44 protein-coding genes (1 of these 44 only partly in view) are annotated in these 57,671 nt (G+C 67.1%); 25 read left to right on the top strand and 19 right to left on the bottom strand.

The window, feature by feature from the left end:
• Window positions 1–160: 160 nt before the first annotated feature.
• Entirely contained in the window at window positions 161–2,020 is a 1,860-nt protein-coding gene (locus A6A40_RS02635) for a flagellin N-terminal helical domain-containing protein (protein ID WP_063633983.1), read from the top strand.
• A 103-nt stretch (window positions 2,021–2,123) separates the two neighbouring features.
• Here A6A40_RS02635 and A6A40_RS02630 read toward each other — a convergent pair whose 3' ends face one another.
• On the bottom strand, window positions 2,124–3,767 hold the full coding sequence (locus tag A6A40_RS02630) for a S10 family peptidase (protein ID WP_236783709.1): 1,644 nt from the start codon (window positions 3,765–3,767) through the stop codon (window positions 2,124–2,126).
• A 215-nt stretch (window positions 3,768–3,982) separates the two neighbouring features.
• Between A6A40_RS02630 and A6A40_RS02625 the strand changes: the two genes are divergently transcribed.
• The 3 genes from A6A40_RS02625 (at window position 3,983) to A6A40_RS02615 (ending at window position 8,287) form a co-directional block, all read left to right on the top strand.
• Window positions 3,983–5,689 (top strand): methyl-accepting chemotaxis protein, encoded by a 1,707-nt coding sequence (locus A6A40_RS02625; protein ID WP_063633981.1) that lies wholly within the window; start codon window positions 3,983–3,985, stop codon window positions 5,687–5,689.
• Window positions 5,690–5,822: 133 nt separating this feature from the next.
• Entirely contained in the window at window positions 5,823–7,499 is a 1,677-nt protein-coding gene (locus A6A40_RS02620; protein WP_082860699.1) for a methyl-accepting chemotaxis protein, read from the top strand.
• A gap of 104 nt (window positions 7,500–7,603) precedes the next feature.
• Window positions 7,604–8,287, top strand: a complete 684-nt coding sequence (locus A6A40_RS02615) for an orotate phosphoribosyltransferase (protein WP_063633979.1) — start codon at window positions 7,604–7,606, stop codon at window positions 8,285–8,287.
• A gap of 50 nt (window positions 8,288–8,337) precedes the next feature.
• Here A6A40_RS02615 and A6A40_RS02610 read toward each other — a convergent pair whose 3' ends face one another.
• The 5 genes from A6A40_RS02610 to A6A40_RS02590 all read right to left on the bottom strand — a co-directional run bounded on the left by A6A40_RS02610 (window position 8,338) and on the right by A6A40_RS02590 (window position 14,418).
• Window positions 8,338–9,009 (bottom strand): FkbM family methyltransferase, encoded by a 672-nt coding sequence (locus A6A40_RS02610; protein ID WP_236783708.1) that lies wholly within the window; start codon window positions 9,007–9,009, stop codon window positions 8,338–8,340.
• Window positions 9,010–9,166: 157 nt separating this feature from the next.
• Window positions 9,167–9,979 carry a galactosyltransferase-related protein gene (locus tag A6A40_RS02605; protein ID WP_063633978.1) on the bottom strand — a complete coding sequence of 271 codons (813 nt, stop codon included), beginning with the start codon at window positions 9,977–9,979 and terminating at the stop codon, window positions 9,167–9,169.
• Entirely contained in the window at window positions 9,976–12,606 is a 2,631-nt protein-coding gene (locus A6A40_RS02600) for a tetratricopeptide repeat protein (RefSeq protein ID WP_063633977.1), read from the bottom strand. Before A6A40_RS02600 ends, A6A40_RS02605 begins: the two co-directional genes overlap by 4 nt.
• 65 nt (window positions 12,607–12,671) lie before the next feature.
• Window positions 12,672–13,433 (bottom strand): hypothetical protein, encoded by a 762-nt coding sequence (locus A6A40_RS02595; RefSeq protein WP_236783707.1) that lies wholly within the window; start codon window positions 13,431–13,433, stop codon window positions 12,672–12,674.
• A gap of 7 nt (window positions 13,434–13,440) precedes the next feature.
• Window positions 13,441–14,418, bottom strand: a complete 978-nt coding sequence (locus A6A40_RS02590; RefSeq protein WP_063633975.1) for a glycosyltransferase family 10 domain-containing protein — start codon at window positions 14,416–14,418, stop codon at window positions 13,441–13,443.
• A 344-nt stretch (window positions 14,419–14,762) separates the two neighbouring features.
• Here A6A40_RS02590 and ileS point away from each other — a divergent pair, with 344 nt between their 5' ends.
• The 6 genes from ileS to pgi all read left to right on the top strand — a co-directional run bounded on the left by ileS (window position 14,763) and on the right by pgi (window position 24,018).
• The gene (gene ileS / locus A6A40_RS02585; protein ID WP_063633974.1) at window positions 14,763–17,606 is read left to right on the top strand and encodes an isoleucine--tRNA ligase; all 2,844 of its coding nucleotides are present in this window, start codon (window positions 14,763–14,765) and stop codon (window positions 17,604–17,606) included.
• 137 nt (window positions 17,607–17,743) lie between these two features.
• A complete protein-coding gene (gene lspA, locus A6A40_RS02580) occupies window positions 17,744–18,247 on the top strand; it encodes a signal peptidase II (RefSeq protein WP_063633973.1) in 504 nt (167 codons plus the stop codon).
• Window positions 18,248–18,353: 106 nt separating this feature from the next.
• Window positions 18,354–18,944 carry a DUF3035 domain-containing protein gene (locus tag A6A40_RS02575; protein ID WP_082860698.1) on the top strand — a complete coding sequence of 197 codons (591 nt, stop codon included), beginning with the start codon at window positions 18,354–18,356 and terminating at the stop codon, window positions 18,942–18,944.
• A 141-nt stretch (window positions 18,945–19,085) separates the two neighbouring features.
• On the top strand, window positions 19,086–20,483 hold the full coding sequence (locus A6A40_RS02570) for a M16 family metallopeptidase (RefSeq protein WP_063633972.1): 1,398 nt from the start codon (window positions 19,086–19,088) through the stop codon (window positions 20,481–20,483).
• A gap of 293 nt (window positions 20,484–20,776) precedes the next feature.
• Window positions 20,777–22,048 (top strand): M16 family metallopeptidase, encoded by a 1,272-nt coding sequence (locus A6A40_RS02560; protein WP_236783772.1) that lies wholly within the window; start codon window positions 20,777–20,779, stop codon window positions 22,046–22,048.
• Window positions 22,049–22,365: 317 nt separating this feature from the next.
• Window positions 22,366–24,018, top strand: a complete 1,653-nt coding sequence (pgi, locus tag A6A40_RS02555) for a glucose-6-phosphate isomerase (protein WP_063633971.1) — start codon at window positions 22,366–22,368, stop codon at window positions 24,016–24,018.
• A 141-nt stretch (window positions 24,019–24,159) separates the two neighbouring features.
• On the opposite strand, the gene A6A40_RS30315 is transcribed toward pgi, so the two are convergent.
• Window positions 24,160–24,942, bottom strand: coding sequence for a hypothetical protein (locus tag A6A40_RS30315; protein ID WP_146191536.1), 783 nt, complete (start codon window positions 24,940–24,942; stop codon window positions 24,160–24,162).
• Between the two features lie 275 nt (window positions 24,943–25,217).
• On the opposite strand from A6A40_RS30315, the gene A6A40_RS02550 reads away from it, so the two are divergent.
• Window positions 25,218–25,472, top strand: a complete 255-nt coding sequence (locus A6A40_RS02550; protein WP_063633970.1) for a hypothetical protein — start codon at window positions 25,218–25,220, stop codon at window positions 25,470–25,472.
• On the opposite strand, the gene A6A40_RS02545 is transcribed toward A6A40_RS02550, so the two are convergent.
• The 5 genes from A6A40_RS02545 to A6A40_RS02525 form a co-directional block, all read right to left on the bottom strand.
• Complete coding sequence (locus A6A40_RS02545; RefSeq protein ID WP_063633969.1) at window positions 25,459–26,367, bottom strand: LysR family transcriptional regulator; 909 nt, start codon at window positions 26,365–26,367, stop codon at window positions 25,459–25,461. The two genes, A6A40_RS02550 and A6A40_RS02545, sit on opposite strands and share 14 nt — an antisense overlap.
• Window positions 26,368–26,596: 229 nt before the next feature.
• Entirely contained in the window at window positions 26,597–27,781 is a 1,185-nt protein-coding gene (locus A6A40_RS02540) for an acetate/propionate family kinase (protein WP_063633968.1), read from the bottom strand.
• A 16-nt stretch (window positions 27,782–27,797) separates the two neighbouring features.
• Window positions 27,798–29,186 (bottom strand): bifunctional enoyl-CoA hydratase/phosphate acetyltransferase, encoded by a 1,389-nt coding sequence (locus A6A40_RS02535; RefSeq protein ID WP_063636084.1) that lies wholly within the window; start codon window positions 29,184–29,186, stop codon window positions 27,798–27,800.
• Window positions 29,187–29,774: 588 nt separating this feature from the next.
• The gene (locus A6A40_RS32180) at window positions 29,775–32,006 is read right to left on the bottom strand and encodes a sensor histidine kinase (protein ID WP_063633967.1); all 2,232 of its coding nucleotides are present in this window, start codon (window positions 32,004–32,006) and stop codon (window positions 29,775–29,777) included.
• A gap of 278 nt (window positions 32,007–32,284) precedes the next feature.
• Window positions 32,285–33,709, bottom strand: a complete 1,425-nt coding sequence (locus A6A40_RS02525; RefSeq protein ID WP_063633966.1) for a hybrid sensor histidine kinase/response regulator — start codon at window positions 33,707–33,709, stop codon at window positions 32,285–32,287.
• Between the two features lie 365 nt (window positions 33,710–34,074).
• On the opposite strand from A6A40_RS02525, the gene A6A40_RS02520 reads away from it, so the two are divergent.
• The 3 genes from A6A40_RS02520 (at window position 34,075) to A6A40_RS02510 (ending at window position 37,040) form a co-directional block, all read left to right on the top strand.
• On the top strand, window positions 34,075–35,592 hold the full coding sequence (locus A6A40_RS02520; protein WP_063633965.1) for a PAS domain-containing sensor histidine kinase: 1,518 nt from the start codon (window positions 34,075–34,077) through the stop codon (window positions 35,590–35,592).
• A gap of 123 nt (window positions 35,593–35,715) precedes the next feature.
• Window positions 35,716–36,207 (top strand): MmcB family DNA repair protein, encoded by a 492-nt coding sequence (locus A6A40_RS02515; RefSeq protein ID WP_063633964.1) that lies wholly within the window; start codon window positions 35,716–35,718, stop codon window positions 36,205–36,207.
• A gap of 98 nt (window positions 36,208–36,305) precedes the next feature.
• Window positions 36,306–37,040, top strand: a complete 735-nt coding sequence (locus A6A40_RS02510; RefSeq protein WP_236783706.1) for a response regulator — start codon at window positions 36,306–36,308, stop codon at window positions 37,038–37,040.
• Between the two features lie 33 nt (window positions 37,041–37,073).
• Here A6A40_RS02510 and A6A40_RS02505 read toward each other — a convergent pair whose 3' ends face one another.
• Window positions 37,074–38,321, bottom strand: a complete 1,248-nt coding sequence (locus A6A40_RS02505) for a D-alanyl-D-alanine carboxypeptidase family protein (protein ID WP_063633962.1) — start codon at window positions 38,319–38,321, stop codon at window positions 37,074–37,076.
• A gap of 532 nt (window positions 38,322–38,853) precedes the next feature.
• Here A6A40_RS02505 and A6A40_RS02500 point away from each other — a divergent pair.
• The gene (locus A6A40_RS02500) at window positions 38,854–39,576 is read left to right on the top strand and encodes a hypothetical protein (protein ID WP_063633961.1); all 723 of its coding nucleotides are present in this window, start codon (window positions 38,854–38,856) and stop codon (window positions 39,574–39,576) included.
• Between the two features lie 28 nt (window positions 39,577–39,604).
• Here the strand turns inward: A6A40_RS02500 and A6A40_RS02495 are convergent, their stop codons facing one another.
• On the bottom strand, window positions 39,605–40,366 hold the full coding sequence (locus tag A6A40_RS02495) for a proteasome-type protease (protein WP_063633960.1): 762 nt from the start codon (window positions 40,364–40,366) through the stop codon (window positions 39,605–39,607).
• Between the two features lie 486 nt (window positions 40,367–40,852).
• Here A6A40_RS02495 and A6A40_RS02490 point away from each other — a divergent pair, with 486 nt between their 5' ends.
• The 5 genes from A6A40_RS02490 (at window position 40,853) to A6A40_RS02470 (ending at window position 46,140) form a co-directional block, all read left to right on the top strand.
• Window positions 40,853–41,365 (top strand): phasin family protein, encoded by a 513-nt coding sequence (locus A6A40_RS02490; RefSeq protein ID WP_063633959.1) that lies wholly within the window; start codon window positions 40,853–40,855, stop codon window positions 41,363–41,365.
• A gap of 320 nt (window positions 41,366–41,685) precedes the next feature.
• The gene (locus A6A40_RS02485) at window positions 41,686–42,159 is read left to right on the top strand and encodes a phasin family protein (RefSeq protein WP_063633958.1); all 474 of its coding nucleotides are present in this window, start codon (window positions 41,686–41,688) and stop codon (window positions 42,157–42,159) included.
• Window positions 42,160–42,491: 332 nt separating this feature from the next.
• The gene (clpS, locus tag A6A40_RS02480) at window positions 42,492–42,818 is read left to right on the top strand and encodes an ATP-dependent Clp protease adapter ClpS (RefSeq protein ID WP_063633957.1); all 327 of its coding nucleotides are present in this window, start codon (window positions 42,492–42,494) and stop codon (window positions 42,816–42,818) included.
• A gap of 8 nt (window positions 42,819–42,826) precedes the next feature.
• On the top strand, window positions 42,827–45,142 hold the full coding sequence (clpA, locus tag A6A40_RS02475; protein WP_063633956.1) for an ATP-dependent Clp protease ATP-binding subunit ClpA: 2,316 nt from the start codon (window positions 42,827–42,829) through the stop codon (window positions 45,140–45,142).
• Window positions 45,143–45,288: 146 nt separating this feature from the next.
• Window positions 45,289–46,140, top strand: a complete 852-nt coding sequence (locus tag A6A40_RS02470) for an NAD kinase (RefSeq protein WP_236783705.1) — start codon at window positions 45,289–45,291, stop codon at window positions 46,138–46,140.
• A gap of 20 nt (window positions 46,141–46,160) precedes the next feature.
• Here the strand turns inward: A6A40_RS02470 and A6A40_RS02465 are convergent, their stop codons facing one another.
• The 3 genes from A6A40_RS02465 to A6A40_RS02455 all read right to left on the bottom strand — a co-directional run bounded on the left by A6A40_RS02465 (window position 46,161) and on the right by A6A40_RS02455 (window position 48,523).
• Window positions 46,161–47,348: a PP2C family protein-serine/threonine phosphatase gene (locus A6A40_RS02465; RefSeq protein WP_063633955.1), complete on the bottom strand. Its 1,188-nt coding sequence runs from the start codon at window positions 47,346–47,348 to the stop codon at window positions 46,161–46,163.
• 10 nt (window positions 47,349–47,358) lie between these two features.
• Complete coding sequence (locus A6A40_RS02460; RefSeq protein WP_063633954.1) at window positions 47,359–48,156, bottom strand: ATP-binding protein; 798 nt, start codon at window positions 48,154–48,156, stop codon at window positions 47,359–47,361.
• 61 nt (window positions 48,157–48,217) lie between these two features.
• The gene (locus A6A40_RS02455; RefSeq protein ID WP_063633953.1) at window positions 48,218–48,523 is read right to left on the bottom strand and encodes an STAS domain-containing protein; all 306 of its coding nucleotides are present in this window, start codon (window positions 48,521–48,523) and stop codon (window positions 48,218–48,220) included.
• 291 nt (window positions 48,524–48,814) lie between these two features.
• Here A6A40_RS02455 and A6A40_RS02450 point away from each other — a divergent pair, with 291 nt between their 5' ends.
• Genes A6A40_RS02450 through A6A40_RS02440 form a run of 3 tightly spaced genes read left to right on the top strand, consistent with a single transcriptional unit; the run spans window position 48,815 to window position 55,295 of the window.
• A complete protein-coding gene (locus tag A6A40_RS02450) occupies window positions 48,815–51,205 on the top strand; it encodes an ATP-binding protein (protein WP_063633952.1) in 2,391 nt (796 codons plus the stop codon).
• The gene (locus tag A6A40_RS02445; protein ID WP_063633951.1) at window positions 51,202–53,901 is read left to right on the top strand and encodes a response regulator; all 2,700 of its coding nucleotides are present in this window, start codon (window positions 51,202–51,204) and stop codon (window positions 53,899–53,901) included. The genes A6A40_RS02450 and A6A40_RS02445 overlap by 4 nt, the downstream gene beginning before the upstream one ends.
• The gene (locus A6A40_RS02440; RefSeq protein WP_063633950.1) at window positions 53,898–55,295 is read left to right on the top strand and encodes a DUF1329 domain-containing protein; all 1,398 of its coding nucleotides are present in this window, start codon (window positions 53,898–53,900) and stop codon (window positions 55,293–55,295) included. Before A6A40_RS02445 ends, A6A40_RS02440 begins: the two co-directional genes overlap by 4 nt.
• A gap of 9 nt (window positions 55,296–55,304) precedes the next feature.
• Here the strand turns inward: A6A40_RS02440 and A6A40_RS02435 are convergent, their stop codons facing one another.
• Together A6A40_RS02435 and A6A40_RS30950 are read right to left on the bottom strand one after the other, a co-directional pair.
• Window positions 55,305–55,934: a hypothetical protein gene (locus A6A40_RS02435; RefSeq protein WP_082860697.1), complete on the bottom strand. Its 630-nt coding sequence runs from the start codon at window positions 55,932–55,934 to the stop codon at window positions 55,305–55,307.
• 108 nt (window positions 55,935–56,042) lie between these two features.
• On the bottom strand, window positions 56,043–56,189 hold the full coding sequence (locus A6A40_RS30950) for a hypothetical protein (protein WP_167562458.1): 147 nt from the start codon (window positions 56,187–56,189) through the stop codon (window positions 56,043–56,045).
• A 116-nt stretch (window positions 56,190–56,305) separates the two neighbouring features.
• On the opposite strand from A6A40_RS30950, the gene A6A40_RS02430 reads away from it, so the two are divergent.
• A complete protein-coding gene (locus A6A40_RS02430; RefSeq protein ID WP_063633949.1) occupies window positions 56,306–56,869 on the top strand; it encodes an ankyrin repeat domain-containing protein in 564 nt (187 codons plus the stop codon).
• Between the two features lie 41 nt (window positions 56,870–56,910).
• Window positions 56,911–57,671: the 5' portion of a cobalamin biosynthesis protein gene (locus A6A40_RS02425; protein WP_063633948.1), read on the top strand. 223 nt of this gene lie beyond the right edge of the window; 761 of the gene's 984 nt are visible here — the first part of the coding sequence; it begins with the start codon at window positions 56,911–56,913; the stop codon falls past the right edge of the window.

Genomic DNA, 57,671 nt, shown 5'->3' with positions numbered 1-57,671 from the left:
CCTTTTTGCCGATCAGTTTTTAATAATCAATAAAATCAATAGCTTGCTGCATGGCATCGCAGTTGGCACGGCGCTTGAAACAGTGGTGTCAGGAAAACGCACGTTGCCTCGCCGGTCAAATGACCAAGGGCGGGGACAGCCTCAGAAGGAGACTAGGACCATGGCCGGAAATGTGACCCTGACCGCCTCGATGCGCACGAACCTGCTGCAGCTGCAGAACACGCAGTCGCAGATCGACAAGAAGCAGAACATCCTGTCGACGGGCAACAAGATCAATTCGGCTCTGGATGGTCCCACCTCCTTCTTCGCCGCCAAGGGCCTGAACCAGCGTGCCGGCGACCTGTCCTCGCTGAAGGACGCGATGGGTCAGTCGATCAGCACCATTCAGGCCGCCGACAAGGGCCTGACCTCGATCGACTCGCTGGTCGACCAGGCCAAGGGCCTGACCACCGCGGCCTACGCCGCCCTGGGCAACGACGCCGCCTCGGTCGCCACCCGCAAATCGCTGGCCTCCCAGTTCAACACGCTGAAGAACCAGATCGACAAGCTGGCCGCCGACAGCGGCTATCAGGGCAAGAACCTGATCAACGGCAACGGCATGAGCATGGACAGCACCAGCGAGTCCCGTGCCGCCGTCAACACCATCGTCGGCGTCGACAATGCCCGCGTCACCAACGTCATCGCCCCCGACACCTATGCGATCCGCATCAAAGGCGACGGTTCGGTCGAAGGCAAGGCTGCCGACATCGCCAAGGCGGAGAACGCGCACGGCTTCGTCGGTCTGAAGCTGTCGGGCACGATGTCCAACACGCTGGGCAGCTTCTCCGACGTCCAGATCGAAGTCCGCGGCGCCAACGGCCGCACCCGCGACTTCATCGTGACCGACGGCAATGAGAGCCGCACGATCTCCTACTTCGACAACACGCAGACGACCAGCACCAGCCTGCAACGGGCCGGCACCTCAAGTGTCGCCCAGATCTCCACGGTGAACGTCAGCGGCACCATCGAGGAAGGCGACATCTTCTCGATCACCGTCGAAGGCCAGACCTTCAGCTACACCGCCACCTCGGGCGACGTCGCCACCGGCCAGACCGCCTCCGTCAACGTCGCGACCCGGCTGGCGAACTCGATCAACACCGCCATCTCCGGCGGCCGCCTGCAGGGCAAGGACGTCGCCTCCGTCGCGCTCGGCTCCAGCGGCACGATCCAACTGACCGGTGCCGCGCCGGGTGGCACGACCCGCGACTTCACCGTGACCTCCAGCACGACCAACGCGCTGACCAAGAAGATCTCGGAGAGCTTCGCGTCGGGCACGGTGGTGACCTTCACCGTCGACCGCAAGCTGCTGGAATCGGCGAACAACCAGGGCAACGGCGTCTCGGTCATCGAAAAGAAGGTCGATCTGCAGATCCAGGTCACCAACTCCAACGGCGCCCAGGTCACCCGCGATGCCATGAACGCCCGCGGCGATGGCAAGCTGAGCGGCGGCGAACAGTCCTTCACCTTCGACAGCGGCACCGTGCGCCTGGCCATCGACGAGAAGACCATCAAGCAGGCGGCCTCGGCCAACTGCTCGGCCAACATCGTCACCAAGCAGATTTCCGACGCCAACACGTCGAACGACATCACGGTCCAGCTGAACGAGCGCAACACCAACTCGATCACCGTGACCGCGGTCAACCTGTCGACCAGCGGCCAGGGTCTGAAGCTGGACGGCGCTCAGAATGACTGGATGGACCGCGCCGACATCGACAAGGCGGTCGCCGGTCTCGACAACGCCAAGTCGACGATCCGCTCCGCCTCGCAGCAGCTGTCGACCAACCTGAACATCATCACGACCCGCGAGAGCTTCACCAAGGAGTTCAGCGACGTGCTGACGGAAGGCGCCAGCAAGCTGACGCTGGCCGACCAGAACGAGGAAGGCGCCAGCCTGCTGATGCTGCAGACCCGTCAGCAGCTCGGCACCATCGCCCTCTCGCTCGCCAACCAGTCGCAGCAGTCGATCCTGCGTCTGTTCTAAGCCGCACCAAGGACGGACACACGAAAAGGGGCGCCCCCGCCGGGGCGCCCCTTTTCGATTCGACATCCCGGACCTTGCCGATGCGCCTTTCCAGGACGCCTCGTCAGCGCCGGCGCAGCACCTGCTCGATCAGGGCGCGGGCATCGGCGGCCAGCGCGGCCCTGCCCTCGGGACGTGTGTACATCATGTGGCCGCCCGGATGCACCGTCACCGCCACCCGATCGCGCCCGCCCGGCGGCAGCTCCAGTCTGGACGCCACCCAGCGTGACGCCATGTAGGGGGTGATCAGATCGGTGCGGCCATGCACGATCAGCACCCGCAGCGCCGGCTGCAGGGTCAGCGCCGTCTGCAAGGCGTCGACGGCGCTCGGCACCGACATCCGCGGCCATTCCCAACTCCGGTTCACACGGTCGCTCAGCAGCCGGTAGGGCACGTCGGTCCGCACCCCCAGGGCGTCATGGACATAGGCGGCGAAGGCCGTGCTGTAGGTCGGCACCGTGCCCTTCAGGAAGGGATCGAACGGAATGCGGGCCGCTCCCGGATCGGGATCGGTCGCGGTGAAGGTGCCGTCATAGATGCTGAGGATGCGCCCCTGGTCGCGCAGAAGTTCGCGCGTGAAGACGCCCATCGGCACACGTCCGCGCTGTCGCCGCACGATCTCCACCGGCAGACCGGTGATGCCCGCCACCTCGGCGAAGACGTCCTGCCCTGCATCGAGCCGGCCATAGTCCAGCCCGGCCAGGCCGGTGAGGTAGGGACCGAGTGCGAAACGCTCCGCCGCTTCGGCCGCCTGTTCCGGCGTTCCAGTTCTGCGCCCCAGCGCGGCGGCGGCGGCGGCCATCGACGGCAGCTTCCACGCCGGGCCGAGGATGCCGTCCTCGTCGATGGCGGCGAAATCGACCACGGGCGAGACCAGGATCAGCCCGTTCACCGCAAGCCCGACCTGATCGATCAGCTCGTCGGCCATCTTGGCGATGCGGAATCCGCCATAGCTCTCCCCGGCCAGGAAGGTGGGGGACGACCAGCGGCCCTGGCGGGTCAGCCAGAGCCGGACGATCTCGGCCATCGCCCGCGCATCGCCGTCCACCGACAACAGGCGCTTCTCCGTCTCGTCGGGCTTCACCGCCCGGCTGAAACCCGTCCCGACCGGATCGACGAAGACCAGATCGGTGAAGGCCAGCCAGCTGTCGGGATTGTCGACGAGCGCGGCGGGCGGCGGCGGCAGGGTGCCGTCGGCCCCGAAGGCGACCACCTTCGGTCCCGCCGCACCCAGATGCATGTAGGCCGACGCGGCACCCGGTCCGCCATTGAAGACGAAGGTCACCGGCCGCGGCCCATCCGCCGGGCTTCTCGGTTCGGCAATGTAGGACACCGTGAAGATGCGGGCCGCCAACTCCTCCCTGGCACCGTCGCGCAGCGGCAGGAACTCCGCCGTCGCACCATAGGCCAGCGCCCCTCCCGGAAGCGGCAGGCTGTGCCGGGTTACGCTGCGCTGCGGATCGAAGCCTTGCAGGTCGTCCGTCTTGCGATCCTCCGGCTTACGCTCGTCTGGCTTACGCTCGTCTGGCTTGCGCTCGTCTGCCCGGGCGCCCGGCTTGGCGGCATCCGCCGCTTCGCTCCTATCCTGGGCCGGGGCGGAAGCGGGCGCGACCGGCGCCAGAAGGGCCGGCAGAAACGCCAGCACCAGTCCGGCGGATGGGGACCGGAGCCGCCGCGGCGGCCGGACGGACTGGGATGGGGGCGGCATCGACGGATCCAAGACGGAAACTCCCGAACGGTTGCTGGCCCGCCGCATATTGCGGCCACCACTCCGATCCGCAACCCGCCCCATGCCGGCGAAATGTTGGCGGCAGGCTTGTCAAAAGCGCTCTGCCCCAGGTCTCCCGCCTACCGAAAATTTAATCTCTTTCGGGTAGGTTTGGCTCCTTGCCCACCGGGCCATATTCGACGGGATGCGCCGACATGTTCCTTTCCCGGCACGCCACGATCCGCACGAGGCTGTTCCTCGGCTTCGGCGTGGTGCTTCTTCTCCTTATCAGCCTGACCATCATCGGGGTCCGGGAGGTGCGGAAGATCGATGCCGACCTTACCCGGATCAACGAGGTGAACAGCGTCAAGCAGCGCTACGCCATCAATTTCCGCGGCAGCGTGCATGACCGTGCCATCGCGCTGCGCGACGTGGTGCTGGCCACGGATCAGGCGACCCTGTCGGCGGCGCTTGCCGACATCGACCGGCTTGCCGCCTTCTACGAACAATCCGCCAAGCCGCTCGACGCCATGTTCACGAGCATGTCCGACATCGAGCCGGAGGAGCGGTCGCTGCTTGCAGCCATCAAGGAGATCGAGGCCAAGGGACTGCCGGCGCTCAAGGCGGTCGTCGCCGCCCGCAAGGCGAACGACATGGCCGGCGCGCAGAAGGCGCTGATGCAGGACGCCCGCCCTGCATTCACCGAATGGCTGAAGCGCATCAACGCCTTCATCGACCTGCAGGAGCACAAGAACCAGCAGGTTGCCGCGCGCGCGCGCGTGGTCGCCAGCGGCTTCCAGACGCTGATGCTGTCGCTGTGCGGCGCCGCCCTGCTGATGGCCGCCGGCTTCGGGCTGTGGACGGTGGCGGCCCTTCGTCCGCTGCGCCGGCTGACCGACGCGATGCTGACGCTGGCGAGAGGCGACCTGACCGTGACGGTGCCGGCGTCCGAGTCCAAGGACGAGATCGGGCAGATCACCGGCGCCGTCGAGGTGTTCAAGTCCAATGCGGTCGAGGCCGACGCCTTCCGCCGCCGGCAGGCCGAGACGGAGCAGGCCGCCGAGGAGCGCAAGCGGGCAGAGATGGCGGCACTGGCCGACCGGTTCGAGAGCCAGGTGAAGGGCGTGGTCGACAGCGTCTCCACCTCCTCGACCGAGGTGCGGACGCTGGCGCAGTCGCTGGCGACCACCGCCGACCACACCGAGACCCAGGCGACCACCGTCGCCGCCGCGTCCGAACAGGCGTCGGTCAATGTCCAGACCGTCGCCGCCGCGGCCGAGGAGCTGGCGGCCTCCATCGCCGAGATCGGCCGGCAGATCGGTGAGAGCAGCCGCAAGGCCAAGCACGCGGCCGATCAGGCGGACGGCACCAACCGCATCGTCGACGGTCTGTCGGCAAAGGCGAACCAGATCGGCGACGTGGTGAACCTGATCAGCTCCATCGCCGGGCAGACCAACCTGCTGGCGCTGAACGCCACCATCGAGGCCGCCCGCGCCGGCGAGGCTGGCAAGGGCTTCGCCGTGGTGGCGAGCGAGGTAAAGAGCCTCGCCAACCAGACCGCCAAGGCGACCGGCGACATCTCGCAGCAGATCGCGGAGATCCAGACCGCGACCGCCGATGCGGTGCAGGCGATCCAGAGCATCGCGGCGACGATCGGCGAGGTGAACGACATCGTCGGCACCATCGCCCAGGCGGTCGACGGCCAGAACGCCGCCACCATGGAGATCGCCCGCAATGTCCAGCAGGCGGCGGCGGGCACCAACGAGGTCTCCTCCTCGATCGGCGGCGTCCTCCAGGCGGCTTCGGAGACTGGCAGCGGTGCCGCGCGCCTGCTTTCCTCCTCCGGCGAGTTGTCGAAGCAGGCGGAGCTGCTGCGCAGCCAGGTCGACCGCTTCCTGGGCAGCGTTCGCGGCACGGTCTGATCGATGGTGCGCGAGCGGCCGGGCGCTCGCGCAACATCCCGAAAAACCCCTATGGAGAAACACACATAAAATTGCCTATGATGAACGGATGATACGCCAAACCCGTTTTGTGCACCAATGAAGGGTTGTGCGAATGTCCGTTCTGACACTGTCCCGAAAACTCTCTTTGCTGCCTTTGTCCTTCGCTCTGGCTTTGCTGATCGTGGGGGGCGTCGGCATTTCGGCGCTCTGGGTGGTCGAGAGAGCGAACGATCAGGTTCTGACCACGGGGGAAGCCCTGGCCAATCACCAGACCGGCGACATGATGCACGACGCCCTGCGCGCGGACGTGCTCGCCGCCCTGCTGGTCGGGCCGGACGGAACCGAGACGGACCGGGAGGAGGTGCGCAAGGAGCTGAAGGACCATGCCGAGACCTTCCGGGAGGTGCTGAACGCCAACCGGCGCCTTGTCCTCAGCCCGGCCATCGGCAGCGGATTGACCGAGCTGCGCGGCCCGATGGAGGAGTATATCCGCGGGGCGGAAAGGCTGGTCGACCTGGCACTGCGCGACGTGGTGAAGGCGAAGGCCGAGCTTCCCGCCTTCCTGGAGCTTTTCCACCAGTTGGAGGACCGCAACGACGCCCTGTCCACCATGATCCGCGCGGAAAACCAGTCCAACAGCAGCGCATCCGACAGCTCGACGATCGCCGCCTATGTGCTGATCGGCACGGTGACCGCGCTGGCCATCACCGGTTCGGCGATCATGGCGCTGGCGATCAGCCGCTCCATCGCCCGCCCGCTCGACCGCGCGGCCGATGGAATCGCCGGGATCGGGCAAGGGCGGCGCGACATCGCCCTGCATCATCCGGTGGATGACGCCATCGGCCGCGTCACCGCCGCCGTGATGCTGATGCAGAGCCAGGCGGCCGATCTCGACCGCCGCCGGGCGGAGGAGGAGGAGCGGCAGGCCAGGGATCTGTGCAAACTCGCCACCCTGGGCGAGGCGACCGACCGGTTCACCCACCAGACCGAGACCATCCTGCGCGGCCTGGGCGCTACCAGCGAGCAACTGCAATCCACCGCCGGCACCATGTCCGAGGATGCCGGACGCGCGGCGGACGAGATCGGCGACCTGCGCGGGCACGCGGACACCGCCACCCGCATCGTGCGCGATGCCGCGGCCGGCGCCGACGGGTTGGGAGGCCTGATCGACGAGGTCGGCCGCCACAGCGGGCAGGCCACCCGGATGACGGCCGACGCCGTCCGGCAAACCGGCGAGGCGGCGCACCGGGTCAGGGACCTTGCCGACGCGTCGCGGCGGATCGGCGACGTGGTCGGTCTGATCAACTCCATCGCCAGCCAGACCAACCTGCTGGCGTTGAACGCCACCATCGAGGCGGCCCGCGCCGGCGAGGCCGGCAAGGGCTTCGCCGTCGTCGCCAACGAAGTGAAGACTCTCGCCGGCCAGACCGCCCGCGCCACCGAGGACATCCAGAGCCAGATCGCCGGCATCCAGGCCATCGTCGACGACGCGGTCCATGCCATGGAGGGGGTGTCGAGCACCGTGGAGGCGGTTCGCGACAGCGGGGCGGCCATCGCCGACTCGGTGTCGCGCCAGTCGGACGCGGCGCGGGGCATCCTGCGAGCGATGAATGACGGCTCGGGCGCGGTGACGGCGATCTCCGGCAAGCTGGCCGGCGTTCACGACACCATCGTCGGCACCGACCGCACCGCCGGCGAACTGGCCGCCGTCGCGACCGAGCTGCGCCGGGAGATGGAACGGCTGCGGACGGAGGTCGACAGTTATATCCTCAGCGTGCGGACCGCCTGAGCACGGCGGCGCGGGGCACCGCCGCGGGGGATCGTCGGGAATTGCGAATCGCGCCCTCCCCCGCTACACAGGGCGGCGATCACCGTTTTCCCGGAGCCCCCGTCATGTCGTCCCTGCCCGATCAGGCCACCATCGCCGCCACCGCGGCCAAGATCCTGCTGGAGATCAAGGCGCTGCACTTCAACGCCGAGACGCCCTTCATCTTCACCTCGGGTTGGGCCAGCCCGGTCTACACCGACTGCCGCCGCATCGTGTCCTTCCCGCGCGCCCGCAAGGCGCTGATGGATTTCGCCGTCGCCACGATCGAGCGCGAGATCGGCTATGAGGCCATCGACGCGGTGGCAGGCGGCGAGACCGCCGGCATTCCCTTCGCCGCCTGGATCGCCGACCGGCTGGAACTGCCGATGCAGTATGTGCGCAAGAAACCCAAGGGCTTCGGCCGCAACGCCCAGATCGAAGGATTGCTGACCGAGGGGCAGCGCGTCCTGCTGGTCGAGGATCTGGCGACCGACGGCAAGAGCAAGGAGAACTTCGTCACCGCGCTGCGCAACGGCGGCGCCCAGGTGACCGACACCTTCGTCATCTTCCACTACGGCATCTTCCCGCAGTCGAAGGTCAACATGGACGCCATCGGCGTGCGCCTGCACGCGCTGTGCACCTGGTGGGACGTGCTGAAGGTCGCCCGCGACAACCGCTATTTCGACGAGAATACCCTGTCCGAGGTCGAGAAATTCCTGAACGACCCGGTCGGCTGGTCGTCGGCCCATGGCGGCAAGTCGAGCATGTGATCGCTGGCGGGGGTGGCGACAGCCGCCCCCGTCCCCTCTATGGAGCGCCGTCAGCGGCGGCGAACGTAAAAGGCGTCGCCCCAGCTGTGATGAAAGGGGCTGATCTCTTCCACCCGGTCATAGCCATGGGGGAACAGCAGATCGTCGATGTCGGCGATCCGGCCGCAGCCCTCGTAAAGCTCGGCATAGTTCACCTCCACGGATACGGCGTCGAAACGCCCGAGCAGGGCACCGCAGCCGGCCAGGATCATCCGCTCCGCCCCCTGGGTGTCGATGGCCAGCACGTTGTAGCCGCCGGCATCGATGGCGAATTCCCTCAGCAGGTCGGGCAGAGGAGCCGCATCGACCTCGATGGTGCCGGTCAACGTGATGCCGGGATAGACGTCCAGATGCTCCTTCGGGGGCAGCAGCGAGCTGGACTGGCTGCCGCTCATTCGCGAGAAGGGAAGCCGTCCGGCACGATCCGACACCGCGCGGTTGATGCAGGTGACGTCCGGATTTCCGGCAAAGCGCGGCGCAAGCCGGGCATAGGTGTCCGGATCGGCCTCCACGAACAGAATCCGGCGGCAGCCGGCCTCGACATACTGCGTGTATTCCTCGCCCTCATGCGCACCGATATGGACGATCCCGCGTGGGACGACGCCATAGCATGGAAACAGCTCCGAATAGCGGAACATCGACCGGTCGCGGGTGAACAGCCGCTGCCAGTTGCGTGGAGCCACCGCAAGATAGGTGCAGGCAGTCTCGTCCGCGGGCGCAAGCTGTCTACAGGCGCGTCGCTCATGCTTGTCCCGCTTTCAATTGACCGGTCCTTCGGCCGGAATCGATCTCAAAGTCCGCTATCTGCCAAAAGACAAGCCACCTCATGTACCGCCCCCCTCACCCGCCCCCGGAGGCGCCGTGCGCGGCGTCGGCCGCCTCCTGCTCCGGCCGTGGACGATGATTGAACCTGACGCGGACGATTTCCCAACGCCCCTGCGCCCCTGCGGTGCCGTCCGCACAGGGGCGGCGGTCCAGCAGGTCGAAGGACAGGGTGGACAGCCCGTCGCCCGCCGGAATCTTGCCGCCGGACCAAAGCTCCTGAAAGACACGGCGGTTGACCAGGGAAATGGGAGACGGCGCCGCATCCGGTGTGAAGCCGTCATTGTCGTGGTCGAGCGGCTGGAAACGCCCCTTGCGCCGGCCGGTCGGGATGCGGCGCGCCCGGATGCGCAGCGAGAAATCGAAATCTTCGTAGCCCCAGCCCCAGAAGGCGTTGGAATAGCCGTCGACCTGCCGCATCACCGCGTTCGGCATCAACAGTGCGCCGCCCATCGTGCTTTCCAGGTTGGTCGTCACCGTGCGGTCCGACCGTCCCGGTGCGACCGGCCTCTGCTCGGCCCCGTACCACAGGATCGGAGTGGGGCAGTCGGCCCAGGAATAGTCGGCATCGACCGGCAGGTAATCGACGTCGTGCAGACAGGTGTAGTCGGTCCATTCCTCGCCCAGCAGAAAGCCGGCATTCTTCAGGGCGCCCCGGTTGAAGGGAAGCCCGGCCTCCTGCTCCACGATGGTCACGCGATAATCGATCCGTGGGACCAGCCGGTCGAAATAGGCGCTCACCCGCGGAACGAACTGCCGGAGATGGCTTTCGCGATCCCGGTAGGGGACGACGATGTGGAGCCGCTTGCCTGCGTTGTCGCCGGTCGTCATCTGGCCTCCCCTTCTCCCTGTATGGCGGATTTCGGACCGCCGGTGTCGCCGGCCGCGATGGTGATCGGCCTTGGCGCACCGCCGCCCTGACGAATGTCCCACATCGCCCGGTAGGCCGCCTCCAGATGGCGGGTGAAGCGCGGCGTGTCGAACAGCGGGCAGTCCGGCCGGTTGCGCGCCAGCCGCTGCCGCAGGTCGCGGAGCCGGTCGGGCGAGCGGGCGAGGTCCACCGCCGCGGTCTCATACGCCTCCTGATCGTCGACGATCAGGTCGGGCAGTCCGGCCGCCCGCAGCAGGCTGGCCGCCACCCGTCCGGCGAAGGTCGTGCCGCGCCGCGTCAGCACCGGCAGGCCCGCCCACAGGGCGTCGCTGGCCGTGGTGTGGGCGTTGTAGGGAAGAGTGTCGAGGAACAGGTCGGCCAGCCGGTGCCGCGCCAGATGCTCGGCATGGGGCAAGGGCTTGGCGAAGACGAGCCGATTGGACTCGAGACCGCGGGCCTCGCCCTCGCGGCGCAGGTTGGCGATCACCTGGGGATTCCCTGCATAAAGCCACAGCACACTGCCCGGAACCGCCGCCAGGATTCGCGCCCAGCCATCGAACAGGGCGGGAGTCAGCTTGTAGGCGCTGTTGAAGCAGCAGAAGACGAAGCCGTCGGCCGGCAGTCCGCAATCCGCGCGCGTCGGCGTGGCTTCGGCAATGGAGCGCCGGCGGTCGTTGGGCTGGTAGCAGTCCGGCAGCCGCACCACCCGCTCGGTGAAGTTCCTCTCCTCGCCCGGAGCGATCACCGTGGGATCGGCGACGATGTAGTCGACATACTCCGCCCCCAACGTGCCCGGATAGCCCAGCCAATTGACCTGCACCGGGGCCGGGCGCGCCGCCAGGATCGAGGTGCGCGAGAAGGTGGTGAAACCGGTCAGGTCGACCAGGATGTCGATGCCGTCCGCCGTGATCGCCTGCGCCGCATCGGCGTCGGTATGGCGGCGCAGCTCGACGAAGCGCTCGATCCCCCGCTCGAACCGCCGGCGCAGTGCACTGCCGTCGTCGATGCCGGTCGAATAGGCGGTGATGGCGAAATGGGAGCGATCATGCGTCTCCAGGGCATCGACCATCAGGTGGCCCATGGCATGCTCGCGGAAATCCGCCGACAGATAGCCGATCCGCAGGCGCCCGTCGCGCACGACCGCAGCCGGCCGGGCCACCGGAACGGCACCGCGGGCCTTCGCCGCCGCCCATCGGGCCGCAGCCGACTGCTGATCGGCCAGGGTCGAAGCGCAGGACAGGACATCGAAGGGCGACACACCCTCCGCCCCCGCGCGAACGCGCCGGAGGAGCGCTTCCTCCAGCCGGTCCAGATCGCGCCAGTAGCACACAAGCCTCTGCTGGTGGACGAGCTGGCCCAAGGCCGCGGCATGGTCCGGAACCAGCCGCAGCACCCGGCGGCAGGCGTCCACCGATACCGAGCTCCAGCCGGCCATCGCGGCGGCCATCGCCAGATCGGCATGGACATCCGGCTCTCCGGGGCCGAGGGCGACGGCCTTGCGCAGGACGGCGACGGCGGCATCGGGACGGACAGCCTCGGCCAGCACGCCGCCCAGCCGCCGCCACGCCTCGCCATTGTCCGGCTGGCGGGCCAGCAGAGCCATGAGAACCGCCAGCGCACCGTCGGCATCGCGCAGGCTCGACAGCAGCAGCGCCAGATTGATCTCGGCCACCGGGAAATCGGGCTGCAGGTCCAGCGCGGCGCGGTAATGGGCCACGGCATCGCGCAGGCGGCCGAGGTCCCGCAGGGCATTGGCGAGATTGTTGCGTGCCGCCGGGTCGGACGGCTCCAGCCGGACCGCGGCAGAGGCCGCGCGCCATGCCTCCTCCCGCCGCTCCCCCGCACGGGCGGCGTTGCCCAGCGCCAGCCAGTTCCGTGCGCTTGCCGGATCGAGCGCCACCGCAAGACGGCCGGCGGCGAACGCCTCGGCGGAACGGCCGGCGGCGTCGAGCAGTCCGGTCAGGTTGTGCCAGTTGTCCGCATCCTGGGGGGCGAAGCCGACCGCCTTGCGGAGTGCGGCCTCCGCCTCGACACCCTGCCCCATCCGGTGAAGCACCACCCCCAGCTTGGACCAGGCCGCCGCATCTGCAGGATCGAGCCGCGCAGCCTCGCGGTGGGCGGCAGCGGCCTCCGCGAAACGACCGAGATCCTGCAGGGCGACGCCGAGGTTGTTGTGGACCTCCCCAAGGTGGGAATGGGTGGCCAGCACCTGGCGGTAATGGGGCTCGGCATCCTGCGGGCGGCCTTGCCGGTGGAGCGCCAGCGCAAGCCCGTAATGGGCATCGACCGAGGCCGGGGCGACCCGCAGCGCCGCCGCATAGACCGCCGCCGTCGCATCCCAGCGGGCCATGGCGGCCATGGCGGCGCCGAAATCGAGATAGACCTCCAGGTCCTTGGCGATGGAGAGCGACTTCTGGAACAGGATCACCGCCTCGCGCGGGCGGCCCAGCCGCAATTCGACCATACCCAGCCGGTGCAAGGCCCTTGGATTCTGCGGCTCGGCCTGCAGAACTTCGAGGTAGCGGGCCCTCGCCTCCTCGAGATTGCCGCTGTTTTCCGCGGCCACGGCGCGGGTGAAGCTGGTCATGCGCTGCCGATCGCTACTGACGGTTGACGGGGATGGGTCCGGCTCGTTGTCTGCCATAGCCGGCCCTAGGCGCGCCAGCGCGTGTGTTCCAGGATGCGGGGAATCTCGGCCGGACGGCGGCCGTCCCCCCATTGCGAGATGTCGGGGATTGCGGTCACGCCGTGGCGGCGGCCAAGCAGGCTGAGAATGCTCTGGTCATGGCGATGGTCGCGGAACTCCGGATAGTTCGGCAGGCCGCATTCGTTGGGCGCGTCGGTGATCAGCCGGGCGTCCTGGGCATAGCGCAGCCACTGGGACACGAAGTCCATGCTTTCCGGCCCGCGTTCGCAAACGATGAAGCTGGCGAGGATCTGCGGCGCGTCGGTGAAGGCCGGCCGGTCCTGCCCCATGAAATGAAAGCAGTCGCGCTTCGTCCAGGCCCGGTTGCTGTGATGGTCATCCAGCGTGAACAGCAGGACCGGCAGATCGCGCCGCTGACGGCAGAGTTCGATCACGGGCTCGGCGTTGTGGACGAAATGGGCTCCGCTGTCGCTATAGAACAGGATGTCGCCGTCCTGCAAATGCTTGCGCAGCATGAGGTCGATGAAATAGGGCTTCCACAGCCAATAGCCGGCCCCGCGCGGCTGCTCCAGGATATGCCGGTTGCGGGCGGCGAATGCGGCATCGATGCGGCCCCGCCCCATCATCGCCACCTCGTCGAAGCCGCCGACCTCCAGCCCGGTCCTGCCGTTGTATTTCTGGGCCGTGGTGAAGGCACCGTCGGCATAGTTCAGCAGCACCCGCTTCATCGCCCGCTCCCCCGCCACCGCAAGGCGGCTTTTCCACACGCGTCGCTCACAGGCGGCTTTCGATCCATTCGGCCAGCCGGTAGGCATCGAAGTAGAAATCCTCCGTGCCGAGGAAGGGTGCCGTGCTGCGGTAGCGGCGGTAGGTGTCGTAATCGTCGTCGACAGCCAGGATGGCGTCGATCGCCTCCTCGTCGGAGGAATAGTGCGACATGTCGATGAAGCTGCCGGCGGCGACATCGCGCAACACGCCGGGATCCCCCCAATAGAGCGGCACCGCGCCGGCCTGGAAGGCGTCGAGGATCTTCTCGGTCAGATAGCCGGGATACGAGGCATTCTCGAAGGCGAAGGCGAAGCGGTAGCGGGAGAAGACCCGGATCTTCGGCAGCCAGCCCATCTTGACGACGCTGCCGGTGTTGTTCAGCAGCCAGCCCACCGACTCCACATGGCGCCGGGCGCAGAGCCTCTGGAAGAAGTCGTTGCGGCGGGCGCAGTTGGGATTCTTGTAGAGGAAGGCGCAGAACTTCCGCTTGGCCGCCTCCTCCCGCGTCGGCGGCACCGGCGGCAGGACCGGATGGCAGAAATGCGGCGTCGCCCCCTCGCGCCTGTGCTCCCAGGCATGCATGACATAGAGCGGCAAACGGAAATGCCGGGGATCGTCGATGCGGTCGAACGACACCGACATGTCGACGCCGTCGAGCGGGGGACGCACATTCTCGCCGGTGAAGAACAGCGACCGGGCCGTCCGCGCCTCGCGATGGCGGGTGCCGAACACCGACACGATGGCGAGGTCGCAGTCGTTCTCGACGACGGAAAGGTCGAAGCGGCTCGACAGGATCTCGACGAAGAAATTCGTGGAGGGATCGAACTCCGGCCAGAAGTCGAAGAAGGCGATCTTCAGCCGAGGCCGGATGCTGCGGCTACCGTGGTCCGGTCCGTACAGGAGGAATCGGTCGAGAGTCGCGGGATCCCCGTTGGCGGAAGCGAGATATTCGGCCAGGAAATCGCTTGTCCGTGGATCGATCATGCCCGCCGATGCCCTTACGCGTGCCGCGAACTTCCCTGTGCCGGATACCCCGGCGGTGACACCCTAGATTTGCGGCACTCCCATGACCAGCGGATTTTTCGGACCCTGCCGCGCTCCGCAGCGGCGTGAGCCGTCCTTGACCGCACCGCACACGCCGCTAATATCCCGCGCCATGGACGTCTCACTGCGGATCCCGATGATGTGCGCTCCGGCGCATCGCGCGCGAATTACCGGCCCGGCTCTCTGAGGAGGGCCGGGATAGAGACCTGCTGTGTTCCGGGCGGCGCCACGGCCAGTCCTGCCGGCCGCCGCCCGACGGTGATGCTTTCCCCCAGGGATCCGATATGACCCGCGATTACAAATCGACCGTCTTCCTGCCCCGCACCGACTTCCCCATGCGCGGCGGCCTGCCGACGAAGGAGCCCGAGCTGCTGAAGCGCTGGGCCGAAATGGACCTGTTCGGCAAGCTGCGCGCCGGCGCCAAGGGCCGCAAGAAGTTCGTTCTGCATGACGGCCCTCCCTATGCCAACGGCAACATCCACATCGGCCACGCCGTCAACAAGATCCTGAAGGACGTCATCGTCCGCTTCCGCCAGATGCAGGGCTTCGACGCCGACTATGTCCCAGGCTGGGACTGCCACGGCCTGCCCATCGAATGGAAGATCGAGGAGAAGTACCGCAAGGCCGGCAAGAACAAGGATGACGTGCCGATCATCCAGTTCCGCGCCGAATGCCGCCAGTTCGCCGAGGAGTGGGTCGGCATCCAGGCCGCCGAGTTCCGCCGGCTGGGCGTGGAGGGCGACTGGAAGCAACCCTACGCCACCATGACCTTCCCGGCCGAGGCGCAGATCGTCCGCGAGATCCACAAGTTCGCGCTGAACGGCGGCCTCTACAAGGGCTTCAAGCCGGTCATGTGGTCGGTGGTGGAGAAGACCGCGCTGGCCGACGCCGAGGTCGAATACCACGACCACACCTCCACCACCGTTTTCGCCCGCTTCCCCGTCTGGGGCTCCGCGGCGCCGGAGGTGGACGAGGCCAGCATCGTCATCTGGACGACCACCCCCTGGACCCTGCCGGGCAACCGCGCCATCGCCTATGGCGACGAGATCGAATACGCGACCTTCAAGGTCACGGCGGTCGCCGATGGAGCCAAGGCGGTGGTCGGTGAACGCCTCGTGCTCGCCACCGCGCTGGCCGAGAGCGTGGCTCAGGAGACCGGCATCACCGAGTGGAAGCAGCTGCACCGCTTCCCCGGCTCGCGGCTCGCAGGCACCTATTGCCGTCACCCGCTGAACGGCAAGGGCTACGACTTCAAGGTGCCGCTGCTGGCCGGCGACTTCGTGACGACCGACGCCGGTTCGGGCTTCGTCCATATCGCCCCCGGCCATGGCGAGGACGACTTCCGCCTGGGCCAGGCCAACGGCATCGAGGTGCCGCAGACGGTGGGCGAGGACGGGCGCTATTACGCCCATGTCCCGCTGTTCGCCGGTCTCGCCGTCTACACCGACCAGGGCAAGCCCGGCCCTGCCAACAAGGCGGTGCTGGAGGCGTTCGGGGAGGTCGGGTCGCTGCTGGCCAGCAACCGGATCAAGCACAGCTATCCGCACAGCTGGCGCTCCAAGGCGCCGCTGATCTTCCGCACCACGCCGCAGTGGTTCATCTCGATGGAGACGAACGACCTGCGCAAGGTGGCGCTGCAGGCGATCTCCGACACCCGCTGGGTCCCGTCGCAGGGCGAGAACCGCATCCGCTCGATGATCGAGAGCCGTCCGGACTGGTGCATCAGCCGCCAGCGCGCCTGGGGCGTACCGATCGCCCTGTTCGTCCGCAAGGCGACCGGCGAGGTTCTGCGTGACGAGGCGGTGTTCGCCCGCATCGCCGACATCTTCCAGCAGGAGGGCGCCGACGCCTGGTTCGCCCGCGACCCGCAGGATTTCCTCGGCAACGGCTATGCCGCCGAGGATTTCGAGCAGGTCCGCGACATCGTCGACGTCTGGTTCGAGTCGGGCTCCTCCCACGCCTTCGTGCTGGAACAGCGGCTGGAGGAGCTGGCCTGGCCGGCCGACCTCTATCTGGAAGGCTCCGACCAGCATCGCGGCTGGTTCCACTCCTCGCTGCTGGAAAGCTGCGGCACGCGCGGCCGGGCGCCCTACAATGCGGTGCTGACCCACGGCTTCGTGCTCGACGAGCAGGGCCGCAAGATGTCCAAGTCGCTGGGCAACGTGGTGGCCCCGCAGGAGGTCTGCGACCAGTATGGCGCCGACATCCTGCGGCTGTGGATCATCAACTCCGACTATTCGGAGGATCTGCGCATCGGCAAGGAGATCATCAAGACCCAGGCCGACCTCTACCGCCGCCTGCGCAACACGCTGCGCTACCTGCTGGGCGCGCTCGCCGACTACAGCCCGGCCGAGCGGATCGACGCCGCCGAGATGCCGGAGCTGGAACGCTGGGTCCTGCACCGCCTGTCGGAGCTGGACGCGCTGGTGCGCGAGAAGGTGGAGGCCTACGACTTCCATGCCCTGTTCGTCGCCCTGCACAACTTCTGCGCCGTGGAGTTGTCGGCCTTCTACTTCGATGTCCGCAAGGACAGCCTCTATTGTGACGCGGTCGATTCGGTGCGCCGCCGGTCGGTGCGGACGGTGATGGAGCATCTGTTCTCCACCCTGACCGCCTGGCTCGCCCCGATTCTCTGCTTTACTGCGGAAGAGGCGTGGCTGGCGCGCCCCGAGGGTCTGACGCAGGGTCTCGGCTGGACCGAGGAAAGCGTGCATCTGCGCGGCTTCCCGGAAGTGCCGGCCGAGTGGCGCGACGACGCGCTGGCATCCAAATGGGAGACGGTGCGCAACGTCCGCCGAGTCGTCACCGGCGCGCTGGAGCTTGAGCGCGCCAACAAGACCATCGGCTCGTCGCTGCAGGCCGACCCGACCGTCCATGTCGATGCTTCCACCAAGGCCCTGCTGGCCGATGTCGATTTTCAGGACGTCTGCATCACCTCGGCCATCGAGGTGACGGACGCGGCGGCGCCGGAGGGGGCCTTCACCCTGCCGGACGTTCCCGGCATCGCCGTCGCCCCGGCGCTTGCCGACGGCGAGAAGTGCGAACGCTGCTGGAAGGTCCTGGAGGAGGTCGGTACGGTCGAAGACCACCCGACGCTCTGCGTCCGCTGCGCCGACGCGGTGGCATGAGGCCGGCACGGCATCACCCCCACCCTAACCCTCCCCCGTTGGACGGGGGAGGGAACTCCGCCGCCCGACGACCAATCCCCCTCCCCCGCCCAGCGGGGGAGGGTCGGGGGCAGGGGGCGGCAGCTTCCGGAGTTCACATGAACGCCTTCGTCGCCAACCAATCCCGTTCCTACTGGCTGTTCGGTCTGATCGTCGCCGTGGTGGTGGTGGTGCTCGACCAGGGCAGCAAATGGTGGATCCTCGAACATGTCATGCAGCCGGTGCCGCATGTCATCGAGGTGACGTCCTTCTTCAACCTCGTGCTGGTTTGGAACTACGGCGTCAGCTTCGGCACCTTCGCCAGCGGCGGGGCGCTGATGCCCTATGTCCTGAGCGCAATCGCGGCGGTGATCGCAGTCTGCCTCGTCCTGTGGATGCGGCAGGCCGAAAGCCGGCTGGCGGCTTTGGCGCTTGGCTTCATCATCGGCGGCGCGGTCGGCAACGTGGCCGACCGGCTTCTGCACGGGGCGGTGGTCGACTTCCTCGATTTCCATTACGCCGGCTGGCATTTCTGGGCCTTCAACGTGGCCGACAGCGGAATCAGCGTCGGCGTGGTCCTGCTGCTGATCGACGGACTGTTCGCGGACCGCGAAAAGTCGTAAGAGTTCCGTCGCCGGTGGCGTTATAACCGCCGGCGAGCGCTGACCATGCGGCCTCGACCTCCGGGCCGGGTCGCTACGACGTGACAGACGACGGGATCCTCCGAACGTGACCAGCATCTCCTCCGCCCTCTCCTTCCCCCGGACTCGGCTTCCTCTGCTTGGGCTGGCGCTTGCGGCGTTGACGCTCGCCGGCTGCTCGGATGTTCGCCGCTCCATCGGTCTCGACCGCCAGAGCCCCGACGAATTCTCCGTCGTTTCCCGCGCTCCGCTGACCCTGCCGCCCAGCCTGCAGGACCTGCCGAAGCCCCGTCCCGGCGCCGCCCGTCCGCAGGACAGCACGCCGACCCAGATGGCCGCCGGTGCCGTCTTCGGCGGCTCCGCGCGCGGCGCCAAGGCGGCGGCCGGCTCGACCGCAGGCGAGAAGTCGCTGGTCGCCCAGGCCGCGGCGCGTGACGGCATCGACCCCAACATCCGCACCAAGGTCGATCAGGAAACCACCCAGCTGATCATCGCCGACAAGAGCTGGATCGACTCGCTGCTGTTCTGGCAGACGCAGGAGCCGCCTCTTTCCGTGGTCGATCCGGCCAAGGAACAGCAGCGTCTGCGCGAGGCCCAGGCCCAGGGCAAGTCGGTGGACGGTTCCGCCACCCCGACGATCGAGCGCAAGCGCAAGGCTCCGCTGGAAGGCCTGTTCTAAGCGGGTTCCTTCACCGCCCCGGCCCGTGTGACCAGACGGTTCAAACCTTGTCCCGGGCGCGACATCACACCAGTTTCGGGGGGCGTCCTTCCCAGCGAAGGACGCCCCTTTCGATTCGGACCTCCTGATCCGGGAGCCCCCATGCCCGCCTACTTCCCAGCCCGCCGCCTCGCCGCGGCCGGATTCCTGGCGCTGACGATGACCGTCGCCGCCCCCCTGATGCCGGCGCCGATTGCCGCGCCGCCCGCCCTTGCGGCGGAAAAGGGGGTGTTCTTCCCCGAAAGCTTCACCCTGTCGAACGGCATGCAGGTGGTGGTCGTCCCCAACCACCGCGTCCCGGTCGTGACCCACATGGTCTGGTACAAGGTGGGGGCCGCCGACGAGGAGCGCGGCCAGTCCGGCATCGCCCATTTCCTGGAACACCTGATGTTCAAGGGGACGGAGCAGATTCCGCCCGGCGAGTTCAGCCGCATCGTCGCCAAGAATGGCGGACGCGACAACGCCTTCACCAGCTACGATTACACCGCCTATTACCAGAACGTCGCCCGCGACCGGCTGGAGATGGTGATGCGGATGGAGGCCGACCGAATGGCCAACCTGAAGCTGACCGACGCGGTGGTCTATCCCGAACGCGACGTCATCATCGAAGAGCGGCGCCAGCGCGTCGAGAACGAGCCGGCCGACCGCATCGGCGAGCAGATCAACGCCACCATGTTCGTCCACCACCCCTACGGCACCCCGGTGATCGGCTGGCCGCAGGAGATGTCGGCGCTGACGCGCGAGATGGCGGAGCGCTTCTACAAGACCTGGTACACGCCCAACAACGCCATCCTGGTGGTGTCCGGCGACGTCACCGCGGCGGAGCTGAAGCCGCTGGCGGAGCGCTATTACGGCGCCATCCCCGCCCGTCCGGTGCCGGAACGCAAGCGGGTGAGCGAACCGCCGATGAGCGCCGCGCGGCAGGTGGTCCTGCGTGACGAGGAGGTGCGGCAGCCGTCGGTGCGCCGGACCTGGATCGCGCCGTCCTACCGGGTCGATCCTGACGGTCAGGCCTACGCGCTGCAGGTGCTGGCAGAGATCATGAGCGGCGGCACCACCTCCCGCCTCTACCGCAGCCTGGTGGTGGACCAGAAGGTGGCGACCTCGGCATGGCTCGGCTATGGAGCGACCGCCTGGGACATGGCGACGCTCAGCGTCGGTGCCAGCCCGGCCGCCGGGGTGCCGATGGACAAGCTGGAATCGGCGCTGTGGGCCGAGATCGACAAGCTGCTGAAATCCGGCGTGACGGAGGAGGAGGTCGCCACCGCCCGCAAGCGCATGCTGGCCGCCGCGGCCTATGCCCGCGACAGCCTGACCGGCCCGGCCCAGACGCTGGGCGCGGCGCTCGCCACAGGCCAGAGCCTGGACGATGTGGAAAGCTGGCCGGTGCGCATCGACGCCGTCACCGCCGATCGGGTCAACGCCGCCGCCCGCGCCGTGCTGAGCCAGACCAACCACGTCACCGGCCTGCTGCTGCCCCCGACCGGAAAGGACAGTTGAGGATGAGCATACTCCATTTCCATCGACTTTCTTCCCCCTCTCCCCCCCGCTCACGCGCAAACTTCGTTTGCGCTGACGCGGCAGGCGGACCTTTGGTCCGCCGAGAGCGGGGAGAGGGTCGGGGTGAGGGGGATGCACTGCGTGGCTTTTCCCGATTGGCGAAGCGCATGCCGAAAACCATCTCCTCGCCGCGGCTCCCCCTCACCCTCTCCCCAGGGGGGAGAGGGGATCTGCGCCTGATTGCTGCGGTATTCTTTGTTACGGTGCTGGCTCTCCTCTCCCCCGCCCATGCCATGGACATCAAGCGCGTGGTCAGCCCCGGCGGCATCGAGGCATGGCTGGTCGAGGACCATAAGGTTCCGGTGCTGGCGATCGAATGGACCTTCGACGGGGCCGGCGGCTCCGACCCCAAGGGCAAGGAGGGGTTGGCGAACCTCGCCTCCACCATGCTCGACGAAGGGGCCGGCCCCTATGACTCGCAGGCATTCCAGGCACGGCTGCAGGACAAGGCCATCTCCCTCGGCTTCGACGCCGGGCGTGATGGGTTCAGCGGCTCGTTGCGCACCCTGACCGAGAATCGCGGGGAAGCGCTGGAGCTGACCCGGCTGGCGCTGACCGAGCCGCATTTCGCGCCCGAGGCGCTGGACCGCATGCGGGCGTCGATCATGGCCAGCCTGAAGCGGGACCTCGCCGACCCCAACTATGTCGCGCGCCGCCAGTTCTACGCCACCGCCTTCCCCGGCCATCCCTATGGCGGCGAGGTGCGCGGCACGCTGGAAACGCTGCCTGCCATCACGCCGGACGACCTGCGCGCCTTCGCGAAGGGGCAGTTCGGCCGCGACCGGCTGGTGGTTGCAGCCGCCGGCGACATCTCGCCGGAGGATCTCGGCAAGGCGTTGGACACGCTGTTCGGCACCCTGCCGGCGAAGAGCGAGGCGAAGCCGATCCCGGACGTCACCATGACCGGTCTGGGCGAAACCATCCTGCTGCCGCGCCCGACGGCGCAGACCGTCATGCTGATGGGCCAGCCGGGGGTGAAGCGCGACGATCCCGACTGGTACGCCGCCACGGTGATGAACTATGTGCTGGGCGGCGGCGGCTTCGGCTCCCGCCTGATGGAGGAGGTGCGGGAGAAGCGCGGGCTGAGCTACGGCGTCTACAGCTATCTGATCCCGATGGACCATGCCGCCGTGGTGATGGCCGGCGGCTCCACCGTCAACGCCAAGGCCGGACAGGCACTGGACATCATCCGCCAGGAATGGGCACGGATGGCGAAGGACGGGCTGACCGACCAGGAGATGGCCGACGCCAAGACCTATCTGACCGGCTCCTTCCCGCTGCAGTTGGGCTCGACCGAGGCCATCGCCCGCATCCTGCTGCAGGTGAAGCGGGACGATCTGGGAATCGACTATCTGAACCAGCGCGACCGCTACATCAACGGGGTGACGCAGGCGGACATCAAGCGCGTCGCCCAGCGCCTGCTCGACCCGGCGAAGCTGCTGACCGTGCTGGTGGGCAAGCCCGAAGGCGTGTCGCCGACGCGGACGGTCGAGGGGGGGAGCTGAGGCACCGCCGATCCATCGGCGTCCTCCCCCCACCGAACCTCCCCCACTCTGAGCGGACCTATGGTCCGCCTGCCGCGTCAGCACAAAGCGAGGCTTTGTGCGAGAACCGGGCGGGGGAGGGACCGCCGCCACTCTTCCGCCCAAGCATTCGCCCCTTCCCGCCCGGTTGCACCACTGGCCGCCCCGCATAGGCCGTTAGACCGCGCCGACTGCCGCGTTTTGGCCCGTGGCCGTTGCCGGTTGTCGGTGCTAGGCTCCGCACGCCCCGGAGAGGGGCCGCGTCAAAGGACCGCTGACGTCAAGGAGTCCAAAGCATCATGACCGCGCTGACCCGTTCCCCCGCCTGGGCCGCTCTCGCCCAACATCGCCAGGACATGGCCGGCACGCACATGCGTGACCTGTTCGCTGCCGACCCCGGCCGGTTCAAAGCCTTCTCGCTGGAGGCCGCGGGGTTGTTCCTCGATTATTCGAAGAACCGCATCACGCGGGATACGGTCGGCCTGCTGCTCGACCTCGCCCGCCAGCAGGATGTCGAGGGTGCCCGCGCCCGCATGTTCGGCGGCGAGCCGATCAACCTGACCGAAAAGCGCGCAGTGCTGCACACCGCCCTGCGCAACCGCTCCGACCGTCCGGTGACGGTGGATGGCCGCGACGTGATGCCGGCCGTCCGCGCGGTGCTGGAGCGGATGGACGCCTTCGCCGCCTCCGTGCGCGACGGCGAATGGCGCGGCTATACCGGCCAACCGATCACCGACGTGGTGAACATCGGCATCGGCGGCTCCGACCTCGGTCCCGTGATGGCGACGGAGGCGCTGAAGCCCTTCGGCCATGCCCATGTCGCCCTGCATTTCGTCTCCAACGTCGACGGCACCCATCTGGCCGAGCAGCTGAAGTGGCTGGACCCGGAGACGACCCTGTTCGTCATCGCCTCCAAGACCTTCACGACGCAGGAGACGCTGACCAACGCCCATTCCGCCCGCCGCTGGTTCCTGGAGACTGCGAAGGACGAGGCGCATGTCGCCAAGCATTTCGTCGCCGTCTCCACCAACGAGGCGGAGGTGCGCAAGTTCGGCATCGACCCGGCCAACATGTTCGGCTTCTGGGATTGGGTGGGCGGACGCTATTCGCTGTGGTCGGCCATCGGCCTGCCGATCATGATCGCCATCGGGCCGGAGCGCTTCGCCGAGCTTCTGGCCGGCGCCCACGCGATGGACGAGCATTTCCGCACCGCGCCGCTGGAGCGCAACATGCCGGTGCTGATGGGCCTGCTCGGCGTCTGGTACCGCAATTTCTGGGACGCCTCGTCCTATGCGGTGCTGCCCTACGACCAGTATCTGCACCGCTTCCCCGCCTATCTCCAGCAGCTGGACATGGAGAGCAACGGCAAGTCGGTAACGCGCGGCGGCGAGCCGGTGGATTACCAGACCGGCCCGGTGCTGTTCGGCGAGCCCGGCACCAACGGCCAGCACGCCTTCTACCAACTGATCCACCAGGGCACCTCGCTGATCCCCTGCGACTTCGTGGCGGCGGCGACCACCCACAACCCGATCGGGGCCGAGGCCGGGGCGCATCACCGCATCCTGCTGTCCAACGTCTTCGCCCAGGCCGAGGCGCTGATGCGCGGCAAGACCGCCGACGAGGTGCGGGCGGAGATGACCAAGGCCGGCAAATCTCCCGAGGACGTCGAGGCCCTGGTCCCCCACCGCGTCTTCCCCGGCAACCGCCCGTCCAACACCATCCTGATCGAAAGCCTGACCCCGGCGACGCTGGGCGCCCTGATCGCGCTGTACGAGCACAAGGTCTTCGTCCAGGGCATCGTCTGGGACATCAACAGCTTCGACCAGTGGGGCGTGGAACTGGGCAAGCAGCTGGCCAACACCATCCTGCCGGAGTTGGAGGCCGGTCCGGCCGAGGGAGCGCATGACAGCTCCACGACCGGACTGATGGCGTGGTGGCGGGCGCACCGGTAGAATTAAGTTAGTATTCTATGCATGGCCGCTGCCGATAGCAGTGGCCATGCAAAATGAATATTCCTCCTCTTAAGTTCTCTACATACATATCTAAGATAATTCAAATATGGACTGCGGCCTCTGAATCTTGCAAAGATTCATTTATTGGCCGATGCCACCAATAAGATTTCTTGCACTATCCGTAATCCTTTCAACATCCTCCGCACCGCGCGCAACAACACCTATGATCCCGCCGATTTTTTTAGCCACATCGCCAACACGATCTACAATCTTCTTCTCAGATTCTCTCTCAATTCCAGATTCTTCCGTAGTGTATTCCTCCATCTGCTTTGCAATGAGCATCGCAGAGCCGACCGTTTCAAAAACATCCTGCAAGTTGGTGATTTCTGGATGACTAAGCCACCATATCATGGTGTTTAAGTGTTTTTTTAGGTTATACTTCAAACTCAAAGAAATACTACTTGTCTCAAGCATAGATCTTATTTCTTCAAGCATTTTTACAAGTTCAATGGCATCAGCTTCTTGGATTCGAGCCTCCCGGAACTCCTCTCCCAAGCTATGCCCAACCACTCCCAAAGCTCCACAACTGGTATCAGAACATATTTTTTTGAATTCATTCGAAAATTTCCCAAAATTCCCAAAATCAAAAAGATCATTAAACTGAGAGACGACACTAACAGCCCAAATTTTTTGGTGGTTATTAAATTTTCTGCTATACTCTATCTGATCTCTGAGCTTATAAAGCTCAGACCGAACTTTTGAAATGTTCAATATTACATCATAGTCATCCCTACCATCTCCACCAAGAACCTCCGACCACGCCTGAAGAAGCGTTCTACCAAATCCTGGAATGTCGGAGCATTTTTTGTTAAGAATAGAGAATATCTCTGCTAATATTTCCGCTTTGTTTGTATAATTTGCCATTTCTTTCTGAGTTCCTCTTCGATAAATCTTAAAAGAGCGAAAAATCAAAAGATGTTCTTGCCGATCTGAATTCTTGATCTATCAACGATTCGGCACGCATCGTCTAACATATCGCGAAATACCATCTCATGCAATCTCCTAACAATGAAGTGGTAATCCGAAATTACTCTCATTCCGAGAATATGCTGTCTCAATGAAAAATGCGCAACTTTCCGTGTTCCAAGAGCGTTGGAAAACGAACAGTTCAATCCACCCCTCTTCACCGGAGCGACCCAATGCCCACACGCTTGCGCCTCGCCATCCTGATCTACGGCATGATCCAGGGTGTGGTCTTCGGCATCGGCACCGTCCTTGTCCTGGCTGTCCCCAGCTTTTCCGAGCAGGCGATGACGCTGATGCCGACCGTGGTGATCGTCAGCATCGTTCTGGCGGCCCCCATCGCCTGGTTCATGGCGCCGCGGATGCGCCTGCGCTTCTGGCAGCGTCGGGACGAACGGCAACAGGCGCCGCGCCGCGTCACCCTGCCCTGACCGCTCGGTCCGTGCCGTCTTCCGCGACCATGGCGAACAGCCAGTCGCGGAAGGCACGCATGGTCGGCGTCCCCGGCCGCGACTTCAGCGAGGTCAGCCAGTAGGCGCCCTTGCACACGGTCACGGCGAAGGGCTGCTCGATCAGGCCGAGCGCCAGCGGCCGGCGGAACATCGATACCGGGGCCAGCGCCACCCCGGCCCCCTGGATCGCCGCCTCCACCATCAGGGAGGAGGAATCGAAGACCGGCCCCTTGACCGGGGGCATGGCCGACGGCTCCATCCCGGCGGCGGCGAACCAGCCCGGCCATTCGTCGGCCCGGTAGGAGCGCAGCAGGGTCTCGCGGCCGACATCGGCGGGGTCGCGCAGACGACGGGCGATCTCCGGCGCACAGAGCACCGACAGCGGCGCGTCGAACAGGTGGACCGCGTCGGTGCCGTGCCACGCGCCGTCGCCGAAGCGGATGGCGTAGTCCAGCCCCTCCGCCGCGATGTCGACGCGGTTGTTGTTGGTGGACAGGCGCAGATCGACGAAGGGATGCGCCTCGCGGAAGCGCGTCAACCGCGGCAGCAGCCAGCCGACAGCGAAGGTGCCGACCGCGCCGACCGTCAGAACCTCGCGGAACCGCCCACCCTCGAACTGGTCGAGCAGCCCGCCGATGCGGTCGAACGCCTCCTCCAGCGTCGGCAGCAGCGCCCGGCCCTCGTCGGTCAGGGCAAGGCCGCGCGGCAGCCGGTGGAACAGGCTGGCGCCCAGACGCTCCTCCAGCAGCTTGACCTGATGGCTGACGGCGGCCTGGGTCACGCACAGCTCGATGGCGGCGCGGGTGAAACTGAGATGCCGCGCCGACGCCTCGAAGGCACGCAGGGCGTTCAGCGGCAGATAGGGGCGGACCACGGGCTCCCCGGTCGATGCTGGGTGTCAGGGGCGTGCTAGCACCGAATGGCGGGTGGGCTCCAGGGGGATGTGGGGGGGGGGTCGGCTGACGATGCCTCCTCCCTAACCCTCCCCCGCCTTTGACGGGAGAGGGAACTGCCGCCGCTCTCCCACAAAGCTCCTACCCCCTCTCCCACCGAAGGTGGGGGGATGGGGAGGGGGCACCCGAAGCAGACACCCCCACAAACACTCACCGCCCCGTCAGCACCTTGCGGGTGTGCAGCGCGATCATCCGTTCCTCGTCGGTCGGGATGACATAGACCGGCAGGCGGCTTCCCGGAGTAGAAATCTTCGCCGCATTGGCCTCGTTGGCCGCCGCATCGATCTCCACGCCCATCCAGGCCAGCTTGTCGCCGACCCGCGCCCGCACCGGGGCGGAGCGCTCGCCGATGCCGGCGGTGAACACCACCGCATCAACCCCGCCCATCGAGGCGGCCAGCGCGCCGGTCTCCTTGGCGATGCGGAAGCAGAACAGCTCCACCGCCTCCTGCGCATGCGGGTCGCTGCTCTCCAGCAGGGCACGCATGTCGTTGGAGATGCCCGACACGCCGAGCAGTCCGGACTTGTTGTACAGCATCTTCTCGATGGCGCCGGCGTCCATGCCTTTGCGCATCAGGTAGATCAGCACGCCGGGATCGATGGTGCCGCAGCGGGTGCCCATCGGCAGGCCGTCGAGCGCGGTGAAGCCCATGGTGCTGTCGACGCTGCGCCCGCCATGGATGGCGCACATGCTGGCGCCGCTGCCGAGATGGGCGACCACCACCCGCGAATCGCCCAGTTCCGGCGCGATTTCCGGCAGACGGCGGGAGATGTACTCGTAGGACAGGCCGTGGAAGCCGTAACGGCGCACGCCCTCCTCCGTCAGTTCCCGCGGGATGGCGAAGGTCTGCGCCTGCCAGGGCTGGTTGCGGTGGAAGGCGGTGTCGAAGCAGGCGACCTGCGGCAGCTCCGGATGCGCCTCGGCCAGCGCGCGGATGGCGGCGAGGTTGTGCGGCTGGTGCAGCGGGGCAAGCGGGACCAGACCGTCCAGCTCATCAAGCACGGCCGAGGTCAGCAGCACAGGGGAGGCATGGCGGACGCCGCCATGGACCACCCGGTGGCCGGCGGCGATCAGCGTCGCCCCCTCCAGCCGTTCCTCGATCCAGTCGAGCAGATAGGACAGAAGCGCCGTGCGGTCGCTGGCCTCGCCCGCCCCCCAGGTCTTTCCGGCGAGCGGGCGGCGCTGGGCGTCCTTGGCCTCGAACACCGGCTGGGTGCCGATGCCCGAGATCTGGCCGTTGATGGTAACCACCGGATCCCCGTCGCCATGATCCCGGAACACCGAGAATTTCAGGCTGGAGGAGCCGGCATTGATGACGAGGATCGCGTTGGACATGGCGTCAGGCTTTCTCTCACTCGGCCGCGGCTGCGGCACCGCGGCGGCGGGCGGCGGCCGACAGGACGGCCACGGCGCAGGACGCCAGACGGGTGCGGACATTGTCGGCGCGGCTGGTCAGGATGATCGGCACGCGGGCGCCCAGAACGATGCCGGCGGCGTCGGCATGGGCCAGGAAGGACAACTGCTTGGCCAGCATGTTGCCAGCTTCCAGGTCGGGGACCAGCAGGATGTCGGCCTGCCCGGCCACCTCGGACTTGATGCCCTTGGTGATGGCGGCCTCGCGGCTGATGGCGTTGTCGAAGGCCAGCGGGCCGTCGAGGATTCCGCCGGTGATCTGGCCGCGGTCCGCCATCTTGCACAGGGCGGCGGCCTCCAGCGTCGAGGCGATCTTGGTGTTGATGGTCTCGACCGCCGACAGGATGGCGACGCGCGGCACCTCGACCCCCAGCACCTTGGCGAGGTCGATGGCGTTCTGGACGATGTGGACCTTGTCCTCCAGCGTCGGGTAGATGTTGATCGCCGCATCGGTGATCAGCAGCGGCCGCGGGTAGGTCGGGACGTTCATCACGAAGACGTGGCTCAGGCGGCGGCCGGTGCGCAGGCCGGTCTCCTTCCGCACCACCTCGCCCATCAGCTCGTCGGTGTGCAGGCTACCCTTCATCACCGCCTCGCATTCGCCGGTGCGGGCGAGCCGCACACCGGTTTCGGCGGAGGCATGGCTGTGGGCGACATCGACGATGCGATAGCGCGAGATGTCCAGGCCGTAAGCGTCGGCAACCGAGCGGATCTTGGCTTCCGGACCGACCAGAACCGGGTCGATCAGGTTGGCTTCGGCCGCCTCGACGGCGCCGCGCAGCGAGCTCTCGTCGCAGGGATGGACGACGGCGGTCGGCACCGGAGGCAGCGACTCGCACTTCTTCAGCATCAACTCGTGGCCGTCATGGCGGATCACCTGCACCTGGGGCAGCTCCGCCGCGGCGCGGCAGAATTTCTCCGTCGGGGCGATCACCTCGGCAACGCCGGCCGCGACCGTCTTGCCGTCCTGGTTGGCGGCGAGGCAATCGAAGACGACCGTCTTGCGCTCCGCATCCTTGGACTTGGCGGTGACGGTCACGGTGACGATGTCGCCCAGCAGGACCGGGCGCTCGAAGCGCAGATCCTGACGGACATAGATGGTGCCGGGACCGGGCAGCAGCGTGCCGAGAACCGCGGAGATCAGCGAACCGGACCACATGCCGTGCCCGACCACCTTGTGGTCGGCGGTGTAGTTCTCGTCCACATGGGACGGGTTGAGGTCACCGGACACCGTGGCGAACAGCTCGATGTCGGACATGGTCAGCCGGCGCGACAGGCTGGCCTGCTGGCCGATGCGGATTTCCTCGAACGTGACGTTTTCGATCATGGGGCTGCCGTTCTTGCCTGTCGGAACGATGCCGCTGCGGTCCGCCGGAACGGCGGAGAGGGCGACGGTGACGGTGTCCATCTCAAAGCTCCTCAAAAGGATCGCGGCGCCCGACCAACAGGCCGCCGGACGGACGGAGATCCGTCGGCAAACCCATATGCCGGAGACGGGGACGGATACCCTGGGATTGGGCACCCGTCGCCGCGGCAGGCCGTATCCTCCCGATCCCGGTTCCCGTGCCCCGGCGCCCGTTGGGACAGGCCGATGGCAGCGGGCCGAAACCCGTCTTGTTGGGTCCCGCCGAAGCGGAACCTTCGCTCCCCAAGGATTTTCCAAGGAGTGTGCTTGTGCGAAAGAAATAGCCCCCATGGGCAGGGAGCCCAATGACCTACATCAATAAAGTTGCCAAGCTATTGTTGCAGCTGGGTTACTGGGTTCGTTTCAGAGCAGTGAGCAGGCGCAGCATAACCGAAACTTGCGCGCCCGCGGATGGGAAAAGCGAACCCGCCGGCAAAACCGCCACCATTGCGCACTGCGGCAGGGCCGGCGTGACGGCGATGACCCGAGTGCGGATGCGCGGCCGTCCGCTCAGTCCGCGGCGGCCTCGCAGGGGCAATGCCGGACGAGACGCGGGACGCTGACGGCGAAGACGGTGCCGTGCCCCACCCGCGACCGGACGGTGACGGGATGGTCCAGCATCTCGGCCATGCGGCGGACGATCGACAGTCCAAGCCCCAGGCCACGCCCGCTGTCGCGCTGGTCGGTGCCGCAGCGGTAGAAATCCTCGAAGATCGCCGTCATCTCCGCTTCGGCGATGCCGGGGCCGGTGTCCCACACCTCGATTGACAGACGGTTGCCGCCCTCGCTGTCGCAGCGGCGCCGGCAACCCAGCAGAATCCGCCCTTCGGTGGTGTAGCGCAGGGCATTGACCAGAAGGTTGCGCACCATCCGCTCCAACAGGATCGGGTCGCTGCGGACCCGTGCGGAACAGGGCACCATCCTCAATTCCAGCCCACGGTCGGCTGCCTGATCGCCGATCTCCACGGACAGCCGGCCGAGGATGTCCTGCACGTCGAACTCGACCTCCCGCGGCTTCACGTTGCCGACCTCCAGCGCGGAGGTGTCCAGCAGAGTGGACAGCAGCATATTGCCGGCGCTCAGAGCCTCGCCCAGCTTGTGCGCCACCTCCATTTGCTGGGGATCGTCCAGCTTGCTCAACAGGATATGGTGGAACAGGCTCATCGCCTGGAAGGGCTGGCGCAGGTCGTGGCTGGCGGCGGCCAGGAAGCGGCTCTTGGCCTGGTTGGCGCGCTCCGCCTCCGCGTGGGCGCGGGCCAGAGCCTCGCGGATTTCCACCGATTCCGTCATGTCGACGGCGGCACAGATGATGCCGCTGACCGCCCCGGTGTCGTCGCGCATCGGCTCCACCGACAGGTCCAGCGCGCGGCGGGTGCCGTTATAGGTCATCTCCACCTCGCAACGCGCGCCGATGCCGCGATCGACCACCGATCGCTTCACCGAAATCAATCGCTCGGCATCCTCTGGGAACAGTTCGGCGTCGGTGCGGCCGATCATGCGTTCCGGACGGAAGTCCGGCTGCGGGCAGTAGACCCACAAGTGCCGCAGATCGCGGTCCTGGGTGAACAGCGTCACCTTGGAATGGCGCAGGGCCATCCGGAACCGCTCCTCGCTTTCGCGCAGCGCTCGGGCCATGGCGGCGCGGGCCCGCGCCTCGGTGCGCAGCAGGCGCTTCGTCCGCGCCTCGCGCAGCACATAGGCGGCGGCACCGGCGGTCAGCAGAAGCCCGCCGATCAGCATGGTCCAGGCCAGCCGGTCGTCGGCGCTGAACAGCCGCACCGGCACCGGCACCACATACAGCCGCCATACCCGCCCGCCATAGGCGATGTCGCGGACGATGGCCCGCGTTGCCACTTCCCCGGTCAGTTGATCCACCGTCAGCGGCCGGATCGGAGGATGCGGCAGCTCACCGGGACGGCTCAGCGCCCCTTCGGCGGCAAGCAGACGCGGTGCCTCGGCATTCGGGTCCAGCAGGTAGGCGTCGCCAACGGTCAGCCCAACCCGCAGAACCGCATCGCGCAGCAGCTGGCCGACGTCGAAGCTGGTCCACAGGAAGCCGGTCACCACGTCGCAAAGCGTCCGGACGGCGGACCGCCCCTCCCCGGCATCGACGTCGCGCGAATAAACCGGCAGATAGATCAGCGCGGAATTCTGGCCGAACTCCGCACGCAGCGGCTCGTTTTCGGCTGCGACCACGCGATTGGCGGCGCAGGCGCGGACCAGCACGTCGCGCTGACCGGGCAGACTGGCCATATCGAGACCGATCAGGCCCGTCGCCGATTTGGGTTCGGCGAGCACATTCACGAACCGGTCGGCGCCGGGTTCCAGGTCCGCATCCTCGGCGGCATTGCGGACGATGAAGGACGTGTGACCGGCCGACTGCATCGCCCGCTCCAGCAGCGTCTGGTCGCGTGCTGCAATCCGCCGTGACCAGACGATGGCGCGAAGATTCGGATAGAGCGGAATCAGGGGTTCGACCGCCGAGGAAAAGCTCGCCTCCGTCACCGGCGCCGGCCCGGTCATGGGGCCGCTCAGCGCGCGCAGAAGGACGCTCTGGTGATCGAAACGGGTCTTGAGTTCATCGTGGAGCTGGATGGCCTGACGGTCGGCCAAGGCATGCTCAGCATCGCTGGTTGCGGCACGGATCAGCAGGAAAGCGCTGAGGGACAGGAAAAGGCCGGCAAAGACGATGGTTGCAATCGCCCTGCCCGCCCGCGCCTCCCCCAGATATCGCCGGTTCATCCGATAGCCCTCCGTCCCACCCAACTCAATAATAGCGAGGGCAAGACATAAATGGGTATGTTAAAGATCCATATCAAACGAAAGAGGGAGGCAGATCTAACCATTGGAGGATCAGGCCGCACTGAAGCAGGCAATTATTAAGAGGTCTCCGTATCATTTTGCCGCATTGGCGCCACCTGTGTTTCAGAATTTTCATTGCGGTGCAGAAATGACTGCAACCCCTCCAGAAAATACGCCTCCACTTTGTCCATCCCGCCGTTTATTTAGACTCGTTATTATCAGAGCGGATCGAGCCCGAGCAGGCGGATGACGGCCGCGCGCAAAGCGAGCGGCGCAACCGGCTTGTGGAGAAGCGGATAGCCGGACAAACGCGCCTCGCGCAGCCGCTTCGGATCGGTATCCCCGGTCAGGATCATGCCGGGCACCGGACGGTCGAACAATTTGGCAATCTGCCGGATGGCGACGATGCCATTCGCCGCGCCCCTGAGCCGCAGGTCGGAAATGATGAGGTCGAAGCGGTCAGGCCGCAGGCCGATCCGTTCGACGGCGGCATCATAGGAGTCCGCTCCCACCACGCTGCAACCCCATTGGCCAAGCAGCGCCTCCAATGCCGCCAGCACCATCGGATCGTCCTCGATCACCAGGATGCGGGTCCGGCTGATATCCGCCCCGCCGCTGTCAGGCGCAGCTGCGGCAGACGGCTCCTCCTTGCCGGCGCTTTCGGCCAGCTCTACGGAGCGCGGGACGATCACCGCGAAAACGGTGCCCCTCCCCTCCTCCGCACACACCTCCAGACCCAACCCGAGTTTGCGTGCCAGTCCGCGGACCAGCGTCAGGTCCAGGCCCAGCGCACCGGCCCCCTCCCCGGCCGGACGCGCCAGTTCCGCCCTCAATGCCTCCAGCCGCTGAGCGGACATACCGCGGCCGCTGTCCCACACTGCGATCCGCAGGCGATCGCCGCGGATGCGGCAGCCGACCAGAACCCGGCCACGCACCGTGACGCGCAGCGCGTTGGCGACCAGCCCGTGCAGAAGCCGCTCCAGCAGGGCGGAGTCGGTCCGCACCATGGCCGAACAGGGCATCACGCTGAATCGCACGCCCCGGTCGGCAAAGCGCGGCGCGACGTCCAGCGCCAGCCGCATCAGGACACCGTTGACGGCATGGATGCGGATGTCCGGATCGACCAGACCGCTTTCCAGCCGGACCAGATCGAAATGGCCGTCGACCATGCTGCGCATGGACTCGACCGCCTGGGCCATCGAGTGCAGCAGGTCGCGTCCCGACCGTTCCGCAACGCCCGTACGCCCCTCCTGCAACCGGCCGTCCAGTGTGCCGATCAGCAACGACAATGCCGCCAGGGGCTGGCGCAGATCATGGCTTGCCGCTGCGAAGAGACGCCCCGCCGGGTCGCGCATCGGCTGTGCGGCGGGCGCAGGGGCGGGCGTGTCCGCAGACACGGAAGAGGAGATGGGGGAGACGAGCCCGGCGAGCTGCCATGCCGCCCCGCCACCGGCCAGCGGGACAACCACCCGCCCCGGCCCGACCTGCACCTCCAGATCGGCGGCAGGCATGCCGGCCGCAAGGCAGCCGGCCAGACACGGCAAGGCTTCGGCCGCTGGAGACCAGTCGGCCAGCCGTCCGTCGGCGCCGAACACCAGAATCGGCGGCGCCGAGCCGACGGCACCATCCTGGCTGCCGTTCATGACGACACCTTCATCCAAGCCATAACGCCCCGTCACCGATCACGCTGTGGAGCTCCCACAGTATGGAAGCCATCGCCCGCTGCAAAGCCCGCCGTTGGGCAGAGACCACGCGAAGATTGCGCGACATCGAACAATCAAGGATTTTATCGCTTTTTCGATAAACTCGACAAAAACCATCCGCATAGCGGGCTTACTGTTACATTTCGACAAATAATCGCCGTCAATTCAGGCTCGGCCTTCAGCGTTTTTTAGGATTAGGCCGCAATGATGGCCGGATGGAATGCGACGCGCAGACTTGTGAGGATGGCGAAAGCGGGCGGGCGACTCCCGGGGAAGTCCTGCCCGATGATGTTTACCTGTCGGCAATGATGCGGCTGCCGGTCGCCGTCGCCCTTCTCAAAGCCCACCACAATTGCCAGGGCGCGCTGACCGATTTGGAATGGCGGTCGGCCAACCTGGCGGCGGAGCGGCTGCTGGGGGCTTCTCCTCTGGCCGGCCGCCGGCTGCGCGGTGACGCGACCGACGCCGCCTGCCCCGGGCTGTTCGCGGTGCTGGCCGATGGCCTGCATGAACCGGTGGAGCGGACGGTCGCGGCACGGTGCGGCGGCATTCCCGTGCGCTGGCGGGTGGTGGCGGCCCCGGCCCCCGGCGGTCTCAGCGCGATCCTGACCGACCTCGGTCCGGAAGCCCCCTCCGTGGCCGAAGCGCTGGCCGAAAGCCTGACCGCTGCGCTGGAACACAGCGCCGAGAGCTTCGCCCTGTTCGACCATGACGACCGCCTCGTCCACGCCAACAGCCGATTGAAAAGCGACCTGCCCGCGCTGGCCGACCGGCTGGTGCCCGGCATCCCGTTCGAAGAGCTGGCCCGCAGCTTCGCCCTCTCCGACCCCCGCCTGACCACGGAGGAGGAGCGCGCGACCTGGCTGAGGGTGCGGCTGGAGCGGCATCGCCGGCTGGAGCCGCCGGTGGTCGTGCCACTGCCCGACGGACGTTGGCTGCTCAGCCGCGAACATGCGGTTCCCGGCGGCGTGCTGGTCCACTACACGGACGTCACCACGCTGAAGCTGAACGAGGAGCGGATGCGCGTCCGCGAAGCCGAGGCGCGTGCCGCCCGCAGCGAGGCGGAAAGCGCCAGCCGTGCCAAGAGCGCCTTCCTGGCGCAGATGAGCCACGAATTGCGGACGCCCCTGAACGCCGTCCTCGGCTTTTCCGAAATGCTGCTGTCGGAGCCGTTCGGGCCGCTGGGCAACCCGCGCTACCGCAGCTATATCGGCGACATCCGCGATGCCGGGAGCCATCTTCTTGCCCTGATCGACGATATCCTGGAGTTGTCGCGCCTGGACGGCATCATGCCGATGGCCGAGGAGGGGGTGGATTTGGACGCCCTGTCGCTCAAGGTCATCGAGGCGCTGCAGGAGGTCGCGGCCGAGGGTGAGGTCCGCCTGCACCGCGACGTGCCGGCCGATCTTCCGCTTCTGCAAGGCGACGCCCAGGCGCTGACCCAGATGCTAACCAATCTGCTGTCCAACGCCGTTACCCACACCCGGCCGGGCGGACAAGTGGTGCTGACGGCGCAGCTGATGCCGGACGGCGGGATCGGGCTGATGGTCGCCGACACCGGCGTCGGCATCCCGACCGCCGAGCTTCCCCGCATCCTCCACCCCTTCGAGCTCCAGGACTCCACCATCGCCCGCAATTCCCAAGGAACCGGGCTGGGCCTGCCGATCGTCAAGCGGCTGGCCGAAATGCATGGCGGCCGGCTGGAGCTGACCAGCGAGCCGGGAGTCGGGACCTCCGCCGTGCTGGTGTTCCCCGCCGAGCGCAGCCTGCCGCGCGACCGGTGCCGGCCGGTTCCCCTGCCCCCGATCGTCATTCCAAGCTGAGGCGTTTGCGGAGCGGCAGAAGCCCGCCATACCCTTTTTGCCCCTTGGCGCCGATCGGCCGACGCGGCATTCTGTTGCCAACGTTCCCGAACCGTTCCCATTGCTGATGGTGGCACTGCGCCAATGAGCAACGACCTTGCCGTTTCCGCTTCCGACAGCGACCCAGCCCCGTCCGCCGGCGGAGCGCTGACGATCTTCCGCGGCGTGCGGCGGGCGCTGGCGACGCACGGCTATGCCACCCTGACTGAATTCCGCCTGGCGAGCGGACGGCGGGCCGACGTGCTGGGCATCGACGAGTCCGGCAGCATCCTGATCGTAGAGGTGAAGAGTGGCGTTCCCGACTTCCGGTCAGACCAGAAATGGCAGGAGTATCGCGAATGGTGCGATGCCTTCTATTTCGCCGTCGATGACGGTTTCCCGACCGAGCTGATCCCGGAGGATTGCGGACTGATGGTCGCCGACGCCTATGGTGCCGAGATCCTGCGCGAGGCGCCGGTTGCCAAGCTGGCGGCGGCCCGCCGCAAGACCCTGCTCCTGCGCGCGGCGATGACCGGCGCCGGGCGCCTGCACCGGATCGAGGATCCGATGTTCTCCCAGGCCTCTCCCACGGTGTGACACCGCATCCATCCGACGCTGTCTCATGGTGTGGGTGCGCGCCGCGGAAGAAGCGGCTAGACTGCCTCCCTCTCATCAACCGGGAAGAGCGGACCGGCATGCCCCCCTTGCACATCCTGCTGGCGGAAGACGAGACGGTCACCCGCCTTGCCGCCCGCGCCCTGCTGGAGCGCGCCGGCCATCGGGTGGTGGCGGTGGAGGATGGCCCTGCCGCCGTCGCGGCCGCCGCGCAGATCGCCTTCGACCTGATCCTGATGGATCTGGGATTGCCCGGCCTGCCCGGCGACGAGGCCGTCCGTGCCATCCGCGGCCGGTCCGGCGGCGGCACCCCGCGAATCCTGATGCTGACGGCCAGCATCACCTCCGACGGCCGCGACCGCTGCGCCGGCTGCGGCGCCGACGGCATCCTGGCAAAACCCTTGCGACTTGACGCTCTGACCGCCGCGCTGGCCGGCTCGCCGCGAACCACGCCGCCGGTGGACGAGCCGGACTTCGACGAAAGCGCCATAGCGACGATGCGGGACATGCTGCCCGCCGCCCGTGCCGACGAGTTGATCGGCAAGACGGCAGCCGTGTTGAGCCAGCATAACCAGACGCTCGGCGCAGCCTTGCGGAATGGCGACCTGACGACTGCCGGCGCGATGGCGCACAAGATCGCCGGCGTATCGGGCCAATATGGCTGCCTTGCCCTGCGCCGCGCCGCGCGAAAGCTGGAGGCGGATCTGGAGAACGGCGGCGCTGCCGACCTGCCGCGGCGCATGGCCGACCTCTCCGATTCGCTGACGCCGGCGCTGGCCTTTCTGGATCGTTGCGTCACCGGGGCGCGGGGGTGATCCCCCGGACCGTTCCCGCGGGCCGGGCGACGGTCAGCCGCGCTCGCCGGGGGAAACGGCCACGCAATGATGACCGTGCTTCGTCAGGACCGCACAGGCCTTGCGCGCATCCTTCTCGTCAAGACCGGTCAGGCGGGCGCGATAGACGGTGTCCTTGCCGGCCTTGGCCTCCACCACGTTGGGCTTGGCCGCGCGCAGGATGAAGGGGGCCTGCTTGACCGCCTGGCTGACCGCCTTGTTGCCGGCAGCCCGGCTTGAGAAGGCGCCGACCTGAACGCCCCAATGCGATCCGGCCTCGCGGGTGGCCTTGCTCTCGCGCGACGGAGCGGGGGGAACCGCGGCCATCTGTACGGCGGCGCGGACCGGCTTGGCCTTCACCACCGGCTCGTCATCGTCATCCCCCTCGCCGTCGGCTGGATCGGAGTGCGTGGTGTCGAGGCTGGCCATCACCGGCCCGTCGTCGCGGCCACGGCTGGGCCGGCCGAAGGCCTGGTCGAGCAGCGCCTCCATCTTGTTGTCGCGCGATCCCGCGGACTTGCCGCCCATCACCACGCCGACCAGACGGCGCCCATCCCGCACCGCCGATGCGGCGAGGTTGAAGCCCGACGCGACGGTGTAGCCGGTCTTGATGCCGTCCATGCCCTCGTAGCGGGACATCAGACGGTTGTGGTTGGCCAGCGTGCGGCCGCCATAGACGAAGTTGCGGCGGCTGAAATACGGATAATATTTGGCGTGGTCGCGCATCAGGGCGCGCGACAGCATCGCATAGTCACGGGCGGTCGTGACCTGCTCCATGTTCGGCAGACCGGACGCATTGCGGTAGACGGTGCGGCGCATGCCCAGCTCGCGCGCCTTGCGCGTCATCATCTCGGCAAAGCGCGACTCGGTGCCGCCCAGCGCCTCCGCCAGGACGACGGCGGCATCGTTGGCGGACTTGGTGACGAGACCGAGGATCGCGGTTTCCACCTTCAGCGTCTGACCGGCGCGCAGGCCGAGCTTGGTCGGGGACATGCTCTCCGCGAAGGAGGAAACCGGCAACTGCTGGTCGAGGGATAGGCGGCCGTCCTCCAGCGCATCGAAGGCGAGATACAGCGTCATCATCTTGGTCAGCGACGCCGGATGGACGATGGCGTCGGCGTCCTGGTCGATCAGCACCTGCCCGGTCCGGGCATCGACCACGATGGCCGCGGCCTTCGCCGCCAACGCTTCGGCCGCCGAGAGGCCAGACCCGACAGCCGCCAGGCCAAGCAGCGCGGCAGCCGCGAGGAAATGGCGCCCCATACCCGCCGAACGCCGCCCGCCGGTCGTGTCCGTTGCGCGAAAGGCGAACGGAAACAATCCGTTACGAACGGTGTTGCGCGTTACACTCATGATGGCCCCGCCAACCGCTAGATTTTGGTGCTTGGTTCAATGGTAAATTCGTGCGAAATCAGTGTCTAGCAGGAATTCGTTAATTTCTTGCTTTGGCTTTTGGCAGTGTCTGTGACCAAAATGGCAGGTCCTGGCTGACGGAGGATGACGGGGAAGAGGCGGAGAACGGCACGCAAGCGGTGGGGTTATGGCACGGGGGCATACGGATTACCGGCGCCCTCCGATCGGCCGGGACCCGGCGACCGGGCTTGCCGCCGCGACCTGCGTTCTCCACCTACCAGGGGCCGCCGACGCGAGGCAAGCGACAATGAGCCGTGGTCATCAAAGAAGCACCCCGGAGACAAGCGCACCGGGAACAAGCGTTCCGACCGACACCTTTTCCCCCGACGGCCCTCGCCCTGGCCTCGCCCGTCGTGCAACCGCGGCCCGTGTGGCGATATCCATGGCGGCAGGCCTGCTGGCGCTCGCCGGCTGCACCTCCGTCGGACCGACGGACAATCCGGTGGCGCGCAAGCTGACCTGGTTCAGCTATCTCAACGGCGACGATCTGAGGATGCGCTGCGGCAAGGACGGGACCGACCGCTTCCGCCTGGTCTTCAACGCAGACTACAACCGCCATGTGCGGACCTACGACGTCGTCGGCGATCCCGAGCGCGGCGGTGCCGCGGTGGAGGCCCATGTGATCGAGGCAACCGACTTGGCCCGCATCACGCCGGCCGACCCCTTCTCCGCCGCCCGCGGCCGCAAGGCGACGCTGGAATTGAGCGCCGCGCAGTATGCCAGCTTCATCGGCCGCCTGCGCGAAGACGGGGCGTTCGACCCGCCGCCCAATGGGCTGAGGCTTCCGTCGAACGGATTCTACTGGCTGATCAACGGCTGCCGCTCCGGGCAATGGTTCTTCACCGCCTATCCCTACCCGTCCAGCCGCTTCACCGATGCCGGTTTCCCCGACCTGCTGCGCAGCATCGACCCGACAGGAGTCGCCTTTCCCGGACTGCCGGAACCGGAGGACGCGCCGCGCACCCTGCCCTCCTCCGGCGAGGTGGCGGACGGCGGCGTCTTCTTCGAAATCCAGGTCGGCCGCGACGGTCAGGGCCACTATGGACTGGTCGGCCCGACCGCCCCCTTCGGGGCGCTGATGCTCAGCGCCCTTCCGGCGGACTGATCCGTTCGCGCCCCCCTCACCGGCCCCGTCAGGCCGGTTCCTCGGCAGTGTGGCGCGGACGCAGGCTGTCGGGCACCAGGGTTTCGACCCAGGGACCGTCCGGCATGCGGCGGGCCAGTTCCGTCAGATTGCGGTTCCACCACTGGCGCTGTTCGCTGAGGTCGTCATAATCGTAGTTCGACTGCCGCCAGCTGCGCGACTCCGCATGGTAGGACACCATGTCGATGGGAAAGCCGACATCGTTGCTGGAAAAACGGGTGCTGTCGAAGGACAGGTAGGCCAGCTTCAACGCCGTCTGCATGTCGGTGCCGTAGGTCAGGGCCCGGTCCAGGATCGGCTTGCCATAGGCAGTCGCGCCGATCGACAGGTAGGGCGTGCGTTCGTCCACCTCGATCCAATTGCCCTCCGGATAGACTAGGAACATGTAGGGCTCCCGGTCCTCGGACAACTGGCCACCGATGATGGCGTGCAGATTGAAGTGCAGCTTCGACGCCTCCAGCGACTCCTTGTCCTCCGCGGCGACTTGCCGCAGGCAGGCGGTGAAGGCCGACACGGCGTCCAACATGGTCGTATAGGCCTCTCCCCGGCGCTTCTGCATGTCGCGGCGAAGATAGGCCAGCGTCTTGTCGCGCACGCTCCGCAGGCCGGAATTCATGATGAAGAAGCGGTCGCCGCCGCTGCCCATCATCGTCACCTTGCGGGCTGACGAAAGCTGCGACCCGCTGGTGATGCGGCCGTCCGACAGACCGATCAGGCCGTCGCGTGTCTTGATGCCAAGGCAATAGGTCATGATCGAAAATGTCCCGAAGATGCGGCCTGGAGAGCGGAGGGCCGGGAGCGCCGCGTCCAAGCGCCGCACCTGACCATTGGCCGAGGCGAAACGCGCCCGCGGCCACGCTACACTTGTCCCACCGCTGGTAAATCCTTCGTTAAGGAGTTGCTCCGTCAGGGGTTTGCCGCCAGCACCGCGATCCCAGCACGCGGCGGCAATGTCGACGATTGCGCATTCATCGGATTTTCACGCAATGGGGGTATGTTGCGGCGCGAAAGTCCAGGCAGGACACATGCCGAACGTACTGTTGACAGCGCCGGCTGCTTAGCCCATAAAATTCTCATATTGCAGCGCAACATTTCCCAAGCCTCTTCGTGGCATCGGGAACCGGATGCGCAACGTATAAACGCAACGCAAACCACTGCCGGCAGGCTTCCAGCCTCGATCCGCAGCGGCAGGGGTCATCGTCCAAACGTCGGCATCAGCCAGGAAGGAACGCGCGTCATGAACCAGTTCTCGCCGAAGTCGCTCGAAACCGTCGCCGCCCAGGCCAAGGAGCAGTATGAGGGTCTGGTGAAGGCCGGCCAGGAGCAGACGGTCAAGCAGTTCGAACAGACCGCGACCGCCGCCAAGGAGCAGTTCGAGAAGACCGCCGCCCAGCTGCTGAAGAGCTACGAGGATCTGCAGGCCACCGGCAAGGCCAATGTCGAAGCGCTGATCGCCAGCAGCACCATCGCCGCCAAGGGTGCCGAGGATCTGGGACGCGAAGTCGTCGCCTATGGCCAGTCGGCGCTGGACAAGTCGATCACCACCGGCAAGGCCCTGCTGGCCGCCAAGACCCTGCAGGAAGTCGTCGAGCTGCAGAACGACTTCCTGAAGTCCAGCTTCGACGCGATGCTGGCCGAGACCAATCGCCTGCAGGAACTGACCACCAAGGTCACGAACGAGGCGCTGGCCCCGCTCAACGCCCGCGTCACTGCGACGGTGGAGACCTTCTCCAAGCCGATCGCCGCCTGATCGGTCCGATCCGATCGAACGGTAAGGCCGGGAATCAGCGTTGGCTCCCGGCTTCGCAAACGGCCCGGCAACCCCCACGCGGTTGCCGGGCCGTTTTGCATGCGAATGGGGTTTGCCTCGCATGCCAGGTTTTATTGTGCAGTGCACAATATCCATTGACTCCCTGCCTGGCTTTCCCTACATTCCAAGCTATGTTGCAGTGCAGCATATCTCGGGCGCCCGCCCTGCCGGGGTCCGAGGGTTTCAACCCACTCCGCACCCGGTCGCCGCATCGTCGGGGCCGCGCGGTTGACCCCTGAGAGAGCGCGAGGAGCATAGCCATGTCCGACCAGATCACCGCCGTCACCAAGTCCGTCGAAGACGCCATCGCCACTGCCAAGCAGAACCTGGAAGGCCTGGTAAAGGCCCAGCAGGAGCAGATCGAAAAGGCCTCCGCCCAGGTGCTGAAGGGCTATGACGATCTGACCGTGCTGACCAAGCAGAACGTCGACGCCTTCGTGAAGTCCGGCACCGTCGTCGCCAAGGGCGCCGAAGAGGCCGGCAAGCAGGTCGCAGCCTTCACCCAGTCCTCGCTGGAGAAGAGCGTGTCGAACGCCAAGGCCCTGCTGGCGGTGAAGACGATCCAGGAACTGATCGAGCTGCAGAACGCCTACACCAAGGCCAGCATCGACGCCCTGGTGTCGGAAAGCACCAAGATGCAGGAACTGACCGTCAAGATCGCCAACGAGGCGCTGGCTCCGCTGAGCGCCCGCGTCAACGCCACGGTCGAGGTTCTGTCGAAGAAGGCCGCCTGATCGGCGAAGGCGGCCGGGCCTTGACCGGCCTGCCGACCTTCCCAGTTGTCAGGTCCGCATTGCGACGGCCCGGCACCCCGAACAGGGGTGCCGGGCCGTTTTGCGTTCGCATCCCACCGAATGCCGGGGTGCGGCGGAAAGGGGCTAGGGTTTTCCGCCGATTGCGGTCCGGCCAAAAGCGATGTCTCCTATTCCGGGGTAGCGGGAGGGCCGGTGGACCAAAGGAGGGTCTGCCAAATGGAGGGAGACTGAAAACGGCCCCTTCCCACCGCGACCGAAATGACCATATCATTCACATTGACAGTGCATCGCGATGACATTCGACTGGGACCATGGCCGACTCTGACAAGCAGGGCAACGACGGCACGAACAGCGGCGTGGTCGTAAAGGCCAAGCCGAAGACCAAAAAGCCGTCGATGTACAAAGTATTGATGCTGAACGACGATTACACTCCCATGGAGTTCGTCGTTCTCGTTCTCGAACGCTTCTTCAGCAAATCGCGGGAGGAAGCGACACAGATCATGCTGCATGTGCACCGGCGGGGTGTGGGGTTGTGCGGCGTGTTCACCTACGAGGTGGCGGAGACGAAAGTCACGCAGGTGATGGACTTTGCGCGCCAGCACCAGCACCCGCTGCAATGCACGTTAGAAAAGGATTAGACCCACACATGCTGTCGCGTAACCTGGAACAGACGCTGCACCGAGCCCTGGCCCACGCGAACGAGCGCAGGCATGAATACGCGACGCTCGAACATCTGCTTCTCGCGTTGACCGAAGACTCCGATGCTACCGCCGTCTTGCGCGCTTGCGGGATCGACCTCGACCGACTGCGCGCGGAACTGTCGGATTACCTCGACAACGAACTTGCGAACCTTATCACGAACAGGCCCGATGACGCCAAGCCGACGGCTGGTTTCCAGCGGGTTCTGCAACGTGCGGCCATCCACGTCCAGTCGTCGGGACGTGAGGAGGTGACGGGAGCAAATGTGCTCGTTGCCTTGTTCTCTGAACGCGAGAGCCACGCGGTCTATTTCCTGCAGGAGCAGGAGATGACCCGGTTCGACGCGGTCAACTACATCTCTCACGGAATCGCGAAGGCTCCGGGCCGCTCGGAAACAAAGCGTGTCTCGGGCGCTGACGACGAGGCGGCGGCGGAGAAGGTCGTGAAAAAAGGCAGCGAAGCGCTCGACGCGTATTGCGTCAACCTGAACAAGAAGGCGTCCGGCGGGAAGATCGATCCGCTGATCGGCCGGGAGCAGGAGGTCGAACGGACCATCCAAATCCTGTGTCGGCGCTCGAAGAACAACCCGCTGTATGTCGGCGACCCCGGTGTTGGCAAGACCGCCATCGCCGAGGGCCTCGCCCGCCGCATCGTCCAGCAGGAAGTGCCGGAGGTGCTGCGCAACGCCACCATCTTCGCGCTCGACATGGGCTCGCTGCTGGCCGGCACCCGCTACCGCGGCGATTTCGAGGAGCGGCTGAAGGCCGTCGTGTCCGAACTCGAGGCGACGGAGGGGGCCATCCTCTTCATCGACGAGATCCACACGGTGATCGGCGCCGGCGCCACCTCGGGCGGGGCGATGGATGCGTCCAACCTGCTGAAGCCGGCCCTGGCGTCGGGTTCGCTGCGCTGCATCGGCTCGACCACCTATAAGGAATACCGCAGCTACTTCGAGAAGGACCGGGCGCTGGTCCGCCGCTTCCAGAAGATCGACGTCAACGAGCCGTCGGTCGAGGATGCGGTGAAGATCCTGCAAGGCCTGAAGCCCTACTACGAGAAGCACCACAAGGTCACCTACACCAACGACGCCATCCGCGTCGCGGTGGAGCTGTCGGCCAAATACATCGGCGACCGCAAGCTGCCCGACAAAGCCATCGACATCATCGACGAGGTCGGTGCGGCGCAGATGCTGCTGCCGGAGAACAAGCGCCGCAAGAAGATCGGCGTGAAGGACGTGGAGGCGGTGGTCGCCAAGATCGCCCGCATCCCGCCGAAGTCGGTCAGCCGCGACGACAAGGAAACGCTGCTGAATCTGGAACGCGACCTGAAGACCATGGTCTTCGGCCAGAACAAGGCGATCGACGCGCTGGTCTCCGCCATCAAGCTGGCCCGTGCCGGCCTGCGCGAGCCGGAGAAGCCGATCGGCAACTACCTGTTCACCGGCCCGACAGGCGTCGGCAAGACCGAGGTGGCCCGCCAGCTCGCCATGACTCTCGGCATCGAGCTGACCCGCTTCGACATGTCGGAGTATATGGAGCGGCACACGGTGTCGCGTCTGATCGGCGCCCCTCCGGGCTATGTCGGCTTCGACCAGGGCGGCATGCTGACCGACGCCATCGACCAGCATCCCCACTGCGTCCTGCTGCTGGACGAGATCGAGAAGGCCCATCCGGATCTGTTCAACATCCTGTTGCAGATCATGGACCACGGCAAGCTGACCGACCACAACGGCAAGATCGTCGACTTCCGCAACGTCATCCTGATCATGACCTCGAACGCCGGGGCCGCCGACATGGCCAAGCCCGCCATCGGCTTCGAGCGTGACCGCCGGGTCGGCGAGGACATCGAAGCGGTCGAGAAGATGTTCACGCCGGAGTTCCGCAACCGTCTCGACGCGATCATCCCGTTCGCGCCGCTGACGCAGGAGGTCATCAACCGCGTCGTCGACAAGTTCATCATGCAGATGGAGGCGCAGTTGGAAGACCGCGGCGTGTCCATCGAACTGAACGAAGAGGCGCGCGAGTGGCTGGGCAAGAAGGGCTACGACCCGCTCTATGGCGCCCGCCCGCTTGGCCGCGTTATCCAGGAGTACATCAAGAAGCCGCTGGCGGAAGAGCTGCTGTTCGGCAAGCTCAGCAAGGGCGGTCTGGTGAAGGTCACCGTGAAGGACGAGAAGCCGGCTTTCGAGTATGCCGAAGGCAGCCGGCCGAAGCGCACGTCCGGCGACGATGACGAGGAAATGGTGTCGGAGATGGTCGAGTAACCCGACCTCCCCGTTCCATATCGTGAAAAAGGGGAGCCGTCGACGGCTCCCTTTTTGTTGCCATTGCGGCGGATGCGCTCTTTTGCATCATCTCTTCACCGCGCGATACTTTTGCGCGTAGGCCGGACTGCGCTATGGTCGGGCCCATGACCGATCCCGCCGCCATGCAGCCCGCCCTTTTGCAGTCCGCAGATGCGCAGGCACCCTTGCTGCCCGCGCCCGACGCGCTGCGCATCGCCTTCGCCTGCGCCGACACGGACGAGGCCCGCGCCGCCCGCACACGGCTGGTCCACCGCTACGGCAACGCCATGCCCGACGAGGCCGACGTGATCGTGGCACTGGGCGGCGATGGCTTCCTGCTGGAAACGCTGCACCGGGCGCTCACCCGTGATCGCGAACGGCCGACACCGGTCTACGGCATGAACCGCGGTTCGGTCGGTTTTCTGCTGAACGCCTACCGTGAGGAGGATTTGGCGGAGCGCATCGTGGCGTCGCAGCATGTCCGGCTGCATCCGCTGCGCATGATCGCCACCAGGGTGAATGGCGAGCGGGTGGAGGCGCTGGGCATCAACGAGGTCTCGCTTCTGCGCGAGACACGGCAGGCGGCCAAGCTGCGCATCACCATCGACGGGGTGGTGCGGCTGCCGGAACTGATCTGCGACGGCGCCCTGGTGGCGACGCCGGCCGGCAGCACCGCCTACAACCTGTCGGCCCACGGCCCCATCGTGCCGCTGAATGCCGGAGTCCTGGCCCTGACCCCGATCAGCGCCTTCCGCCCAAGGCGCTGGCGCGGCGCCCTGCTGCCCCACGCCGCCCGCATCACCTTCGACGTCATGGAAGAGTCGAAGCGCCCGGTCAGCGCCGTCGCCGACTTCACCGAAGTGCGCGAGGTTCTTCAGGTCGAGGTGCAGGAATGCCGCGAGGTCGGCCTGACCCTGCTGTTCGACCCGGAGCTGAATTTCGAGGAACGCATCCTGAAGGAGCAGTTCGCGCCCTAAACCTCTCGCGCACGGTCCGTCTACGCCCGCCTTGCCACCCAAACGGCGGTCAGGTCGTCGCGCAGCGGCAGGCGGATGCGGGAGTAGAAGCTGTCCATCATCGGGCCGAGCGGGTGGATACGATCCTTGGCCAGCGCGGCCCGCACAAAGTCGGGCACGGCATCCTGCCCCAGCGGGCCGAGATCGTCGCCGCCGCATTCGATCAGTGCGTCGCTGTAGAGGAACAGGAAGCCACCACGGGCCAAGCGGAAGCTATGGTCGACATACTGTGCCCGCCGCGAGGCGCCCAGAACCAGACCGGCCGAATCGAGCAGCCGGATGTCCGGCCCGTCGCCCTTCATGCCGGCCGGCGTTCCCAGCACCGGGTTGGGCGACCCCGCCGCGGCGAAGGTCAGCGTATCGGTGGCAAGGTCGAGGATGCCGAAGAAGGCGGTGGCGAACTGTCCCGTCGGCAGCACGTCCTTCAGCGCCGCGTTCAGTTGCGCCAGCCATTGCGACGGCGCCACATGATGCATGGGAAAGCGGTCGATCAGGGTGTGCAGGCGGAAGGTGTTGATCGCCGCGGTGATGCCATGCCCGGCGAAATCGACCATCAGAAGCCCGAGCCGCCGGTCGCCCAGCGGATAGAGCCCCCAGAAATCGCCACCCAACTCCGAGGAGGTCTCGAAATGGGCGTCCAGGGTCAGGCCATAGCGGTCGGCCACCTCCGCCAGCCGCCGTTTTTCCGGCAGAAGCGAAGTCTGCATGGCGCGGGCGTGCGACAGCTCCCGCTGCACCCTCTCCCGAAAGGTGGCAAGATCGTTGAACAGCTTGCGCTTTTCCAGCTGATGGCGGACACGGGCCACGCATTCGCCGGGCTTGATCGGCTTGGAGATGAAATCGCTGCCACCCGCCTCGAAACAGCGCACCTGCTCCTCATCGCTGTCCAGCGCGGTTTGGAACAGGACCGGCAGCTCCTCATGCGTCGCGCTGCGGCGCAATGCCTCGCACATCTCCAAGCCGTTCATCACCGGCATATCGACGTCGAGCAGCACGAGATCGGGACGGAACCGGTCGACCGCGGCCAGCCCTTCGCGCCCGTTCTCGGCAAAGGCGATGTCGGTGATGCCGGCACGGCGGATCACAAGGGCAAGGGATTTGCGGTTGAATTCGTTGTCGTCGACGATCAGGACACGGCAATCCGACAGCGACAGGCCAGGCACGGGCATGCGGGCTCCGTCAGCGGTCGAACTGCAGGACGGTGCAACGCCCGCCGTCGGTCACCGTCACACGGGAGGCAAGCGTGCGCATGAAGACGAAGCCGCGGCCCGACCGCGCCTTGTTGCCGGTGGTCGCAGGAGCCAGTTCGGTATCGAAACCGCCGCCCTGGTCCACCACGGCGATGGCGATGCTGTGATCGGTCCAGCGGCAGAAGATGTCCAACCGCCGGCGCCCCACGGCAGGGTCGCCCAGCCGGTCGCGCATCATTTCGCTGAAGCGGCGATAGCCGCCGGGCTCGCCCTTGACCGCGCTCGAAAGGCCCAGATTGCCGTGGACGATGGCGTTGGCGACCGCTTCGTGCAGGCAAAGCTCCACGTTGGACCGGCGTTGCGGATCGAGCGCCCCGCGCCGCACCAGCTCGTCGCAGACCAGGACCGGGCATTGCAGGCCATAGGCGCTGCCGGTGGTCAGCGACAGATAGAATCCGGGCAGGCGCGGATGTTCCGCCGCCGGCGCACCCGACCAATCGTCGAGCAGGGCCTCGCACTCGTCCGTTCCCTCCCCCAGCTCCACCGTCAGAAAGGAACTGCGGTCGAAGGCGGCGCGCAGCCGGTCGCGGTCCGCCCTCTCCACCAACTGGGCCTCGACCACCGGACGGGCGGTCACCGCAGCGTCCGGAAGGCCGTCCGTCCCAACCCCGGTGCCGTCGAAGCGGGAGAAGATCCGGGCAGCCATGTCCGCCGGCACGCGGTTGCGCAGCATGCTGAAGGAACGGAGCGCCGGTTCGGCCGGGGTGTCGGGAAGGGCGGCGTCCATGGCGGCAATCTCCCCAGTGGAAGGGACCGGTGCGGCCGGCGGCAGGCCGGCCGCCGGTTGTTCAATGTTCGAAGGTGATGATCTCTGACAGGCGGGCAAGCTCGATCGACCGCTTCACGTCGCCGGCCGCTCCACGGACGATCAGCTTGGTGTTCAGGCTCTCGGCCTCCTCCTGCAGGATCAGCAGCATGCCGAGGCCGGCGGAGTCGATGAATTCAAGCCCCGACAGGTCGAGCACGACCCGGCTTCCTCCCAGATCCCGCAGCTGGGTCACGATTTCGACCAGACGGTCGTGGTCGGTGAACTCCATCCGACCGGACAGCCGGATCTCGGGCACCGCATCGGTTCTGATCGTCTTGAAATCCATACTTTCCCTCACCCATCGGTCGCTGAGAGGCCGTGGGCGTGCAGCCCGGACGGCCCTCATACGAATGCGCGCGAAACACCCGGCATTTGCCTATGCACAGTAGTGCAAGCCCGGGCGTTCCCTCAAGCTCGGATGCCACCAGGAAGAAGCCTTTCACCGCAGCGCGACACTTTTCCCCATGCGACAGCCCGGGTTCACCCCCATGGACGCGCCGTCCGCAACCGGGTAGAACGTCCGTAGGGGCGCACGCGCGCTGCGTGCCGCACCAACGAACGTCCGGAACGGCAATGTATGACCAGGATCGCTGAGGCGTGGCGGCGCGTGCCGGCGGTATCGGCAAAATTCCTGCTGATCCTGGTGCCCAGCCTGGTGGTCACCGTCTCGCTGTTCTCCGCCCTGTTCTTCTACGACCGCTACCAGGATCTGCAGGCGGCCCTGCGGGACAAGGTGGCGACCATCGCCGACATCAATGCGGCGGCATTGTCCAACAACCTCTGGACCTTCGACGTCCAGGCGATCCGCAATGTGATCCAGGCCATCGGCGCCAACCGGGAGCTGGTCTGCGTCGAGGTGACGGACGATCTGGCCGACGGGCTGTTCGCCTGGCCCGGACCGAGCTGCCCCTTGAGCGGCGACGCCAACATCGAACGCCGCCCGATCCGGGTGCAGAATCTCCAGGTCGGCACCATCACCCTGCACTACAACCACAAGGTCGCGCGCGAACAGTTGCGGCAGGAGGTGGTGAACACCGCCGTCCTCCTTCTGCTGATGCTGGCCGGCACCATCGCGGCGGCGCTGGCGGCACTCCGGCTGACGGTGGGACGGCCGCTTCGGCGGCTGATCGCCTCCATCCTGGAATCGGAACGCGGCGGCGGGCTGCAGCCGGTGGATTGGCGCGCTTCGGATGAACTCGGCCGGGTGATCCAGGCCCACAATGCCATGCTCGCCCGGCTGGGCCGGGAGGAGGCCGCCCTGCGCATGAGCGAGCAGCGGCTGGCGCTGGCCATCACCGCCACCCGGTCCTCGGTCTGGGATTACGACCTGCGGACCGGGCTTTACTGGTGGTCCAAGGAGTTTCCCACCCTGCTGGGCTACGGACCGAACGAGCTGGCCATGACGACGGAGACCTGGGCCTCGCTGCTGCATCCGGACGAAGCGGAAGGGGTGATGGCCGATTCGCGGCGCCGGCTGCGCGACCGGGCCATGGCCTACACGGCGGTCTACCGGATGCGCCGGCGCGATGGCCGCTGGGCCTGGATCGAGGATCGCGCCACCGCACAGCGCGATGCCGACGGCCGCGCCCGGCGGCTGACCGGCACCATGTCCGACGTCACCGAACGGGTGCGGGCGGAACTGGACCTGGCACATGAGCGCAACATCCTGCAGGTCACGCTGGACAACACCGACCAGGGCATCCTCAAGGTCGACGGCGACGGGCGTGTGGTGATGGCAAACAGCCGCGCGGCGGAACTGCTGAACATCCCGCCGGAGGTGCTGGCCGGAAGCCCGCGCTTCGCCGACGTGGTCGCCCTTCAGCGCCGCCAGGGAGAATTCGGCGAGATGGGCGACGACCCCGACCTGTATCTCAGCTACGGAATCGGCGGCACCGATGGCCACGCCGGCGCCGGGCCGGACGAACCGGCCGGCACCATCGACCAGCCCTTCACCTTCAAGCGACGCCGTCCCGACGGCCGCATCGTGGAGGTGCGCACCAACCCGCTGCCGGAGGGCGGCTTCGTCCGCACCCTGACCGATGTGACGGTGGAAGCGCGGTCGGCCGAGGAAATCTTCAACGCCATGCAGGAACTGGAGCGCGCCTATGCCGACCTGAAGGAGACCCAGGCCAATCTGGTCCAGGCGGAGAAGATGGCCTCGCTCGCCCTGCTGGTCGCCGGCGTGGCCCACGAGATCAACACGCCCATCGGCATCGCCTTTGGCTGCGCCACCCATCTGTCGGGACGGACCGGCACCCTGGCCGAGGCGTTCGAGCGCGGGACGATGAGGAAGTCGGAGCTTGCCGCCTATGTCGCCACCGCCAGCGAATCCTCCCGCCTGATCGAACAGAACCTGACCCGCGCCGCCGAGCTGATCCAGAGCTTCAAGCGGGTCGCCGTCGACCAGACCAGCGAGGAGCGGCGCCGCTTCGACCTGCTGGCCTATCTGGAGGAGGTGGTGACGTCGCTCGGCCCTACCCTGCGCAAGAGCCGTCACCGGGTCGCCATCGCCTGTTCGCCCGGCATCCTGATGGACAGCTTCCCCGGCGCGCTCAGCCAGGTGGTGACCAATCTGGTGATGAACGCCCTGACCCACGCCTTCCCGGCGGACAGCAAGGGACACATGGTGATCGACGTGGACGAGATGCCGGACGACGAGGTGACGATCCGCTTCGCCGACGACGGCGTCGGCATTCCGGCGGAAAATCTGCCAAAGGTGTTCGAGCCCTTCTTCACCACCCGCCGCGGGTCGGGCGGCAGCGGGCTGGGGCTGCACATCGTCTTCAACCTCGTCACCCAGTCGCTCGGCGGGCGGATCTCGGTTGACAGCGTTCCCGGCGATGGAACTACCTTCACCCTGCGAATCCCGCGGACCGCCGCGACCCCGCAGGCAGCCACGCAACCCCAGTCCCAACCGCAGCCGTTTCCCCTTCCGACGCCCGTCCCGCTGGAGACCGACCCCGCATGAGCACCGGCGCCGCCTTTGACGACGACGAGATCCTGTTCGCCGACGAGGAGGCGGAAGGGCTTGCGGATCGCTCCGGCGCCACCGCGGTTCAGCGTGCACCTGCGCACGACCCGGCCGCCCCGCCCTGGACCATCCTGGTGGTGGACGACGAATCCGACGTTCATTCGATGACCGGCCTGCTGCTGGCCGATGTGACCTTCCAGCGGCGGCGGCTGGAACTCGTCAGCAGCTTCACCGCTGCCGACGCCCGTTCTGTTCTGGAACTCCGCCGCGACATCGCCGTGGTCCTGCTGGACGTGGTGATGGAGGAGGATGATTCCGGCCTGAAGCTGGTGCGCTGGATCAGGGACGAACTGGGCAACCGCGACGTCCGCATCATCCTGCGCACCGGCCAGCCGGGACAGGCGCCGCAACGCGACGTGATCGTCGATTACGACATCAACGACTACAAGCCGAAGGCCGACCTGTCGGCGGAAAGCCTGTTCACCGCCGTGATCGCCGCGCTGCGCGCCTTCGACCAGATCCAATCGATCGAAACACGCGTGGCGGAACGCACGCGCGAACTGCGCGAAAGCCGCGAGCAGGCGGAGGAGGCGACCAAGGCAAAATCGGCCTTCCTGGCCACCATGAGCCACGAGATCCGCACGCCGATGAACGGGGTGCTCGGCATGCTCGGCCTGCTGGAACGGACGGAACTGGACGAGCATCAGCGCGACACCGTCGCCACCATGCGCGAATCGGCCAGCGCGCTGTTGCGCATCATCGACGACATCCTGGATTTCTCCAAGATCGAAGCCGGAAAGATGGATCTGGAGCGGGTGCCGCTGTCGGTCCCGGCCTTGGTCGAAGGGGTGGCCGAAACACTGGCTCCCGCTGCCGGGGCAAAAGGGCTGGTGCTGCTGACCTATGTGGACCCGGCAATTCCGCAGGCATTGCTGGGCGATCCGGTGCGGCTGCGCCAGATCCTGTTCAACCTCGCCGGAAACGCCATCAAGTTCACCGAGACGGGCCGTGTCGTCCTGCGCGCGGAGCTGGAGACCGCGACTTCGGACGGCGACGCCGAACCGCTGCTGCGCATCGCCGTCTGCGACACCGGGATCGGGATTGCCGAATCCACCTGCCAGCGCCTGTTCCAGCCCTTCACCCAGGCGGAAAGTTCGACCACCCGGCGCTTCGGCGGCACCGGGCTGGGATTGTCGATCAGCCGCCGGCTGGCGGCGCTGATGGGCGGCGAGATCGGGGTGGAAAGCGAACCCGGCGCCGGCTCCACCTTCTGGCTGCGCCTGCCGCTGACCCGCGCAGCGGCACCGGCCCCGGCGGAGGATGCCAGCGACACCATAGGGCTGGATGGCCTGACGGTGCTGCTGGGCGTGCCCGACGACACCGAGCGCGGCTTTCTCGCCCGCTACCTCGAACAATCCGGCGCCCGCGTGCTGCCCGCAGCCTCCCCGCCGGAACTGGCGACCCAGGCCCGCATCGCGCGGGAGGCGGGATGCGCCGTCGGTGTCGTCACCATCGACGAGGCGCTGCAGGTTCCTGCCGCAGCCTGCGCGCCCGACGAGTTCGGCCGCCGCAGCGGCGAACCCCGGCCGCCGGTGGTCCTGCTCTGCCACGAGACCGGGAGAGAGGCGTCCGCCACCTCCCGTCCAGGCACACGGGGCGCCCAGCCCGGCACCGTGGTGCTGAGCCGCCCGATACGCCGGCTGGTGCTGCTGCGCGCGGTGGCCGCCGCTGCCGGACGTCCGGTTCTCCTGCCCGCCCCCAATGCCGGCCCCCATGACGCCGCCCCGGCCACGCCCGCCGCCGGCCGCAGCGCCCGCTCCACGCAACCGTCCGCGCCGGCCGCACCCAGCGAAGAGGAGGCGACGGCCCAGGGGCGTCTGATCCTGGTGGCGGAAGACAATCCGGTGAACCGCAAGGTTCTGCTGATGCAGCTGCAGGCCCTCGGCTATGCCGCGGAGATGGCGCCGGGCGGAGCGGAAGCGCTGGCCGCTCTCGACGCCATGCGCCAGGGCCGGCGCCGCTACGCGCTGCTGCTGACCGACGTCCAGATGCCGGAGATCGACGGATTCGAGCTGACCCGCCGCATCCGCGCCGCCGAAGCGGATATCGGCAAATCCGGCTGCGGCAGCCGCCTGCCGATCATCGCGATCACCGCCAACGCCGCCCCCGCCGACATCGAGAGCTACCGCGCCGCCGGCATGGACGACGTGCTGAGCAAACCGCTTGAACTGTCGCAACTGGCCGTGGCTCTCGCCCGCTGGATGCCGCCGGCACCGGTTTCGTCCGAAGGGGAGGAATATGCTCCGGCGACCTCCGCCCCGCCGGCCGTAGGCGATTCGCCGATCGAACTCGGCGGTCTGCGCGCGCTGTGCGGCGGCGATGCGACGATGCTGGCGGAGTTGCTGGATGACTTCGTCACCATCGGCCGCGGGATCATCGCCGATCTCGATACGGCGCTCGGCAACGGCGACCGTGACTGGGTGCGGGCCTGCGCCCACAACCTGAAAGGCTCCTCGCGCAATGCCGGAGCCAAGCCGCTGGCGGAAACCGCCCGTATCCTGGAACAGGCCGCCGCCGAGGGCGCGCCGCTCTCCCGTCTTGCGGAGGCGGCCGATCGGCTGCGCGTCAGCTTCACGGTCACCTGCGAGGCCATCGGCAAGGAGCTGGCCGAAACGGAGAGGCCGGCAGGATGAACGATCCGACGACCCGCCACCCCAGCCGGCGGGAGGCGCTCGGCTTCCTGCTGGGCACCGCCGCCGCAACGGCGGCATCACCGTTGCGGGCCCAGACTGCGACCGTCCAGAATCCACCGGCGGATGTCGGCGTGCCGCGGCTGGGCGAGGAGTTGACACCCTTCGGGGCGGTGCGGGCCGGCAACCGCACACGGGCGATCCCCGCCTGGACCGGCGGATTGACCCAGGCGCCGCGCGGCTATGTGCCCGGCCGCCCCTCCCCCGATCCCTTCATCGAGGATGTCCGCTGGTTCACAGTCGGTGCCGCCGATGTCGAGCGCTACAAGGTCCGGCTGACCGCAGGGCAACTGGCGCTGCTGGAAAAATTCCCGGAGAGCTTCGAGCTGGCGCTGTTCCTCAGCCGGCGCAGCGCCGCCGCTCCGCAACGCATCTATGACGCGTCGATGGCGAATGCCGACCGGGCCTCGCTGGGGGCGAATGGCCTGGTCCTTCGCGATGCGGCGGTCGGCGTACCCTTTCCCATCCCGGCCAACGGGGTGCAGGCGATGTGGAACCACAAGCTGCGCTGGCGCGGCGAGCGGGTGACGCGCACCAGCCTGACCATGGTCCAGTCCGCCGACGGGGCACGCACGCAGACCCGGCTGCGCGAGGATTTCCTCTCCCCCTACGCCGCCGGAGACGCCACGGCACCGCCGCTGCTCTACCGCCGCACCGTCCTGGAGCCGAAGGAGCAGGCAGGAAACAGCCTGATCGTCCAGTCGACGCTCGACCCCATCGCCGCACGGACCCGCGCCTGGGCACGGGAGGGTGAACGCGGCCGGGTGGTGCGGGCGCCCGACTTCGCCTATGACACGCCCGACCCGGTGACGGGCGGCATCTGCACCGCCGACATGCTGGACATGTTCAGCGGCGCGCTCGACCGCTTCGACTTCACGCTGGTGACGCGGCGCGAGATGTACATGCCCTACAACGCCCAAAGGCTGACCAACCCCGGCCTGACGGCGCGGGACATCCTGTGGCCGGGCCATCCGAACCCGCAATTCCTGCGCTACGAGATGCATCGGGTCTGGGTGGTGGATGCAAGGCTGAAGCCGAACTTCCAGCACTCCCTGCCCGACCGCACCTATTACCTGGACGAGGACAGCTGGCAGATTCTGGCGTCGGAGCATTACAACGGCAAGGGCGAGCTTCTGCGCTACGCCGAGGCGCATCCGATCCCGCACTGGCAGGTCCCGGCCCTGGTCCCGACGGTGGAGTTCGCCTTCGACCTGACCGCCGACCGCTATGTCGCGCGCGGCATGGACAACGGCCTGCCGCCGCCGCAGTTCGACGCCCCGCTCAAGCCGGACGATTTCACCGAGGAGGCCCTGGTCCGCCGCGGCCGGCGGGGATGAGGCCGGCCCTCACGCCGATCCGGTCTGCCGCACGTCATGGACTTCGGCCGGCTGGACGGCGTGGCGGTTCAAGATCTCCAGCGCGATGCGTTCGCGCGCGGCGTCGCCGACATTGACCCACAGCAGGATGCCGCCCTTGTCGAGATGCTGCAGCATCGGCTCGTTGCGCTTGTCGGTGATCCATTGCGACAGGAAGGAGCCCGCTGCCCCGCTGCCCACCCCGGCGGCCGCAGCGGCGGCGGCGGCGGCGAGCGCCGTCCCTCCGGTCGCCAGCACGGCGCCGGTGGCGATGATGGCGCCGACATAGGCGGGAAAGCCGACGGCGGCACCCTGGCCGCTGCCGATGTCCTCCGGCGAGATGTAAGCCTGCCGCGGGGCGTCGGGATCGTGGGCGAGGTTGCCGACGTCGGCCGGCACGCTCCCCAGCCGCTCGCGGATGGTCTCGTCGTTGGCCAGCAGGCTCAACTCATGGCGCTGGAAACCGGCCAGGGTCAGGTCGTCGATGGCCTTCTGCAGGGACTCGCGGCTGTCGAGAATCGCCACCGCCTCCCGCACCGTGGCGTCCGTCGCCCCTCCGCTGTCTCCGGTCCAGGCACTGGAATCGACTGTGGCCGGATTCTGGTTGCGGCTTTCGATCATGCCTCCACCCCTTCACTTCGCAGGATGTCCGTACAATCCGGATCCAACCGCGAACCGGGTCCAAGGTTCCGGACATGGTTCCGTCCGTGCTTGCGATGAGGCTGTCGATCAGGAGCGCGCCGCGGCGGCCGGGGGCGGCACGATGCCGCGCGGCTCCGGCATGGCGCCCAGGAACCACCAGAGGCCGAGCCCGATCAGCACCGCCTTCACCAGCAGGAACAGCGCGATGTGACGGGCAAGCGGGTTGCGGAGCATGGCGGTCCTCGGATCGATGCGGCCCGCGCACAGAAAACAGGCAAGGCCGATCTGGCAATGTAGCCCGTCTTTTGGCTAGTATCCGGCACCCCTGCTGTCAAGGAAGGACACCCGCCATGAAGCGGCTCCTGCTCGCCACCCTCTTCGTCGCCGGCCTGTCCGCCGGCTCCGCCGCCCCGGCGCTCGCCCAGATCAGCCTGTTCCAGGACACCGGGCTGATGCAGGCGGTCAACGATGGCGACGTCGCCAAGGTGAAGGGCGCCCTGTTGCGGGGCGAGAACCCCAACCAGGCCGACATCCACGGCAAGACCGCCCTGCTGGCGGCGGTGGACCGGTCCAGCCCGGCGATGGCCGGCCTGCTGCTGGACAGCGGCGCCAACGTCAACCGCGCCGACAAGGCCGGCAACACCCCGCTGCTGGCCGCGGCCGAAAGCGGCAACCCGGACCTGATCGAGCTGCTGCTGAAGAAGGGCGCCAAGGTCGATATGGAAAACCGCGAGGGCATGACCCCGCTGATGGTCGCCGCCCGCGCCGGACGCGCCGACGTGGTGGAGCGGCTGCTGAAGGCCGGCGCCAAGGTCGACCGCTCCGACTTCACCGGCCGCACCGCGCTGAACTGGGCGCAGGAAAGCCGCAACGCCCGCGTCGGCACCTTGCTGCGCCAAGCCGGCGCACGATGACCGGCGCCCGCTGATGCCCGTCGTCTGACCGCGGAGACGCCATGTTCGGTTCGGCTTTCGGCGGTCCCGGCCCGCTGCTTCTCCTGCTGCTGGCGCTGGGGATCGACGCGCTGTTCGGCGATTGGCTGGACCGCCTCCTGCCCGACCCGGCAGGGCTGGCGCGGCGCTTCTGCAACGCCGCCGATGCCCGGCTGAACCGGGCGGAGCGCGGCGCCTCGGCGCAGGTTTTCCGCGGGGCGCTGGTGGTGCTGGCGCTGCTGCTCGTCGCCGTGGCGGCGGGGCTGGCGGTCGAATGGGTCGGCTCCATTGGCCGCGGCTGGATGCTGGAACTGCTGGCCCTGCTCTGCGGCCTGCGCGGTCGGGCGGCCTGGACCCGCGTGCGTGCGGTGCGCCGCGCGCTGGAGAGCGGCGGGGTGGTTCCCGGCCAGGAGGCGATCCAGTCGCTGACCCGCCGCCACGTCTATGGCCTGGACGAGCACGGCATCGCCCGTGCGGCGGTGGAGGCGGCGGCCCGCGCCTTCGACCGCAAGCTGGTGGCACCGGTCTTCGCCTATGCCCTGCTCGGCGTGCCGGGCCTGTTCGTCTGGACCGCGATGGACGGCGCCGACGCCGCACTGGGCAGCCCCGGAGTCCGCCATGGCCGCTTCGGATCGACCGCGGCGACGCTGGACGACGCGCTGAACGCCCTGCCCGCCCGGCTGGCCGGCCTGCTGCTGGCGATCGCCGCCCCCTTCATCGGCACCGCCAAGGCCGGCGCCGCTTTCCGCACTTTGCGCAGCGATGCGCGCAAGCACCCGTCGCT

The sequence above is a fragment of the Azospirillum humicireducens genome (assembly GCF_001639105.2).
Taxonomy (GTDB): Bacteria; Pseudomonadota; Alphaproteobacteria; order Azospirillales; family Azospirillaceae; genus Azospirillum; species Azospirillum humicireducens.
The sequence above is the reverse complement of the archived record's forward strand: the minus strand, read 5'-3'. Positions and strand labels throughout refer to the sequence as shown.

Bases quoted from the DNA above. Each gene is read 5' to 3' on its own strand.
- A6A40_RS02635 (WP_063633983.1), top strand. From the start codon at position 161: ATGGCCGGAAATGTGACCCTGACCGCCTCGATGCGCACGAACCTGCTG.
- A6A40_RS02600 (WP_063633977.1), bottom strand. From the start codon at position 12,606: ATGACCAGCTTCACCCGCGCCGTGGCCGCGGAAAACAGCGGCAATCTC.
- A6A40_RS32180 (WP_063633967.1), bottom strand. From the start codon at position 32,006: ATGAACCGGCGATATCTGGGGGAGGCGCGGGCGGGCAGGGCGATTGCA.
- A6A40_RS02465 (WP_063633955.1), bottom strand. From the start codon at position 47,348: ATGCCCGTGCCTGGCCTGTCGCTGTCGGATTGCCGTGTCCTGATCGTC.
- lspA (WP_063633973.1), top strand. From the start codon at position 17,744: ATGAACGCCTTCGTCGCCAACCAATCCCGTTCCTACTGGCTGTTCGGT.
- A6A40_RS02490 (WP_063633959.1), top strand. From the start codon at position 40,853: ATGAACCAGTTCTCGCCGAAGTCGCTCGAAACCGTCGCCGCCCAGGCC.
- A6A40_RS02495 (WP_063633960.1), bottom strand. From the start codon at position 40,366: ATGACCTATTGCCTTGGCATCAAGACACGCGACGGCCTGATCGGTCTG.
- A6A40_RS30315 (WP_146191536.1), bottom strand. From the start codon at position 24,942: ATGGCAAATTATACAAACAAAGCGGAAATATTAGCAGAGATATTCTCT.
- A6A40_RS02525 (WP_063633966.1), bottom strand. From the start codon at position 33,709: ATGAACGGCAGCCAGGATGGTGCCGTCGGCTCGGCGCCGCCGATTCTG.
- A6A40_RS02450 (WP_063633952.1), top strand. From the start codon at position 48,815: ATGACCAGGATCGCTGAGGCGTGGCGGCGCGTGCCGGCGGTATCGGCA.
- A6A40_RS02505 (WP_063633962.1), bottom strand. From the start codon at position 38,321: ATGGGGCGCCATTTCCTCGCGGCTGCCGCGCTGCTTGGCCTGGCGGCT.
- A6A40_RS02515 (WP_063633964.1), top strand. From the start codon at position 35,716: ATGAGCAACGACCTTGCCGTTTCCGCTTCCGACAGCGACCCAGCCCCG.
- A6A40_RS02445 (WP_063633951.1), top strand. From the start codon at position 51,202: ATGAGCACCGGCGCCGCCTTTGACGACGACGAGATCCTGTTCGCCGAC.
- A6A40_RS02560 (WP_236783772.1), top strand. From the start codon at position 20,777: ATGGACATCAAGCGCGTGGTCAGCCCCGGCGGCATCGAGGCATGGCTG.
- A6A40_RS02485 (WP_063633958.1), top strand. From the start codon at position 41,686: ATGTCCGACCAGATCACCGCCGTCACCAAGTCCGTCGAAGACGCCATC.
- A6A40_RS02590 (WP_063633975.1), bottom strand. From the start codon at position 14,418: ATGATCGATCCACGGACAAGCGATTTCCTGGCCGAATATCTCGCTTCC.
- A6A40_RS02470 (WP_236783705.1), top strand. From the start codon at position 45,289: ATGACCGATCCCGCCGCCATGCAGCCCGCCCTTTTGCAGTCCGCAGAT.
- A6A40_RS02620 (WP_082860699.1), top strand. From the start codon at position 5,823: ATGTCCGTTCTGACACTGTCCCGAAAACTCTCTTTGCTGCCTTTGTCC.
- A6A40_RS02510 (WP_236783706.1), top strand. From the start codon at position 36,306: ATGCCCCCCTTGCACATCCTGCTGGCGGAAGACGAGACGGTCACCCGC.
- clpA (WP_063633956.1), top strand. From the start codon at position 42,827: ATGCTGTCGCGTAACCTGGAACAGACGCTGCACCGAGCCCTGGCCCAC.
- A6A40_RS02535 (WP_063636084.1), bottom strand. From the start codon at position 29,186: ATGATCGAAAACGTCACGTTCGAGGAAATCCGCATCGGCCAGCAGGCC.
- A6A40_RS02520 (WP_063633965.1), top strand. From the start codon at position 34,075: ATGATGCGGCTGCCGGTCGCCGTCGCCCTTCTCAAAGCCCACCACAAT.
- clpS (WP_063633957.1), top strand. From the start codon at position 42,492: ATGGCCGACTCTGACAAGCAGGGCAACGACGGCACGAACAGCGGCGTG.
- A6A40_RS30950 (WP_167562458.1), bottom strand. From the start codon at position 56,189: ATGCTCCGCAACCCGCTTGCCCGTCACATCGCGCTGTTCCTGCTGGTG.
- A6A40_RS02605 (WP_063633978.1), bottom strand. From the start codon at position 9,979: ATGACGACCGGCGACAACGCAGGCAAGCGGCTCCACATCGTCGTCCCC.
- A6A40_RS02440 (WP_063633950.1), top strand. From the start codon at position 53,898: ATGAACGATCCGACGACCCGCCACCCCAGCCGGCGGGAGGCGCTCGGC.
- pgi (WP_063633971.1), top strand. From the start codon at position 22,366: ATGACCGCGCTGACCCGTTCCCCCGCCTGGGCCGCTCTCGCCCAACAT.
- A6A40_RS02500 (WP_063633961.1), top strand. From the start codon at position 38,854: ATGGCGGCAGGCCTGCTGGCGCTCGCCGGCTGCACCTCCGTCGGACCG.
- A6A40_RS02570 (WP_063633972.1), top strand. From the start codon at position 19,086: ATGCCCGCCTACTTCCCAGCCCGCCGCCTCGCCGCGGCCGGATTCCTG.
- A6A40_RS02550 (WP_063633970.1), top strand. From the start codon at position 25,218: ATGCCCACACGCTTGCGCCTCGCCATCCTGATCTACGGCATGATCCAG.
- ileS (WP_063633974.1), top strand. From the start codon at position 14,763: ATGACCCGCGATTACAAATCGACCGTCTTCCTGCCCCGCACCGACTTC.
- A6A40_RS02615 (WP_063633979.1), top strand. From the start codon at position 7,604: ATGTCGTCCCTGCCCGATCAGGCCACCATCGCCGCCACCGCGGCCAAG.
- A6A40_RS02430 (WP_063633949.1), top strand. From the start codon at position 56,306: ATGAAGCGGCTCCTGCTCGCCACCCTCTTCGTCGCCGGCCTGTCCGCC.
- A6A40_RS02630 (WP_236783709.1), bottom strand. From the start codon at position 3,767: ATGCCGCCCCCATCCCAGTCCGTCCGGCCGCCGCGGCGGCTCCGGTCC.
- A6A40_RS02625 (WP_063633981.1), top strand. From the start codon at position 3,983: ATGTTCCTTTCCCGGCACGCCACGATCCGCACGAGGCTGTTCCTCGGC.
- A6A40_RS02455 (WP_063633953.1), bottom strand. From the start codon at position 48,523: ATGGATTTCAAGACGATCAGAACCGATGCGGTGCCCGAGATCCGGCTG.
- A6A40_RS02435 (WP_082860697.1), bottom strand. From the start codon at position 55,934: ATGATCGAAAGCCGCAACCAGAATCCGGCCACAGTCGATTCCAGTGCC.
- A6A40_RS02540 (WP_063633968.1), bottom strand. From the start codon at position 27,781: ATGTCCAACGCGATCCTCGTCATCAATGCCGGCTCCTCCAGCCTGAAA.
- A6A40_RS02460 (WP_063633954.1), bottom strand. From the start codon at position 48,156: ATGGACGCCGCCCTTCCCGACACCCCGGCCGAACCGGCGCTCCGTTCC.